We start from the raw sequence: 45498 nt of genomic DNA, 5'->3' as shown, positions 1-45498 counted from the left end.
CCGGGCATCGCTGGCAACGGCCTGAGGTCCTGGTTCATGTCCCCACGGCTGCGATCGGATATTCCGCAATCACAGGAGCTCAATCACCGCTTCCTGGCCTCACCGCAACTTGCGACACGCTCCTAGCGCTGCGGGGCGGACAGGGGGCATTAAGCGGGGTGCTAGGGGGTCGCGCAATAATTATTAGTGAGGAACCTCGCCGCTGTCTGCCGCCGAGTCACACGAAGTCGTGTGGCGGCTGAACTATGAGCCAGTCACGATTGGGTGAGGATTTTTCATCGACCTTGTCTATGACAACCCATCCAGCTCCGCCCGCTTCCGGTGTTCGCAAGATTCCGGTTCGGACTGCTCAAGGCACGTTTGATGTTTGGACACGTCGCAGCGGTGCGAGTCCGAACATCAAGTTGTTGCTGCTCCATGGCGGGCCTGGCTGCACCCACGAGTATTTCGAGGTGTTTGACAGCTTTCTGCCCCAGGCGGGAGTCGAGCTCTATTTCTACGATCAGTTGGGTTCGCATCACAGCAGCCAGCCTGATCACGCTGATCTCTGGGAGGTCGAGCGATTTGTCGATGAGGTGGAGCAGGTGCGCCAAGCACTGGCTCTCGATGGCAGCAATTTTTTCTTGCTCGGTCACTCCTGGGGCGGGATTCTGGCGATTGAGTATGCGCTGCGCCACCAGCAATATCTGAAGGGATTGATAATCTCCAACATGGTTTGGAGTGTGCCCGAGTATAATCGTTATGCTGAAGAGAATTTTCTACGTCAACTGCCGGCGGGCGTTCTGGCTGAGCTCCAGGCCATCGAAGCTGCCGAAGATTACGACAACCCACGCTACATGGAGTTGTTGATTTCGCACCACTACGAGCACCATGTGTTGCGACGGCCCTATGCGCAATGGCCCGATTCGGTTCTGCGTGCATTTGAGCACCTCAATCCGAAGGTTTACATCCCCATGCAGGGCCCCAGTGAGCTGGGCGCGCGTGGCAAGTTGGCCCAGTGGGATCGCAGGGCTGACTTATCACGGATTCAGGTTCCCACTCTCACCATTGGTGCCGCCCACGACACCATGGATCCCCAGCAGATGGCGGCTATGGCCAAGGCTCTACCGCTGGGTTCCCATCTCCACTGCCCAAATGGAAGCCATATGGCAATGGTTGATGACCAAGTGGTTTACATCCAGGGTCTGATCGATTTTCTGCGGCGGGTTGATGCCCAAACGATTCGACAGGAGCCCTAATGGTTTGACTAGTGCCTAGCGCAGCTGCTCTCAGCCCATCACCGCCGCCAGCAGCCCCTCGTCGGCCTCCAGGTTGCTGGTAACGCTGCGCCCATCTTCCAGGTCCTCGAGGGCATCAAGCATGCGCAGGCAGGCGCGCAGAGTTTCGGCGTCGCTTAGGGGGCAGGCGGTCTGGGGAATCCAGCGGTGTTCCCAGCCCACAACTGTCCATCCTTGGTGCCGCAGGCCGTCCTGCAGGGCCTCTAGGTCGGCGAAGGTGCCGAACACCTCCAGGCCCCCTTCCTCGAGGGGGGTGTAGCCGAGGGCTGCGGGTCCGCCCTGCTCCTCCAGGGCCAGCAACCCCTCCAGCAGAGTTTCTTCATCGATGGCTTGGCCATCCCCGGCGGCGAGCTGCACCACCGAGCGCTGCTCAAACAGGTAGCCCACACAGCCGGTCTCGCCCAGGTTGCCGCCATGCTTGCCGAAGGCCAGGCGCACCTCGGCGGCAGTGCGGTTGCGGTTGTCGGTGAAGGCCTCCACCAGCACCGCCACGCCGCCGGGGCCGTAGCCCTCGTAGCGCACCGCCTCGAAGGTTTCGCCAGCGCCACCGCCTTGCCCTGAACCCTTGGCGATGGCTCGCTCGATGTTGGCGTTGGGAACGCCTGCGGCTTTGGCCTTCTCGATGGCGGTGCGCAGCTGGAAGTTGCCGGCGGGGTCGGCCCCGCTTCGGGCCGCCACCAGGATCTCCCTGCCAAGCCGGGTGAACACGGCGCCGCGTTTGGAATCCACAACGGCCTTGCTGCGTTTTATCTGGGCCCACTTGCTGTGGCCGGCCATCGGGGTGCGGGGGGAGAGGAGCGAGGGGCTAGCCGGTTGCGTTGAAAACCAGCTTGGGCTGCAAGAGGCCGCCTTCACTGGTGCGAGCCATGCCGGCCAGGTTGCCATCCGGCCCCAGCACCGCCACCGGCGCTCCTTCCTCCAGCGACAACCCATGGTCAAGGGCGCGGCCGCAGCGCCAGCCTTCAAGCTCAGCATCGAGCAGCTGCCGTTGCGGTAGGTGCCCCAGGGCTGCCAGTGGATTCAGCAGGGCGGGCAATGGCGCCTGATCGAGGGCTTCCAATGGCACGGCCTGTTCGAGGCCAAAGCCAAGAGCCTCGGTGCGGCGCAGCCGCGCCAGGGCACCACCGCATCCCAGCGCCTCGCCAAGGTCGCGGGCTAGAGCGCGGATGTAGGTGCCGGCCGAGCAGCGCACCAGCAGCTCCAGTCTGGCGGTTGCGGCATCCCAGCCCAGCAGCTCCAGCCGCTGGATCGTCACCGGTCGGGCGGCCAGGTTTAGCTGCTCTCCCAGACGCACCCGGGCGTAGGCCCGCTGCCCCTCCACGTGCACGGCAGACACCTGGGGCGGCACCTGGTCGATCCTGCCACGAAAGGCTGCCAGGGCCGCCTCCAGATCCGACGCCACCAAAGCGGGCACGGCAAAGCGGGCCAGTACCTCTCCCTCCAGGTCGTCGCTGACGGTGCTCACTCCCAGTTGGACGACGCCTTGATAGGTCTTGTCGCCCTCGAGGTAGGGCAGTAGCCGGGTGGCGGGCCCTAGGGCGATTGGCAGCACCCCGGTGACTGCTGGATCCAGGGTGCCGCCATGGCCCACCCGCTTGAGCTTGTAGGCGCGCCGCACCCGGGCGACACAGGCGTGGGAGGTGAGTCCCGCCGCCTTGTCGAGCACCAGAAAGCCGCAGGGCTGGTCAGCCATGGATCGGAGCGTCACCCTTGCAGCGTCCCATGTTCAGCGCCAATGACCCTGCAGCAGCGCCGCGACCTGGCGTTTCTGGTGCTGGCTGGGATCTTCCTGGGCACCATGGGCATGCTCAACATCCTTGGCCTCACCCGCTTTCTGCAGTTGGGCACGATTGGCTCCTGGCCGATCGTGGTGGCGGTGGGGGCCCTGCCCTATCCGATCACCTTTCTCTGCACCGACCTGATCAGTGAGCTGTGGGGCGAGCAGAAGGCCTCCCAGCTGGTGTGGGTGGGTCTGCTGTTAAACGGCTGGATTGTGCTGATCCTTTGGCTTGGCGGCATCCTGCCGGGGCTGGCAGGCGCGCCCGATGCCACCTTTTTTGAGGTGCGCCGGCTCGCCTTCGGCGCGGTTGGCGCCTCGATGGTGGCTTACCTGGCGGCCCAGTTCACCGACGTGCGCCTATTCCATTTCTGGAAGCGCCTCAGTGGGGGCAAGGCCCTATGGCTGCGCAACAACGGCTCCACCCTGGTTAGCCAGCTGGTGGATACCAGCGCCGTGGTGTTGATCAGTCACTACGCCAGCCATGTGCTGCCGGTGCGCCCCGGCGAGCCAGTGGTACCCCAGCTGGCCTCCTTCATCGCCAGTGGCTACCTGTTCAAACTTGTGGCAGCCCTGTCCGACACCCTGCCCTTCTATGGCCTGGTGGCCTGGCTGCGGCGCTGGTTAGAGGTGCCGGGAGAAGGGGCTGAACTAGTGGAAGAGGCCCGTATCGGGGCTGGCTCCTAGGTTGACGCTCATCTAAAGGGCATGGCAAGGCATGGGCGCGGCAGGGGAGCTGGAGTTGGGGGTGGAGCGGTTCTTGGCTGATGGCTTCGCCCTGCGCCCCCAGTTGGCCAGCTTCCTCGACATTTCTCCCGAGGAGCTGGAGCGCCGCCTGCCCAGCAGCACCGACGACCTGGCCGCCCTGCACCCCGGGGCCTTTGATCCAGACCAGGCGGGTCGCTTTTATGAAGACACTGTTGGCACCGGCCATCTGCTGGAGTTGGCGGCCTGGCACTTAGGCAGCGCCGACTACATCGCTGACACCCTGCGGCTGCAGCAGCGCTTTGCCCGCGGTCAGGTGCTCGACTTCGGCGGCGGCATCGGCAGCCATGCCCTGGCCGCGGCGGCTCTTCCCGAGGTGGAGCGGGTGTGGTTTGTGGATCTCAATCCCCACAATCGCGCCTTTGTGCAGGCTCGCGCTGCCGAGCTGGGCTTGGGCGCCAAGTTGAGCTGCTATCGGGATATGGCTGATCCGGCCCTGCCCGGGCGCTTCGACACGATCGTTTGCATGGATGTGCTGGAGCATCTGAGCGATCCTGCCGCCCAGCTGGCCCTGTTTGCCGAGCGCCTCGCCCCAGCTGGCATCGCCCTACTCAACTGGTATTTCTTCAAGGGATTTCAGGGCGAATACCCCTTTCACTTCGATGCCCCAGAGCTGGTTGAGGCTTTTTTTCGCACGCTGCAGAGCCGCTTTCTCGAGGTGTTTCACCCCTACCTGATCACGACCCGGGCCTACCGATTGGCCTGAAGGGCAGGTAGCCCGGGGCATAAAAAAGCCGGCGGAGATCCGCCGGCAGTAAGGAATCGCTTTAAGAGCTTGGGGCCAATTCAGCCGATGGCAACGTTGATGCGCTTGCGGTTGCGCAGGCCGCGCTTGATGCTCTCGAAGTTGACTACGCCATCCACCAAGGCGAACAGGGTGTCGTCGGAGCCGCGGCCAACATTGAGCCCGGGCAGCACAGAGGTGCCGCGCTGGCGAATCAGGATGGAGCCGGCGCACACGGTTTCACCGCCGTAGCGCTTGACGCCGAGGCGCTTGGAGTTGGAATCGCGGCCGTTGCGCGTGGAGCCTGTGCCTTTCTTGTGGGCCATGGATCGGGGGTATCAGCGAGTGGAAGTGGAAATTGGAGAGGGAGCGGTAAAAAAAGCTCAGGACAGAACCTTGCCACCTACGGAAATCGATTCGACCATCACGCGGGTCAACTCCTGACGGTGACCGTTCTTGCGCCTGGTCTTTTTCTTAGGACGCATCTTGTAAATGATGATCTTGGGCCCGCGGCGATGGGCCATCACCTTGAGCTCAACGCTGGCTCCTTTGACGTAAGGCTGGCCCAGGGTCGTGGTTTTGCCGTCGTTGACCAGCAACACGTTGTCGATGGTCAAGGTGCCGTCGACATCGATGCCAAGGCGGTCGAGGTCGTAGTAGCGGTTCGGCTGCAGCCAGAATTGTTGGCCTGATGCCTCAACAATGGCGTAGGCGCCACTGGTTGGGGGGTCTTGGGGAGCGGCCGGTTCGGCGCTGCTCTTGGCTGCGGATTCGGTGGTAGGGCTCATGGCGGCAGGAGCGTGGCCAGGCTGACGCAGCACTTTTGAAGCCAGGGTTTTCAATAAACCCTGAGCTAAAAATGGCTTAACGTCATTCGGCCTGGCGCACAATCGAAAAACAAACGATAATCCTCTCGTCTGGCCCTTCCTTTCGTCAACATTCAGGGGCCTTTCCCGCGGGTTGCCCCGCTGCCAAAGCGGTCCATGCCCGAATCGGCTCTCACCATTGCTGCTCTGATCCGAGATCCCAGCCTGCAGCAGGCCTGCTCCCGCTGGCTGGTCGGGGGGCGTTGCCGCATGGTCTGGGTGGATCCCTCCACCAACCCCCTAGTGGAGCTGGACCAGCGACGGGAGGAATTCGACGCCGTGCTGCTGGAGCAGGGGGGCCTCAGTCCAGAGGACTGCCGCGCCTTTGGGGATCTGGGACTGCTGATGCCGGCGGTGGTGATCGGGGGCGTGGGAGGGAAGATTGAGCTCCATGAAGCGGAGGTGCACCTGCCCCCTGATCAGCTTGAGCAGCTCAGCTACAGCCTGGATGCGGCTGTCTCCCGCTATTTGCGTGAAGGCCTGGCCGGCTCCGAGAGCTCCCCTGCTGGCCAGAGCACCGAAACCCCCGATCGCTGGAAGCTGGCCAACCGGTTGAAGGGCCGCGTCGGCTTTGTGGGGGTTTTTTACAAGCGTGATCCAGCCCGCTTTCTACGTAACCTGAGCGAGCGGGAGCGCGAAGATCTGATCCATTCCCTAGAGCGCACCTATCGAGACCTGCTACTCAGTTATTTCCGGGATCCGGCGGCGGCAAACCAGGCCTTGGAAAGTTTCGTCAATACGGCTTTTTTCAGTGATTTACCCATTACTAAAACTGTTGAGATTCACATGAATCTCATTGATGGCTTCTCCAAGCAGCTCAAGCTGGAAGGGCACAAGAACGATTTCCTCCAGGATTATCGGCTGGCCCTGCTCGATGTGATGGCCCATCTCTGCGAGATGTACCGCCGCTCCATTCCACCCGATGCGCCTTTGACTGGTTTGCCCGTCAAGGCGTCCGGCCAGCCCAGGACGGCTTGAACCAGGAGGTTTCTTAACCATGACTCCACGCAAGACCTACATCCTCAAGCTCTACGTGGCGGGCAATACGCCCAACTCGATGCGTGCCTTGAAAACACTGCGGAATATTCTGGAAACGGAATTCCGTGGCGTATATGCCCTCAAGGTGATTGATGTCTTGAAAAATCCTCAGCTGGCTGAGGAGGACAAGATTCTCGCAACCCCCACCTTGGCCAAGATCTTGCCGCCACCTGTTCGCCGCATCATCGGCGATCTCTCCGATCGGGAGCGGGTGCTGATCGGGCTTGATTTGCTCTACGAAGAGCTCAGTGAGGAGGTTTTGGAAGAGGAACTATGCGAAACCGACGGCATGGCAAATCCGTCGGTTTCGGTTCCTACAGATCCTCTCCCTTCTCTTGAGCCGCTGCCCTGAGTAGTTTTACTTAAGAACCTTTCCCTCGATGCAGGAACCAAGCCCCACTAGCAACCCCCTGATGCAGGTGCAGAAGCTCCCGACTGGGATCGAGGGCTTCGATGACGTGTGCCATGGCGGTTTGCCCATCGGCCGCTCCACCCTGATCAGTGGTACCTCAGGCACCGGCAAGACGGTGTTTTCTCTTAATTTCCTATACAACGGCATTCGTCAGTACAACGAGCCAGGAATCTTCGTAACCTTTGAAGAGTCGCCCCTGGATATTCTGCGTAATGCGGCAAGTTTTGGTTGGGATCTGCAAGAGATGGTGGAGCAAGACAAGCTGTTTATTCTTGACGCCTCGCCGGATCCGGAAGGCCAGGATGTGGCGGGGAGTTTTGATCTTTCCGGTTTGATTGAGCGGATTAATTATGCAATTCGCAAGTACAAAGCTCGTCGGGTGGCGATTGATTCGATTACGGCTGTATTTCAGCAATACGACGCGGTTTCTGTGGTGCGTCGGGAGATATTCCGCCTTATTGCCAGGTTGAAGGAAATTGGTGTCACCACGCTGATGACCACCGAAAGGATCGATGAATACGGTCCGATTGCTCGCTACGGGGTTGAAGAATTTGTTTCCGACAACGTAGTGATTCTCCGCAACGTGCTGGAGGGGGAGCGGCGGCGCCGCACCGCGGAGATTCTCAAGCTGCGCGGCACCACCCACATGAAGGGCGAGTTCCCTTTCACGATGGGTAGCCACGGCATCAGCGTTTTCCCGCTGGGAGCCATGCGCCTCACCCAGCGATCCTCAAATGTGCGGCTCAGCTCCGGCGTTCCCAGGCTCGACGAGATGTGCGGCGGAGGCTTCTTCAAGGATTCGATCATCTTGGCCACCGGTGCCACGGGTACGGGTAAAACCCTTCTGGTATCCAAATTTGTCGAGGATGCTTGTCGCTCTAAGGAGAGAGCAATTCTGTTCGCTTACGAGGAGTCCCGTGCCCAGCTGCTTCGCAATGCCACCAGTTGGGGTATCGATTTTGAGCAGATGGAGCAGGACGGCCTCCTTAAGATCATTTGCGCCTATCCCGAGTCCACGGGTTTGGAAGATCACCTCCAAATCATCAAAACCGAAATAGGCGAGTTCAAGCCATCGCGGATGGCGATCGATTCCCTAAGTGCCCTAGCCAGGGGCGTGAGCCACAACGCCTTTCGGCAGTTTGTGATTGGCGTTACTGGTTATGCCAAGCAGGAGGAGATTGCCGGCTTCTTTACGAACACCTCCGAGGAGTTCATGGGTAGCCATTCGATCACCGACTCCCATATCTCCACAATCACCGACACGATCCTGCTGCTCCAATACGTGGAGATCCGCGGTGAGATGGCCCGTGCCTTGAATGTGTTCAAAATGCGCGGCTCCTGGCACGACAAGGGCATCCGTGAATTCGTGATCACCAGCAATGGCCCTGAGATCAAGGATTCCTTTTCCAACTTCGAGCGCATCATCTCCGGGGTGCCCCACCGGATCACTACCGACGAGCGCAGCGAGCTCTCCCGTATCGCCCGCAGCGTTGCCGACGACGAGATTTAAATCTCGGCCTGGTCGTAGCGGCGTCGCTCGGCCAGTAACCGCAGTTCGTCCGTGTCGGAATTCTCTAGGGGTAGGTCAAACCAGAAGGTGCTGCCCACCCCTAGGGCGCTGGCCATGCGCACCTGGGTGCCGTGTTTTTCGAGGTTGCCACGCACAATCGATAGGCCCAGGCCCGTGCCAGCTTCGGTGTGCACCGCGTTTTCAACTCGATAGAAGCGATCAAAAATGCACTCCTGGTCTGCATCCGAGATGCCGCAGCCGCTGTCGGCGATTTCGATTCGAATCCGGGGTAGGGGCGAGGTGAGATCGCAGCTGGGGCTGTCGCTGCTGGGTTCGTTGCCCGGAGTTAGCACGCAGAGATCGGGCCAGGGGTAGGCCCGTAATTGCAGCCGCCCACCCTTGGGGGTGAACTTGAGGGCATTGCCCACCAGGTTGTCGAACACCTGCAGCAGCAGGTCCCAGTTGCCCAGGATGCGGGGCAACTGGGGATCGGCTTCAAAGGCCAGGGAGACGCCCTTTTCATCGGCATTGAGGCGGTAGGTGCGCAGGATCTGCTCGATGGCTGGGGCCAGCTCCAGCGGTTCTAGGTTCCACTCCCGCTCCGACTCCAGCCGGGATAGGTCGAGTACGTCGTTGACAAGTCTGGTGAGCCGGTCGGCTTCGGCGTTGGCGATCCCCAGAAATTCGCGCTTTTCCTCTTCGCTGAGCTGGTCGCCTAGGTCGTGGAGGGTTTCCACGTAGCTCTTGATGTTGCACAGCGGCGTGCGCAGCTCGTGGGAGACATTGCTGATGAAGCGGCTCTGGGCGGCATTGAGCTCCACCTCGCGGGTTAGGTCTTGGATGGTCATGGCGATGCCCTTGAGGCTTTCGCCGCTGGCGTCACTTACCGACTGCAAAACGATGCGCAGGGTGCGGATCGGTTCGCCAAAACTGCAACGCACATCGGCGCTGTCTCGGTCGCGGCAGGTCACGCTGTCGAGGGCTGGCTGCACCTCCATCGCCAGCCTTTCCGGCAGCTCGGCAATCAGGTCGTTGCCCTCGAGGTTGCGGCCCTCCCAGCGGAACAGCCGACGGGAGGTGGGGTTGGCCAGCACAATTGCGCCCTCGGCATCCAGCAGCACCGCCCCATCGGCCATCTTGGCGATCAGGGACTGCTGCTTCACCTGGGCGGCGGTGAGCTCCTCGATGTTTGCAGCCTTGTAGTCCTCCAGCTGGGAGGCCATGGTGTTGAAGCCGTCGAGCAGCTCCCCTAATTCCCCGCCTACCGGTAGGGCCAGCCGGGTTTCGAAGTTGCCGCCAGCGATCGAGCGCACCCCCTGCAGCAGCTCTTTCACAGGGCGCGTGATGGTGAGGGCATTGAAAACTGCCCCCAAAATCACCAGCACCCAGATTGAGATGAATACGGCCACTGTCACCTCCCGGGTGAGGGCGGCACTGGTGAGCAGGGTTTCGTTTGGATTGATACCCAGGGCCAGCACGCCGAGATAGCGGCCGTCACTCACCATCGGCACAAACACATCGGTCACCTGGCCGCCTGGGCTTAGGTGCTGGCGGATCAGGGGCGTGTCAGGCCGTTTCTGTAGGTCTGCGGGCAATTCGAGGCGGCGGCTGAGCAGCAGCTCGCTGCTGCCAGAGCTGGCACCGATCGGAATGCCTAGGTAGATCACCCCTTCTGGATCGGCGAAAAAGATGTAGCGAAGACTGCGGCTGGAGCGCCAGAAACGATCTGCTACTGCCGCCAGCTCCCGGTCGTTGCCCTCAGCCACCAGGGGCGTGATGTTGGCCGAGAGCAGCAGGCCTAGGTCTCGGGCGTAGCGGGTATCGCTCAGCTGGGCATCTCGCTGGATGCCGTTGAGGGCCAAAAAGGTGATGCCCGTCATCAGCAGGCTCACCACCAGGGTGGCCACAGCCAGCAGCTTGGTCTGCAGGCTGAATTCCGCCCACCAGCGGCCCATGGCCTGGCGCCAGCTCATCGGCTGCGCACCTGATGGCCGATGTCGCGGCGGAAGCTCATGCCCTCAAAGTGCACTTGGGCTAGCCCGGCGTAGGCCCGCTCGAAGGCGGTATCAAAGTCTTCGGCCTGGGCCACCACCGCCAGCACCCGGCCGCCGCTGGTTAGGCAGCGGCCGTGGTCATCACGGCGGGTGCCGGCATGGAACAGCTGCAACTGGTCGGTGGGCTGCAGGGCGCTTGCGATGGGGTCGCCGCGGCGCAGCTCACCTGGGTAGCCCTGCGCAGCGGCGATAACGCAGGCACTGCAGCCGGGATGGATGGTGAGGGCTGGTGCTTGGTCGAGGTTGCCGTTGGCGCAGGCCAACAGAATTTGGGCTAGCTCCGGCCCCAGCAAGGGCATCAGGGTTTCGCACTCCGGATCGCCGAAGCGGCAATTGAATTCGATCACGCTCGGTCCGGCTGCGGTGAGCATCAAGCCGGCGTAGATCACGCCGCGGTAGTCGATGCCTCGAGCTCTCAGGGCGGCCACGGTGGGCTCAAGCACCCGCTGGCGCACCTCTTCTAGGCCGGCCGCATCCAATAGGGGAGCCGGGGCGTAGGCGCCCATGCCGCCGGTGTTGGCGCCGGTGTCGCCCTCGCCGATGCGCTTGTGATCTTGGGCAGTGGGCAGGAGCACCATGCGCTGGCCATCGCAGAGGGCGAATACGGACACTTCGGGACCAACGGTGCGCTCCTCCAGCACCAGGGAGACGCTTGTCAATTCGGCGCCAGCATCCTTGGGCTCTGCGCTGAAGCGGCCAGCAAAAATTTCCTCGATGGCGGCGCGTGCTTCCTCAACGCTTTCGGCCACCGTGACGCCTTTGCCGGCGGCCAGGCCATCTGCCTTCACCACCAGGGGGCGCCCCTGGGCCGTCAAGATTTGCAGAGCTTGTTCGCGGCTGTTTGCAGCCCAGTAGCCGGCGGTGGGAATGCCGGCCTCCTGCATCAGCGCCTTAGCCCACTGCTTACTTGCCTCCAGCTGCGCCCCATCGGCCCCCGGGCCGAAGCAGGGGAATCCCGCGGCGCGCAAGCTGTCCGCCAGGCCGGCAGCCAGGGGGGCTTCTGGACCCACCACCACCAGTTCAATTGCTAGGTCGCGGCAGGCGGCCTCTAGCGCGTCGTGGTCGGATTCGGCGATGGCCAGTTGCTGGCAGCCCGGTAGGTCGCAGCTGCCCCCATTGCCAGGGGTAATCCAGACCGCCTCAACCCCTGGCGAGCGGGCCAGGGCCCAGCCCAGCGCGTTCTCGCGGCCACCCGCGCCGATCACCAGGATCCGCGCGGGTGTTGGACAGGAGGCAGGGGGCATGGGCCGGATGCGAGGTGGGGAGTGAGCGAAAACTCTTCTAAGTTGAAACGTGCTGCGGGGGGCTGCCAGGCCCTGTTTCTAGACATGCCGGCAATACCAGCGCCATTCTCGCCCCGGGCCCGGCTGTTCCCAATTTTTGGGGCTGCGCTGGTGGGCCTTATGGCCGCCGCGCCTGCCGCAGAAGCGCAAGCCAAGACCAGGGCCGCCAGCTCGGATCCAGCCCTGATTGCCCTGCTGCGCGATGGAGATCTCAATGCCCTCGACGCCGCCTGCGTCAGTGCCGTGCGGCGCAGCGATGGGCCGCTGTTGCGCCAGCTGCAACAGCGGCTGCTCACGATCCACCCAGCGCCCCAGCCTCTTGTGGTGGTGCTGGCTAATGCCCACAGCCTGTTGAGCTGCCAGGCACCTGACGGGGCCCTGCAGGTGCTGGCACGGGTGGGGCCGGCACCGGGCGCTGAGCGGACCCAGTGGCTGGTGCTGCAGTGGCGCGCTGCCCAGGCGGGACTGCACCACCAGCTGGCGGCCGATGCCCTCGAGCGGCTTGCGGCTGGAAACCTTGGGCAGCTGGCGTTGCTGGAGTTGCCGGCGGGTCAGCGTCAGGACGGCACCCCGATCAATCGCCCAGCCCTCGATCTGTTGGCGGGCCATCTGGAAAGCCTGGGTCAACGGCAACGGGCCGCTGAGGTGTTGGTCAGCAGCGCCCAGCCCGGTGCGGCGACGGCGGCCCGGCTGGCTAAGGCGGTGGCGCTTTCCGGAGCACTCCCAGCTCTTGAGCAGGATCGGCTCCTGGAGCTTGCCCTCGAGCAGGCGGCGTCCTCAGGCAGCTGGGGGCTGGTAGCTGAGATCCTCGATCAGCAGCTGGCCCTGGCCGGTAGTACGCCGGAGCAGGTCGCCCGGGCAACGGAGCGGCGCCTGCGCCTTAGTTCCCGTATCGATGATGCCTACGGTGAGTGGATGTTGCAGCGGCGAGATCCTGCTGCCCTGTCCCGGCAGGGTCATCTGGAGCGTCAACTTCGCACTCCCCGCGCCCCTGGTGGCCATGCCGCCGCATCGCAGTCCCCCGATTCCCAGCCATGACGGCCTACAACCTCGGTTCCCTGCTTTACGAAGGCAAGGCCAAACGGGTATTCGCCACAGATCAGCCCGACTTGGTAGCGGTCGAATACAAAGACGATGCCACCGCGTTCAATGCCCTCAAAAAGGCCCAACTGGCAGGGAAGGGAGAGTTGAACTGCCGAATTTCGGCTTTGCTTTTTGAGCATCTCGCCGCACGGGGCATCCCCACCCACTACCTCGGGGTGGAAGGCAGCCGCTGGATGCTGGCCCGTCCAGTGCGGGTGATCCCGATTGAAGTGGTGATCCGCAACGTGGCTGCGGGCTCGCTTTGCAAGCAGATGCCCATCGCGCCAGGCACGCCGCTGGAGCCACCCTTGCTTGATCTCTATTACAAAGACGATGGCTTCGGAGATCCCCTGCTAACAGAGGCCCGCCTTGAGCATTTGGGCTTGGTTACCCCCGAGCAGCGCCGCCAGTTGGAAGAGCTGGCCCGTCAGGTGAACCGGGAATTGCTGGCCCTGTTTGATTCAGTCGGCCTGCAGCTGGTCGATTTCAAGATCGAATTGGGGCATACGGCCAGTGGTGAATTGGTGGTTGCTGACGAGATCAGCCCTGATACATGCCGTCTTTGGGATAGGGAGGTAATGGATTCTCAGGACCGGATTTTGGACAAGGATCGATTCCGACAGGATTTAGGCGGCGTTGTCGAGGCCTACGGGGAGGTCCTCAAACGGGTCCAAGGGGCCTGTCCTCCACCCAGGGTCTACCGGTAAGGTCAGCCCAATTTGCGGCCTGTCCGCTCCGCTACCCCTTCCCCATGGCTGGTTTGCTGAGTTTGAAGGATGTTTGGCCCCTGATGGGCGCCGCCCTCCTCTCGGCGACCCCGGCCCTGGCCCAACCCGCATCACAGCAGGTGGACAATCCTTTAGCGGAGCCTGCCACCCAGGCGCCTGCCAGCCAGGCGCCTGAGCCCGCCCAGCCGATCCCCCAGACACCATTCCCGACTCAGGCCGCTCCGGTAGCCGAGCCTGCTGCCAAAGCTGAACCCAAGGTTTTGATCGCGGAGGTGGCGATCGAAGGCCTTCAAGACCACCCCGAACGGGAACGGCTGGAGCTGGCTGCCTATGCCGCGATGGCGGCCACCCCAGGCTCGCGGGTAACCCGCAACGAGCTCCAGACCGACCTTTCAGCGATCTACGCCAGCGGCTGGTTTACCGATGTGCGTATCCAGCCCGTAGATGGTCCGCTGGGCGTGCGGCTGGTGGTGGTGGTGGTGGCCAACCCGGTGTTGCAGCAGGTCAAGCTCGATCCAGCCGACCTGAAGTTGCCGGAGCAGGTGGTTAAGGACACCTTCGCCGCTGACTACGGCAAAACCCTCAACCTCAACACCCTGCAGACCCGCATGCAGGAGTTGCAGCGCTGGTACGCAGATCAGGGCTACTCCCTGGCGCGGATCACCGGCCCTAGTCGGGTGAGTCCTGAGGGGGTCGTGGAGCTGCTGGTGCGCCAGGGCACCGTTGAGGGGGTTGAGGTGCAGTTCCTCAACAAGGAAGGCTCCGCTACCGACGACAAAGGCGAGCCAATTCGGGGCAAGACCAAGCCCTGGGTCGTGACCCGCGAGGTGTCCCTGCGCCCTGGACAGGTGTTCAACCGGCGCGAGCTGGAGGAGGACATCAAGCGCATCTATGGCACGGGCCTTTTCAGTGATGTGAAAGTGACTCTCAAGCCGGTGCCGGCCGAGCCTGGCAAGGTGGTGATTGTGCTTGGCATTGTTGAGCAGTCCAGCGGTTCTTTGTCAGGCGGCCTGGGCTACAGCCAGAGCCAGGGTGTGTTTGGCCAGATCCAGTTGCAGGACAGCAACCTGCTAGGCCGCGCTTGGGACCTCGGCACCAACATCTCCTACGGCCAGTACGGCGGCCTCGGCGATATCACCTTTACAGATCCTTGGATCAAGGACAACAAATACCGAACTTCCTTCCGGGCTCGCCTCTTCTTCAGTCGGGAAGTGCCCCAGTTGTTCCAGAACGAGAACAATTCCTTCACTTATGAGTTGCAGAATTTTGATGGAGCCGACTTTGACGTAGTCACAAGTCGAACTGTCAATAACAATGGCACCGAAACTGTAACCACAAATTTTGATACTGTTGCGATTCAGCGTATCGGCGCCAATGTTCAGTTTGTGCGACCCCTAAATGGTGGCAACCCTTATAAGAAAGCTCCCTGGAACCTGATTCTCTCGTTTGGCGGGCAAGAAGTTACGCCGATGGATTTTTCCGGTAGCAAATATTCCTATGGGGTAGTTGGTGCAACGACATCTCCCGATACTGTTCCGAGTAATCAGGTCATTTGCCTAGCCTATAATTGTGCTTCTGAAAACCAGTTGGTGAGTTTTCGGGTCGGGGCTACTTACAGCACTCTTAATGACCCACGTAATCCCACTAAGGGGAACTTTCTGAGTATCGGCACGGAGCAATTTATTTCGGTAGGCGAGAATTCACCTACCTTCAACCGCGTTCGCGGCAGTTTCACCCACTACATACCTGTGGAGTGGTTGAAGATCTTCAAGGGCTGCCGGCCTAAGCCCGGTGAGACCAAAGACTGCAAGCAGGCACTGGCTTTCCAGGTTTCGGCTGGATCCTTGGTGGGCAGTGATATTCCGCCCTATGAGGCTTTCTGTCTGGGTGGCGGCAATTCCGTACGCGGTTATTACGATTGCGATTTGGGAGTTGGCAAAAGTTTTGCTGAAGCCACGATTGAATATCGCTTTCCTATTTTTAGCATCATTAGTGGTGAAATCTTTTTTGATGCTGGCACCACTTTCGGGAGCCAGGCAGACATCCCTGGTAACCCTGGTGGTCTGCTTGGTAAGAAAGGTGAGGGTTATTCGCCTGGAGTTGGTTTAATCGTGACAACGCCAGTGGGGCCCCTGCGCCTTGAAGTTGCCACCCAGGATTTCTCCAGTGATTGGCGCTTCAACTTGGGTGTGGGCTGGAAGTTCTAGTGGCGCAATGGCCAAGTGACTATTCCGGTGCCTGGACTCTGAGCCAGTCGGCGCAACGGGAGGGTGTGGGCTTGCACAGCGGCCAGCAGGCCCAAGTGCGCTTACAGCCATCACGGCGCCCGGGCTACTGGGTGGGATGGCTGGATGCACCGGAGCTCCCCTTGATTCGTTTGGCGCCGGATTACGTAAGCGAAACTCAGCTTTGTACGGCTTTGCGGCTAGACCAACGCCGTTTAGCCACGGTTGAGCATCTGCTGGCTGCCCTGGCTGGCACCGGTGTTACCCAAGCTGAAATCCTCGTGAGCGGCGAGGAGATTCCCTTACTGGATGGATCGGCCCTGCCCTGGGTGGAGGCGCTAGATGAGGCGGGGCTGGAAGCTCTGCCCTATGCATCGGCGCCTCTGGAGCTTGAGTTGCCGCTCACTGTTAGAAGTGGCGTCAGTTTTGCCACGGCCCTGCCCCACTCCGGCTTGCGGGTAGGTGCGGCAATTGAATTCGCCGATGCGGCCATTGGCCGCCAGCTGTTTTCACTTGATTTGTCACCGAGCACTTTTGTTGAGCAGATCGCACCGGCACGCACCTTTGGATTGCGCTCTCAGGTGGACCAGCTGCTGGCAGCCGGTCTGATCCGGGGCGGCTGCCTTGAAAACGCCCTGGTTTGTGACGGCGACAGCTGGTTAAATCCGCCGCTGCGGTTTGTGGAGGAACCGGTGCGCCATAAAATCCTGGACTTGTTGGGAGACTTGGCGCTGATCGGATTGCCTCGAGCCCAGGTTTTCGCCTACCGCGGCTCCCACGGGCTCCACACCTCTTTGGCTGCGGCCTTGGCCGGCCTGGCCAAATCTTCTACCTCCAGTTCTTTCGCCAGTTGATGCCCTTGTCTGACGCCAGCCCACCGCTTTCTGATCCCGCCGCGCCGGCGTCTTTGGATCCCACAGCTGCGGTGATCCTCACCAGCGAGCAGATTCAGGGACTGCTGCCCCACCGCTATCCCTTTGCCCTGGTGGATCGGGTGATTGAGCATGAGCCGGGTAAACGCGCTGTGGCGATCAAGAACGTCACCCTCAATGAACCTCAGTTTCAGGGCCATTTCCCCGGTCGCCCCCTGATGCCGGGAGTGTTGATCGTTGAGGCCATGGCCCAGGTGGGCGGGTTGATCGTTACCCAGATGCCCGATCTGCCCAAGGGCTTATTTGTGTTTGCTGGCATCGATGGGGTGCGGTTTCGTCGTCCGGTGGTCCCTGGCGACCAGCTGGTAATCACCTGTGAGTTGCTGAGCCTCAAGCGCCGCCGTTTCGGCAAGGTCAAGGCAGAAGCCAGCGTGGATGGTCTGCTGGTTTGCTCCGGGGAACTGATGTTCTCGCTGGTGGACTGATGGCAACGACCATCCATCCCACGGCTGTTGTCGATCCCCAAGCTCAGCTGGCTGACGGTGTTGAAGTTGGGCCCTACGCCGTGATCGGCCCCCAGGTAGAGCTTGGTGCCGGCTGCCGCATCGGACCCCATGTGGTTCTCGATGGTCGGGTGCGCATGGGCCGCGATAACCGCATATTTCCCGGGGCCTGCATCGGCCTCGAACCCCAGGATCTGAAATACACGGGGGATCCCACCGAGGTGGTGCTTGGCGACGAGAACACCATCAGGGAGTGTGTCACTATCAACCGGGCCACCACTGGCCACCAGCAAACACGGCTTGGTAGCGGCAATTTGCTGATGGCCTATTGCCACCTGGGCCACAACTGCGACTTAGGCGACCGGATCGTGATCGCCAATGGGGTGGCCGTGGCCGGCCATGTGGTTATCGGCGATCGGGCTGTGATCGGCGGTGTACTTGGTATTCATCAGTTTGTGCATATAGGAACCCTGGCCATGGTGGGGGGTATGAGCCGTATCGAGCGAGATGTACCGCCGTTCACCTTGGTGGAGGGCCATCCCTCCCGTGTCAGGGCCCTCAACAAGATCGGCCTGCGGCGCAGCGGCCTATTCGATCAGGACGGCGGCCAACAATTCGAGCAGCTCAAACAGGCCTGGACCCTGCTTTATCGCAGTGGCATCACCCTGGCTGAAGCCCTAACCCAGTTGCGCTCCCAGCCCCTAGGAGGTGCTGCAGACCAGCTGTGCAGTTTCCTAGAGGCCTCCATTGGCCCCTCCCGCCGCGGGCCGATCCCGGGGACGCGCTGATGCTGCGGTTGCTGGTTAGTACCGGTGAGGTGTCTGGGGATTTGCAGGGATCGCTGTTGGTAAAGGCTTTGCACGAGGAGGCCCGGCGACGCCAGCTCGATCTCGAGATCGTGGCCCTTGGAGGCGAGCGCATGGAGCGCGCCGGTGCGGCACTGCTGGCTAACACCACCCGGATGGGTGCCATCGGCTTGCTGGAGGCGATTCCCTTTGTGTTGCCGACCCTGAGGTTGCAGCGGCGCTTGAAGCATTGGTTTCGCCGCGACCCTCCCGATGGCGTGGTGCTGATCGACTACATGGGCCCCAACGTGAGCTTGGGGCTGCGGCTTAAACGCAGATTTCCCAAGGTGCCTGTCACTTACTACATAGCCCCGCAAGAGTGGGCATTCAAATTCGGCAATGGCGGCCGCTCCAATCTGATCAGCTTCACAAATCAGATCCTGGCGATTTTTCAGGAGGAGGCCCGCTTCTATCGCTGTCGTGGCGCCAATGTCACCTATGTGGGCCATCCCCTGCTGGACACCATCGGTGAAGTGCCAAGCCAGCAGGAGGCCCGCCGTCAGCTTGGGCTGCGCGGTGATGCGCCAGTGCTGCTGCTGATGCCGGCATCGCGGCGCCAAGAGATCCTTTACATGTTGCCCTACATCGTGGCGGCGGCTGCCGAGCTGCAGCGCCAGCTGCCCGAGTTGCAGGTGGTGGTGCCGGCGGGATTGCCAGGTTTCGAGGCCCATCTGGCGCGGCAACTTGGCCAGGCAGGGGTGCGGGCGGAGATCATTGCTGCCGCTGATTCAGACCAGCTCAAGGCCTGCCTCTGCGCTGCTGCCGATTTGGCCCTGGCCAAATCGGGCACGGTGAATCTGGAGCTGGCCCTGCGGGGTGTGCCCCAGGTGGTGGTGTATCGGGTCAGCCGGGCGACAGCCTTTGTGGCCCGTCACATCCTGCGGTTCAGCGTGCCCCACATTTCACCGGTAAACCTGGTGCTAGGAGAGCGGCTGGTGCCGGAGCTGCTGCAGGAGGACCTCACGGCTGCGGCAATCGTGCGCGAGGCCCTACCCCTGCTTGAGCTTGATGCCAGCTCTGGGGCACGCCAAACCATGCTGGATGGATACCGGCGGCTGCGATTGGAACTTGGGGAGCCGGGCGTCACCCAGCGGGCAGCATCCGCCATCTTTGACCAGGTACTGGAAGTTCGATGAATACCCGCCCCCCCTCGCTTGGTGCCCGCCCCCTGGCCTGGCTGCTGAGCCTGCTGTTCCTGCTTTGCGTAGCCGTAGCCCCAGCCCCTGCCATGGCTGCCAATGCGCCTCAGGAAGCGGTGCTTGCGGGCGGTTGCTTCTGGTGTTTGGAACACGACCTTGAAAAGCTCCCAGGGGTGTTGGACGCTCAGAGTGGTTACAGCGGTGGCGCCGGAGCTAACCCCACCTACCGCCAGGTATCGGCTGGGGGCAGCGGCCACCAGGAGGTGGTGCGGGTGCGGTTCGATCCCGCTCGGATCAGCTATGGAGCCCTGCTGCGCTCCTACTGGCGCAACATTGATCCTTTAGATGGTGGCGGCCAGTTTTGCGATCGCGGCAGCTCCTATCGCCCGGTGATTTTCACCAGTGGCTCCGATCAACAAAACCAGGCCCAGGCAAGCCTGCGCTCGGCCGCCGCCGAGCTGGGCCGTCCGGTCGCAGCCCTGAAGGTGCAGATCAAGCCGCTGAATCGCTTCTGGCCTGCGGAGGCCTATCACCAGAACTACGCGGAGCTCAACAGCGTCAAATACAACTACTACCGCTGGGCTTGCGGCCGGGATCGGCGGCTTGATTCGGTGTGGGGCAAGCGCGCTCGCAGTGGAGCGGCCTGGGCTTCTGGCAGCAAGTCCTGACTAGCGCTCCCTGCCGTGGGAGCGTGCCCAGCTGGGTATCGCGGCAATTCCTAGGAAAATCTAAAGAAGCAGGGCTCCTGGTGGTCTCGTAATTGCTGTTATGGAGCGGCTTTCCGCCCTTTCTGGTCAAGCTAGGAGTGCCTAACATTCTGTCAATTACGTGAGCAGTCCTGTATGTATCTGCTGACCATCCGAGACGGTTTGAATACCCGCCATGTTGGGCCCTACCTAAGTCCGAAGCAGGCTGCTGACGACCTTGATCGCCTCTTGCCCCTCTGCGGTGAGAGGGCCCGCTGGCTGATTCATGCCCTGGAGTCGCCCGCGGAGTTGATGGCCAGCCTGGGTGCTGGAGCCGCACGCACGGCAGTTGTGGCTGTCTGAGTCTTAATTGCGTCCGGGATAGCCGCGCAGTAGGCCGCTCTCGATCATCAGCCCCACGCCGGCATTGATCAAGATCAGGCCAAACGTGCCATACCAAAACCAGGGCCCGGGGCTGGCCAGGGTTTCTAATTTGCCTGCGGCGGCAAGCACCTGGATCCCTTTGCGGATCACCGCCTCGCCAAATAGGCAGAGCCCGGCGGGCAGGAGCAGCACGCCGAGTTGGGCCTTCACATACCAGCGGATCTTCTGAACGGCCACGGAGAGCTCAAAGGCGTCAGGGCTCCAAACTTAGGCCGATGCTTCAAGAGGTGCCCCCGAACACACCCAATTCACCAGGGTGCGCACGCCGAAGCCGGTGGCGCCGGCGGGATCCTGGCCGCGGCCCTTGTCACTCCAGACGGTGCCGGCAATATCCAGGTGGGCCCAGGCCAGCTTGGGGGTGACGAAGTCCTGCAGAAACAGGGCGGCGGTGATCGAGCCCCCGGGCCGGGGGCCGGTGTTCTTGAGGTCGGCAAACTGGCTTTTGAGCCCGGCCTTGTAGGAGGCCCTCAGTGGCATGCGCCAGAGGGGTTCATCGCTGGCTTCGCTGGCACCCAGCAGGGCATCGGCCAGGCCGTCGTTGTTGGACCAGAGGCCCGCCATCTCCTCCCCTAGGGCGATCACGCAAGCTCCGGTGAGGGTGGCCAGGTCGACCACCGCATCCGGTTCGAGCTTGCACGCGTACACCAGGGCATCGGCCAGGGTGAGGCGCCCCTCGGCATCGGTGTTGTTGATTTCGATCGTTTTGCCGTTGGAGGCGGTGACGATCGCACCGGGGTGGATGGCCCCGCCACTAATCATGTTTTCGCAGGCCGCCACGATCATGTGCACCTCCACGCCGGCGGGCTTGAGCTCGGCGATGGCACGCATGGCTCCCAGCACCGCCGCGCTGCCGCCCATGTCGTACTTCATCATCTCGATCTGGGAGCCGGCGGTCTTGAGGTTGTAGCCGCCGGAATCGAAGGTGAGGCCCTTGCCCACCAGCACCAGACGCCGCCTAGCCACACCCTCGGGGCGGTAGGTGAGGTGGATGAACTTGGGCGCCAGGTCTGAGCCTTGGGCCACCGCCAGGTAGGAGCCCATACCCAGGGCCTCGCAGTCGCTGCGCTCCAGCACCGTCAGCTCCAGGCCGAAGTCGCGGGAGAGGGCAGCGGCGGTGTCGGCCAGGAGCTGGGGCGTGGCCACGTTGGGCGGAGCGGCCACTAGCTCCCGGGCCAGCTCGACGCCGGCGCAGCTAGCTGCCACTGCCGCCAGGGCGGGAGCGGCGCTTGCTGCCACCCCGATCAGGCTGATCGTCTCAGGCAGGCTCCGGGGCTCGGGCTCCCCCTTGAAGCGCTGGTCGCTGAACAGGGCCAGGCGGCTGGCCTCCGCCATGGCCTGGGCTGCAGCACCTGCTGCCAAGGCCTCGATCGGCATGGCCAGGGCGAGATGGCTTGCTCCAGCGGCGGCAGCGGCTTGGCTGGCGGCGGCACAGGCCCGGCGCAGGCCGGCGAGGTTGAAGTCGGCCGGAGCCCCCAGACCCACCAGGATCAGGGTCTGGGGGCTGGCATCTAGGCGATCGAGGCTGAGACATTCCCCGGGCTTGGCTTTGAAGCGTCGCTGCTCCAGGCGACTCGTCAGCGACTGACCCAGGGCGGCGCTGAGCTGCTCAAGCTGGGGGTGGTCGGGGCGATCTTCGGCAGCGGCGAACAGGCCGACGGCCAGGCAGTCACCATCGAAATCGCCCAGGGCCGCAGGTAGGACGTCGGGGATGCAGCGAAAGTCCATGGATCGGCCGAGGTTGGGCGCGATCGTAGCCAGCGCGGCCAGCCCAACTCACCTAGGCAGGATCGGCTTGAAACGGCGTGGCCCAGCGGCTGCGGGTTTCCTTGTTGAAGGGCGGCAGCCAGCGCTGAATCAGGGCCTGCTCTAAGGCGCGGCGCGGGCGGATGGCGGCGGGCACATCTAACCAAAAGCGGATGCTGGTTTGGCAGCCCAGGCCCACTTTCAGCAGGGCTTCGCTGTAGGAGGCGAGGTAGGCCTTGCAGTCGTGTTCGCCTTTCCAGCGCCGATCTGCCTGGCCGGTTTCACCCACATAGAGCAGCAGGGGCTGGCCAAGACCGGCGGGCCGATCTGTCACCAGATAGAGGGCTGCACCCTGTTGGGGTGCGGCGGGCCAGCGCCAGAAGGAAAGGGCCTGGGGAGTGAGCTGCAGGGGGTTGAAGGCCTTGGCTATCTCTTCAGGTGTTCCGGGGCTACCGGCAAACAGCGAGACCTGTATGGCACCACCAGCTTGGTTGCTCCACAGGGGCTGCTGGTGGGCGGCGAGGCGGGTCTGCCAGTCCAGCAGCTGCGAGGCTTGCAGGGGCAGATCAGGGGTATCGGCGCGGCCAGTGCTCCCAAGCTGGCTGGCCGTAAACAACTCGCCTTGACGCGCCATCGCTTCAGGCCCCGTTGCTGGTTTGGCCTAGGCGGGTATTGCCCTTGCCGCCTGGGGGCAGTGCTGGCCCGGCAGGGCCTTGCTTGAAGCTCACCTTGCCAATCCAGCTTTCCACCAGGTCGGCGGGAAATTGCAGCCGCTGTTGCAGATCTGCCAGATCGCGAAAGGGGCTGCGACTTCGTTCCCGCAGCAGTCGGCTGAGCCTGGGCGGATCGAGCCCCAGCCCTGCTATCACCTGGCTGGAAGCCTGGTTGAGATCCACCCGGGTGGCCGGTTGCAAAGGCGCTGCTGGCTCGCCGTACCAGCGAAATTCCAGCAAAGGCAGCCAGCGGCGCACCAGCGCATCGGAGAGATCCAGCACCCGTTGCAGGTCGTCGGCGCCGCTGAGCTGGATGCCGCCCGCCTGCAGCCGCAGCAGCAGGTCCACCTGATCGGCAGCGATGCCCGGCAGCCGCAGCCAGTCGGCCGCGGTGGCGCGATTCACATCAAGCCGCCAGCCCAGGGCAGCGGCCCGGCCTACGGCCTCAGCATCTTCAAGCCTGAGGGAAGGGTTGTGTTGCAGCTTCAGGGCCAGCAGCTCCTGCTCCACCAGCTCTTGCTCAACCAGCTCCCTCTGGACCCGCTCCCGTTGCCGCTCCGCCGCTGCATCGGCAGGTACAGCAGGGATCTGTGCTGGTGGGATCTGGCCAGTGGCCCTCAGCAGCTGACGCGCCAGGGGATCCAACCAGTGCCGCTTGGCCATGGCGGAATGCCACCGAATCAAAAACGCCTCAAACCTAGCGGGGGCCTCACTCTTGAGGCCAATCGATTAAGCCCCAGCGCAGGCCGAGCACGGCCGCGTGGGTGCGGTCGCGGGCCTGGAGTTTGCGGCAGAGGGATCGCAGGTGAGTTTTGGCCGTGTCGGCGCTGATAAACAGCCGCTCGCCGATCTCGATGTTGGTGTCGCCTTCGGCCACCAGGCTGAGCACCTGGAGTTCGCGCCCAGTCAGCGGTTCTAGGGGGCCCCCCTCGCCTGGTCCGCGGCGAAACAGCTCCGTCAGACTGCGGTCTACGTAGACCCCGCCGCCGCTGATCGCATGCAGGGCGGCCATGGCACTGCCCAGCCCAATGCGGGACTCCACCAGCAAGCCGTCGCAGCCGGCCTCGATCGCTGCTTGGATCTCGCTCTGGCGGTGCTCCTGGGTGATCAGCAACAAGGTGTGCAGGCCGGGCCAGCGTTGCTTGATTTCCAGCAGTAAGGAGATTCCCGACCCCTGCTCCAGGGTGTCGCTGAGAAACACCATCGAGGGCCGGTGCCGCTCCACCAGTTCCAGGCCGGCGGCCTCACAGGTGGCGGCACCCACCAGGTGCTCCTGGCCGATCAGGCCGCCCACAAAGCAGCTGAGCAGGGCCCGGTTGCCGAGGCAGGCCACCAGGCGGGCATCCCGCAGCAGGTTGTTGATCTGGCTGGTGTTGCGGCGGATCTGCTCAAGCTTGGGCGTGAAGTCCATCGGCGCTGAAGGCTGGGCTGGGGGCCTGCATTGGCGCCATCCTGGCCAGCTCCGCTCGATCCGCCAGGGGCAATACGCCTATCCGCACTCCCCAGGGGTGCCAGGCATCACCAGAATCTGCAAACGCTGCGCTGCCAGGGTTATGGCGTTTTTTGAATCCGAAATCGTTCAGGACGAAGCCAAGCGGCTGTTTGGCGATTACCAGCAGCTAATGCAGCTGGGTAGTGAGTACGGCAAGTTTGATCGTGAGGGCAAGAAGCTCTACATCGAAAAGATGGAGGACATGATGGAGCGCTACCGGGTGTTCATGAAGCGCTTCGAGCTCTCCGAAGACTTCCAGGCAAAGCTCACCGTGGAGCAGCTACGCACCCAGCTGGGCCAGTTCGGCATGACACCCGAAACGATGTTCCAGCAGATGCACCAGACCCTGGAGCGCATGAAGTCTGAGCTGGAGGCCACGGCATAGCGGCTGCCTACGATCTCGCCACAGAGCAAGGCGGGTCGCAGTTCGAATGACAACAGCGCAGCCTCCAGAAGAGCAGCCTCCAGAAGATCAGCCGCCAGCAGACCAGCCACCTACCGGGCTGCCTCCTCTGCCGGCCTGGCTTGAGCGGGGAATGGCGGATCTGTTCCCCGCCGGCAGCGGTGCCGGTGCCTGCAGCGACCCAGACCAGCAGCTAGCCGCTCGCCTGGAAGAGGCCGAGCGGGCCGGGCGGCCCTTGCGCATCAAGCTCGGCATCGACCCCACCGGCTCCGATATCCACCTGGGGCACTCGCTGCTATTCCGCAAGTTGCGGGCCTTCCAGGATGCCGGCCACATCGCCGTGCTGATCATCGGCGACTTCACCGCCCGCATCGGCGATCCCACCGGTAAGAGCGCCACCCGGGTGCAACTCAGCGCTGCTGCGGTGGAGGCCAATGCCGCCACCTATCTGCAGCAGCTCGGTCAGGGCCAGGACCCCGAGCGCGCCCTGCTTGATTTCGAGACTCCTGGCCGGCTGGAGGTGCGCCGCAACAGCGAGTGGCTCACCGGGCTTGACCTGCCCCAGGTGATTGAGCTGCTGGGCATCAGCACCGTGGGCCAGATGCTGGCCAAGGAGGACTTTTCCAATCGCTACGGCTCGGGCGCCCCCATCTCCCTGCACGAGTTTCTTTATCCGCTGCTGCAGGGCTACGACTCGGTGCAGGTGCAGGCGGATCTGGAGCTGGGCGGCACTGATCAAAAGTTCAACGTGGCCATGGGCCGCGACCTGCAGCGTCACTTCGGTCAGCGCCCCCAATTCGGCATGCTGCTGCCAATCCTGCCGGGCCTCGATGGCGTGCAGAAGATGAGCAAAAGCCTGGGCAACACCGTGGGCCTCGCCGAAGACCCACTTTCGATGTACTCGAAGCTTGAAAAGGTTCCAGATGCGGTGGTCGACGACTACCTAACCCTGCTGACTGATCTGGATTTGGCGGGTCTGCCGCAGAACCCTAGGGAGCGTCAGAAACTGATGGCTCTGGAGATCACCCAGGCGCGCCATGGCGGGCCGGCGGCGGCGGCGGCCCAGGTGGATGCAGCCAAGCTTGTAGCCGGTGCCGCGGGTAGCGGTGCCGCCGCCGCCGAGGTGCCGGAGGCCTCGCTGGCGGCGGTGAATTTCCCCGCCAAGGCCTTCTACCTACTCAGTGCTGTGGGCCTCTGCGCTAGCAGCAGCGAAGCCCGCCGCCAGATCCAGGGCGGCGGCGTCAAGCTCGATGGCGAAAAGCTCGCCGATCCAAACCAGGAGTTTGCCGGCCCGGAGGTCCTCGCCGGCAAGGTGCTGCAGCTGGGCAAGAAGACCTTTAGGAGGCTGGTGGCGGGCTGAGCGCTACCACCGGCAGCGCCTACCTGCTGCCCTCCTACCTGGTGCCCAGTAGATCGTCCCAGCTCGGGCCCTGGGCTGCAGCTGCATCACCGGAGCTGACGCAGGGAATGGTGATGCCCGCATCGCCCCAGAGGTGCCAGGCAGGTAGGGGGCAGCAGGCGCCCGGCTCAAGGCTGAGGGTCACCGGCATGGGAGTGGAATCGGAGAAGGCCATGGCCACGGCTCGCACTGCCTAAGCCTGGGCGCTGGCATAGGGCCCTCAATGCAGCGCTGATGCCATCGCCATGTCGTCTGGAAGACGCCCTCCCTAACCTGCAAGCAAGCTGCCAGCGGCCCTTGCTTGAGCCCAGTGATCAAATCATCGTGGCCCTCGATGGCATGGCGCCAGAGCAGGCCATGGCCTTTGCGTCTGCCGTGCCTGAGCTGCGCTGGGTGAAGGTGGGCCTGGAGCTGTTCGTGGCTGGCGGGCCGGATGTGGTCCAGCAGCTGCGCGACCAGGGCAAGCGGGTGTTCCTCGATCTCAAGTTCCACGACATCCCGGCCACCATGGCCGGCGCCTGCCGCAGCGCCGCCCGCCTCGGTGCCGAGCTGATCACGGTGCATGCCAGCGCTGGCAGTGTGGCCCTGGGCGCGGCCCAGGCGGCGGCGCTGGAGTCGGCTGCGGCGGTAGGCCTGCCTGCCCCCACCCTGCTGGCTGTGACGGTGCTTACCAGCTGGGAGCAGGCCCGTTTTGCATCCGAGCTGGCCATTGAGGAACCGTTGTCCGCTTACGTGCCACGGCTGGCCCAGCTGGCGGCGGCGGCTGGCATCGCCGGCTGCGTCTGCTCCCCGCTGGAGGTGGCCGCCCTGCGGGCTGCCCACCCGGAGCCCTTTGCCCTGGTAACCCCCGGCATCCGCCCGGCTGGAGCGGCCCTGGGGGATCAGCAGCGGGTGCTGACGCCCGCCCAGGCCGTCGCCGCCGGTGCCAGCCAGCTGGTGATCGGCCGGCCGATCACGGCGGCGCCAGATCCAGGTGCGGAGTTTGCTGCCTGCTGTAGAGAGCTCTTAGGCCACCACGCTTAGGCAACCAGTGAGCGCTGGGGTATGAGCTGGGCGTAGAGCTTCTCGAGGGCGTCGATGTTGCCCTCAAGGGTGTAGCGCTCCAGGGCCCGCTCCCGGGCCCGGCGGCCCAGCTCGGCGGTAAGCACCGGCTGATCGCGCAGCACCGGGATCAAGGTGCGCAGCTGGGTGGTGACGCCCTGGGTACTGATCACGATGCCGGCGCCCCCCTCCAGTACCTCGCCGTCGGCGCCGGCGTCGGTGGCGATGCAGGCGGTGCCGCTGGCCATGGCCTCCAGCAGGGCCAGGCTCAGGCCCTCCACCAGGGAGGGAAGCAGGAAAACCTCGGCTAACTGCTGGAAGGCCACGCGTCGCTCCAGGCTGGGCTCATAGCCCCACCACACCAGATCTGGTTCATCTCCAGGGGCCTGCAGCGCACTGCGCAGGGGGCCATCGCCCACGATCACCAGCACGCAGCCGGCGGGTCGCACTAGCCGCCAAGCCTTGATCAGGGCCTCGACGTTTTTCTCAGTGGCCACCCGGCCCATGTACAGGAAGACGCGCCGGCCCGCAAAGCGCTGGCGCAGCTCCTGCAGGTCTGGGCTGGCAGCGGCGGCCAGCGATGCCGGCTGCCACATGGTGGTGTCGACGCCGTTGGGGATCACGGCCAGCCGCTCGGCCCGCACCCCCAGGCGCAGCAGCATCTCCGCCTGCAGCTCCGAAAACACGATCACCCGATCAAATTTGGCCAGGGTGGGCCCATAGAGCTGGTAAGTGAGCTGCTGGGTGCCGGCGGTGAGGTTGCGCAAGCTGGCATCGAAGGCCGGATGAAAGGTGGCCACCACCGGCAGCCCCAGCTGCTGGCAGAGATCGGGTAGGCGGAAATCGAGGGGGGACAGGGTGAGGCTGGCGTGTACCAGGTCGGGCTTGAGTCGCTCCAGGGATTCGCGCAATTCCCGCTGGGCCCCCAGCGATGGAATCGTGTACACCTGAGACTTCACCAGGTAGGGCAGGGCCACTTCCGGGCCGCCGCCATTGCTGTCGCCTTGGTTATCAGCGTCCGGCAGGGCATCGCTGGAGCGAGCCAGGCTGCCGGGGGGTGTGTCGAAGTGGATAAAGCTGATGCCATGGCCGCGGCTGCGCAGCGCGTGGGTCGTGCTCAGTCCGTAGGTGACGTTGCCGCAGAACGGTGTTTTCTTGCCCAGCCAGGCAATGTGGGCCACCAGGGCTCGCGCGTCCGGAGACCCACGCTACCAGCGCTTCCAGGGACGCTCCAATAAGGCCGCCAGCAAGGCAATGGCTGCCAGGCCCCAGAGCACGGGCAGCAGCCCGTATCTGCTCACCACCGCCCCGGCCAGCACCAAAGGCAGGCTCAGGGCCACGTTGATCAGGTTGTTTTGCAGGCCAAACACCTTGCCGCGCAACTCTTCGGGTGTTTCTTCCTGGATTGTGGTTTGGGCGGGAATCGCCAGCAGGGCTGAGCCCACCCCCAGCACGCCGCAGAGCAGCAAGGTGAACACCAAATTGCCGCGCAACTGACCCAGCAGCACCAGGCTCCAGCCGATCGTGCCCAGGCCCGTGGCAGCCAGGTGGCGGCGGTTGAGCCCCTGGCCCAGCTGGGCCACGGCCAGGGCCCCAATGGCCAGGCCCAGGCCGCTCATCGCCAGCAGGGTTCCAAACTGGGTGGGGCCAAGCCCGGGGATAGCTGCCGCCAGGCTGATCGCCAGCACGTAAAGGGCGGCAAGCAGGCTGTAGAGCAACACCAGCTGCACCATGGCGCTGAACACCCGCGGCCGCTCCCGCAGCACCTGAAGCCCCTCGCCGATCTCTTGCCAAACGGTTGTGCGGCTCGGTGCCCGAGGCGGCTCCTGCCAGCGGATTCGGCTGATGGCTACGGCCGCCAGGCCATAGCAAAGCGGCAGCAGCAAAAATTCACCGCCGCTGATGCCGATTCGTTGCAGGCCCAGGTTTAGGAGCCGCAGGATCGGATCACCCAGGGCAAAGCCGACGATCGTGGCGGCCATGCTGGTGGCCTGATAAAGCGAGTTTGCTGCCAGCAACTGGTCGCTTGGCACCAGCTGGGGTAGGGCTGCTTGTTCGGCCGGCGCAAAAAACTGGGTGAGCACCGACTCGAAAAAGGTCATCACCACCAGACCCCAGTAACCCCAGCTCAGCCCCAGCCACTCGGGGCCCTCCACCAGGCATAGGGGAGCTAGCAAGACCAGCAACGCCCGCAGGCCGTTGGAGGCCACCATCACGCCCCGCTTGGGCCAGCGGTCGGCCCAGACCCCGGCGACAGTGCCCAGCAGCATGGCTGGAATCGTGTTGGCCACGTAGATCCCCGTGGCCAGCAGGGTGATCATCTGGGCCCGGGTCTCGGGCAGGTCCAGCCGGATTGCCGAGGCGGCTTCCGCCAGGGCTGGGTTGGCCTCAGGCGTTCCCTTCACCCAGGTCTGGGCGATCAGGAACACCATCAGCACGATGTAAAACTTGTCTGCCAGCTGGGAAAAGATCTGGCCAAGCCAGAGCCAGCGGAAATCGGGCAGCGCCAGAACGCCCTGCAATCCGGTGGCGTTGGAACTGCCGCTCAAACTGGCTCGTATTGCTGCTGACTCGTCATGATGGCGCAGTCCCGGCTGCAAGGCCGGTGCGCAGCAGCCGAAAGGCCCGGGGTTTGCGGCTGAGATGCTCCTGGCACCAGTGCTCCACCAGCTCCAGCAGGTGCAGCCACACCGGCAGGGGGCCCATTAGTTCGCCATCGCGCCGGCGGGGCAGGCTGGGCCGCAGCAGCCGTTGCAGCAGGGCCAGTTCGGATGCATTGAGCACCACCCGTGCCCCCGGCACGCCACCGATCACCAACCCTTCGCTCGGCACCAGGCTGCAGCGCCAATCCCAATCGCCCACGGGTGGATCCAGGGGCTCGCCACTGCGGCTGCAGCAGCCCAGTGGTAAGGCGTAGCCGCCGAGGGCCAGCAGGTGGACGCTGCCCTGCACCGCGATTGCCAAGGCTTCTAGGTCGCAGCCCCGCTCCCGCACCAGGGCGTCGAGGCGGCCCAGCTGCATCAGTAGGTCTCCCAAGATGCCGGCTGAGGGTGCGTCGCTTGGCACCAGGGCCAAACAGAGCTCCATCAGGGCCTGGGCGGCGGCGAGGGCCTCAAGCTGCTGGGCCAGGCCGCTGTAGCTGCGCAGCACCTTCAGTTGCCGCACCCGTCTCAGGCCGCTGCGACCGCCCACCTGCAGGCGTAGATGGCTCAGGGGCACGGCGGCGGCCAGGCTGCTGCGGGGTCTGCGCGCCCCCGGTACGGCCAGCCGCACCACCCCCTCCTCGTCGCTGAGCAGGGTGAGCAGCCTGTCGTTTTCGCCCAGGGGCCGGCAGCTCAGCGCCAACCCTTCGAGGCTTTGCTCCGGCACTTTTGCTTCAGCCCCGCATCGCCTGGGCCAGGGCCACGCCGCGGCTGGTGCCGAGCCGGGTGGCGCCAGCCTCCACCAGGGCGAGGGCCTGCTCCAGGTTGGCGATGCCACCGGAGGCCTTGATTGCTGCCCGACCGCGGGCCAGCTGGCGCAGCTGTTCGATGTGGTCCACCGTTACCGCTGGTCCGAAGCCGCTGCCGCTTTTAAGGAAGCGGGCGCCGGCATCGATGCTGATCTCCACCAGCAGGGCCAGGGAGTCGGGATCGAGCCTGCCCACCTCCAGGATCACCTTCACCGGCAGGCCCAACTCGCAGATGGCGGCGAGTTCGTCGTGAATCGGCGTGCTCTGCCGGTCCGCCAGGGCGCCGAAATCGGGCACCACATCCAGTTCGTCGGCGCCGGCCTCAGCCGCTGCCACCGCTTCGGCCAGCTTCACCGCCGCCGGCACGGCGCCGAAGGGGAAGCCCACCACGGCGATCAATTGGGGGCTGGCGCCCTTGCCCTCAAGGGGCAGCTGCTCCCTGGCGCTGGCCACCCAGCGGGAGGCCACGCACACCCCGGCAAAGCCGAAATGGCGGGCTTCCTCGCAGCACTGGCGCACGGCGCTGCTGCCGTGGTGGGGATCCAGCAGGGCGTGGTCGATCAGGGGGGCTAGGTCTGGCCGGTCGGCGCTCATGCGTCTTTGGCCTGGATTACCCCGAAGCCGCCATGGTTGCGGTGATACACCACTTGGATCTGGCCACTTTCGGCGTCGCGGAAGACGTAGAAGTCGTGGTCGATCAGCTCCAGCTGGTGCAGGGCATCGTCGATGCTCATCGAGGGCATGTCGTAGTACTTGCGCCGTACGCCCGGGCTGGGCAGTTCGGGCTCCTTGCCGTCCACCAAGCTGCTACCAGGTGCCGGCAGATTGGCGGCGGCGCCGGCCTCCTCATCGCGGGCGGAGCGATGCACCGGCCCCTGGGCCTGCTCCTGGATGCGGTCCTTGTAGCGGAGCAGCTGGCGGCTGAGCTTGCTGGCCACCAGGTCGATGCTGGCGTAGAGGTTGTCGCTGCGCTCCTGGGCGCGGATCACGGTGCCATTGGCAAACATCGTGACTTCAACCGTTTGCTGCGGCACCCGGGGATTGCGGGCCACCGACAGGTGCACATCGGCCTCTTTGACGAGGCCCTCAAAGTGTTGAATGGCGCGGGTCAGCTTGGTTTCGGTGTACTCCCTAATGGCGGGAGTGACGTCAAGATTGCGGCCATGGATCAGCAGTTTCATCAGATGGCAACCGCCTCCGGTCTTCTGGTGCACCAACGCTAAGAACGGCTTGTGATATCACCCAACCTCGATGCAATCCTTTTTGAAGCGACGGGTCCGGTGCCGTTTGAACGGGCCTGGGCGGTCCAGCGCCAGCTGCAGCAGCGGCTGCTGGACTATCCCGAGGGCCCTGACACCGTGGTCCTGCTTGAGCATGAGCCCTGCTACACCCTGGGCCGCGGCGCATCGGAGGCCTTTCTGCGCTTCGATCCCGCCGCACCGCCCCTGCCCCTGCACCGCATTGACCGTGGCGGCGAGGTGACCCACCACGCCCCGGGCCAGCTGGTGCTCTACCCAGTGCTGAATTTGCAGCGCCACGGCGCTGACCTGCACCTGTATCTGCGCCAACTCGAGCAGGTTGTGATCGATGTGATGGCGGGTCTGGATTTGCGGGGCGAGCGGATCGATGGGCTCACCGGGGTGTGGCTGGAGGGCCGCAAGCTGGCGGCGATCGGTGTGGGGGCCAGGCGCTGGATCAGCCAGCACGGCCTGGCCCTGAATGTGGATTGCGACCTGGCTGGCTTTGCGGCAGTGGTGCCCTGTGGACTCCGTGATCGGCCCGTGGGGCGTCTGGTGGATTGGCGGCCGCAGCTCAACGCCCAGCAGCTGCGCCAGCCCCTGTTGGATGCTTTTGCCAGCCGTTTCGGCCTGGTGCTGCGGCCATCCAATCCCCAGGATGGGGTGTTCAAGCTGTGACTGCTGAGCCGCGCCGCTGGCGGCAGGAGTAATAAACAGGACCCTTCCTGGCGCCGTTAGGTCGCGGACGCCGGTCCAAAGGGTGTTAACACTGCTGGCAAGCACTACCGCTTCCACCGCCGTGGCCCGCGCCGCCTCCCCCGCTGAAATCCATTGGAGCGGCAGTCGCCGCGATCGCCAGGCCCTGGCCCAGCGAGCCGACTGGAGCGGCCTCACCGGCCTGGAGCAGCTCTGGCCAGTGCTTGCGGCGCGCCACGGCGAGGCCCTGGCCCTGGAGGCTCCCCATGCGGCCATGCCCGAGCAGCTCAGCTACCGCGAGCTGCAGCAGCGCATCGAGCAGGCCGCGGCGGCCTTTGCCGGCCTGGGTGTGGGCGCTGGCGAGGTGGTGGCCCTGTTTGCTGAAAACGGTCCCCGCTGGCTGCAGGCCGACCAGGGACTGATGCGGGCCGGAGCTGCAAATGCGGTGAGAGGCAGCGCCGCTCCTGTGGAGGAGCTGGCGTACATCCTTGAAGATTCCGGCGCTTGCGGCCTGGTGGTGGAATCGGCCGCCCTGCTTGCAAAGCTGAAACTCTCCACTGAGACAAGGGCGCGCTTGCGCTTTGTGGTGCTGTTGGAGGGGGAACGGGATGCGGGGGCGGCGCCAGGATCCTGTTTCAGTTGGGGCGAACTGCTCGAGCGCGGGGCGGCGGCGTTGGCCTGCGGCACGCCGGCCCCGCCACCACCGGCTGATGGGGCCCGCCTCGCCACGATTTTGTACACCTCTGGCACCACGGGGCAGCCCAAGGGTGTGCCCCTGAGCCACTCAAACTTGCTGCACCAGCTGCGCCACCTGGGGGTGGCCGTGGCACCCAAGCCCGGCGACCGGGTGGTGAGCGTGCTGCCGATCTGGCACTCCTACGAGCGCAGTGCCGAATATTTCCTGCTCGCCTGCGGCTGCCGCCAGACCTATACAACCCTCAAGCAGCTGCGCGCCGACCTGCAGCGGGTAAAACCCCACTACTTAATAAGTGTGCCGAGGCTGTGGGAGGCACTGCTCTCTGGCTTTGACGATGCCCTGGCGGCCGTGCCGGCCTCGCGCCAGCGGCTACTAGGCGTGGCCCTCGCCAACAGCCGCGCTTTTGGCCGCTGCCGCCGCCAGGCCCTCGACCTCACCCTTGCGCCGGAGGCCTGGCCGGCTCGGCTCGGCGCCGCGGGGCTGGCCTTGCTGCGCTGGCCCCTGCACCGGCTGGCGGCGTCGTTGCTCTGGCCGAAGCTGCGCCAGCAGCTGGTGGGCGGCCGGCTGCGCACGGCGATCAGTGGTGGCGGTGCTCTGGCCATGCACGTGGATGGCTTCTTCGAGGCCATCGGCATCGAGCTGCTGGTGGGCTACGGCCTCACCGAAACCAGTCCCGTGCTCACCTGCCGGCGCCGTTGGGCCAACCGCCGCGGCAGCGCCGGCCAGCCCCTGGCGGGCACCAGCCTGCGGATCGTTGATCCCGAATCCGGCGAGCTGCTGGCCCTGGGGCAGCGGGGCCGGGTCCTGGCCCGGGGCCCTCAGGTGATGGCGGGCTACTGGGGCAAGCCGGAGGCCAGCGCGGCTGTGCTTGATAGCGAAGGCTGGTTTGACACCGGCGATCTGGGCCATTTGCTGCCCGACGGCTCCCTGGTGCTCACCGGCCGGGCTAAGGACACGATCGTGCTCAGCAGCGGCGAAAACATCGAGCCCGGACCCCTCGAGGAGGCCCTGGTGGCCAGCCCCTTGATCGAGCAGGTGCTGGTGGTGGGCCAGGACCGCAAGCAGCTCGGCGCCCTGGTGGTGCCCAAGGAGGCGGCGGAGTCAAGCGATCTGGCCCTGTTGCGGGCTCTGACGCGGGAGTGCAACCGGCTGCTGGCCGCCCGCCCCGGCTCCCGCCCCGACGAACGCCTTAGCGGTGTGGCCTTGGTGGAGCCATTCACGCTCGATAACGGTCTGCTCACCCAGACCCTCAAGCAGCGCCGCGACCGGATTACGGCCCGCGACGCTGCGGCGATTGAGTCGATCTACGCACCCCGCTGAGGCTTGTGGGTGCGGTGCGGCGAACCGGCGGTTGACCCTGGTGCGCCTTGCTGACAGCCTGAGCGCTGATTTACTTCCCCCATGGCTGACGGCTCCCTCACGATCAAACGCACCATCACCGTGCGTGCCGTGGTTACCCCCCGTTGGAAGGAGGACGCCGAGCGAGAGCTAAGCAATGCCATCGCCAATGTCGACGCCCAGTTGTCCCAGCTAGAGCAGGAGGGTCAGCAACTGGTAGACGAGATCCGCCGCCAGAGCGCCAACCCCCTCGACCCCCGGGTGCAGGAGCAGGTGGCTTCAGTGCAGCAGCAGGTGGCGGCAAAGCGCGCCGAGCTGGAGGAGCAGAAGCGCCAGATGCTGGAGCAGCAGCGCCAGGTGCGCGACCTGGAAATGGAGCAGATCGTGGAGCAAGGCCAGATCGAGAGCGTCTGCGATGTGCAGGTGGGCGACAACCTGGTTGAGAAGTTGCAGGCGGCTGTGCTGGTGCGCGATGGCGTGATCGAGGCCATCGAGGCCGGCTGATCCCCCTGGCGGGAGCCGCGTAAAATCAGCTCATTACACCTTTCGAGTCAGGCAATAAGGCAATCACAATCAACTCGCTTACGGTTGCGGCAGGAGTGGCTGCAACCGCCATTACCCGACTGGCACGGAACGATCAGAAAGCAGCATCAGCACTTTCCTTGGATTTGGCGGGGAAGATTGTGACTGTGCTGGATTGTGGGATTGAGGATTTATTGGAGGTTGTTAAGGAGTAGTTCTCAATCAGAACTGCTTTTCCAAAGCATCGGCAACAACCGCCTGAATCTTGTTCCCCAAATCCTCTCTCGACCATTCCTCAGAAATCATCTCGGTCTGCTGGAGCACCAGGTCAATCGCTGCTGCCTCTTGATCGGGCGGATACTTGTAGCGTTTCAGCAGCGCCTTGATCATCGTTCGCAGTCGTGCCCGAACATTTTCTTTGTATTGCCAATCGATGCTGAGGTTGCCCCTGAGTTTTTCTGCCAGTTCCCGTGCCATCTTCATCAGCACCTCATCCCCCATCAGATCGTGTGCTGACTGGTTGTTCGACAGGGCGTCATAGAAGGCAACCTCGGCAACCGACAACCCCATCGCCGCCACTTTCTCTGCTTCATCACGGAACTGCTTTGCCATCGCAATCAGTTCCTCAATCACCTGTGCCGCCTCGATGGAGCGGTTGGCGTATTTGTTCAGCGATGCCTGGAGCAGTTCACTGAATCGCTTCTGTTTGACCACGTTGGTCTTGAAGCGGGTCTGAACCTCCTCTCTCAGCAACCGCTGGAGCAGTTCAACCGCCAGGTTCTTCTGGGGGATCTTGCTGACCTCTGCCAGGAACTGATCCGACAGGATGCTCAGATCAGGTTTTTGTAGACCTGCGACCTTGAAGACATCAGTGATTCCATCTGCGACCAGGGCGTCAGACATAAGTTGACGCAACTCAAAATCAACATTTTTAGGGGCACGACCATCTCCTTCGTCGCCATCACCTTTGATCAGTGGTGCTCGGATTGCCTGAAGGAAAGTCACCTCATCATTGAGTGCCATCGCTTGATCAAGCGTTCCGCACAGAGCAAATGCTTTGGTCATCGCCAGCACGGTGTCGCAATACCGCTTCTTTCCTTCTGGTAGTTCAAGGATGTGATCCAGGCAGTTAGGCAGCAGTGCCATTGCTGTCTTGGGATCCTTGAACCCACTCCAGTCAATGGGATGGAGCAGGTCACGGGCAACTTGGAGTTTCTCCTTGAGAATCCGCAGCGCCTCACTGGTGTCAATCGTTGGAGCGCCCTTTCCTTTCGATGCCGTGTAGGTCGATAGTGCTTCTTTGAGTTGGGGGGCGATGCCGATGTAATCGACCACCAGACCGCCAGGTTTGTCTTTGAAGACCCTGTTCACTCGGGCAATCGCCTGCGCCAGGTTTGCCCCCTTCATCGGTTTATCCACATACATCGTCGCCAGACAGGGCGCATCAAACCCCGTCAACCACATATCCCGCACCAGCACGACCTTCAACGGGTCAGCAGGATCTTTGAACCGCTTCTCCAGATCCTTCTTCTGTTGCTTGGTGGTGTGGTGCGGTTGGAGGTATTGCTCATCCGATGCCGATGCCGTCATCACCACCTTGATGGCACCTTTTTTGGGGTCGTCGTCGTGCCAGTCAGGGCGCAGAGCAATGATGGCGGCATAGAGGCGAGCACAGATATCCCTACTCATCGCCACGACCATCGCCTTGCCTGGTTGGGTGCGTGAGCGTTGCTCAAAGTGGGCAATCAAATCTGCTGCCACTTGCTTGAGGCGTGGTTCAGCGCCCACCAGTGCTTCCAGTGCTGCCCACCTGCTCTTTGCCCGTTCAGCAGCAGGAATGTCGTCTTCATCTGAGAAGAGGTCATCCACCTGCTCATCCACCTGGGGCAGCAGTGGTTCCTTCAGCGCAAGTTTTGCCAGGCGTGATTCGTAGTAGATCGGCACCGTGGCACCGTCTTCCACTGCCTGCTGAATGTCGTAGACGGAGACGTAGTGCCCGAAGACCGCCTGAGTGTCACGGTCGTCTTGGGAGATGGGCGTTCCCGTGAAGGCAAGGAAGGTTGCTTCAGGCAGGGCATCCCGCAGTGCCTTTGCCAACCCGTATTTGATCTCCCCTGTCTTGGTGTCGAAGCGACCCTTGAACCCGTATTGAGTGCGGTGTGCCTCATCGCAGATCACCACGACGTTGTGGCGTTCGGTCAGGGCAGGGAACTTGTCTTCCCCATCTTCAGTTGCGAACTTCTGGATGGTGGTGAAGATGATGCCGCCGCTGGGTCTGTTGCCAAGCAGTTCCCTGAGTTCCTGGCGACTGTCTGCCTGCTTTGGGGATTCACCCAGCAGATCGCCCGCCCCAGCAAAGACCCCGAACAGTTGCCCATCGAGGTCTTGGCGGTCGGTGACCATTACCAGGGTGGGGTTCTCAAGGCGTGGATCGGTGAGCAACTTGCCCGCCAGACACGCCATCTCAATGCTCTTGCCTGCGCCCTGGGTGTGCCAGACCACCCCACCCTTCTTATCGCCATCAGGTCTACTTGCTTTGACCACGCTTTCCACTGCTGCTCTGACAGCGTGGAACTGGTGGTAGGCAGCGATCTTTTTGATGATCTGCCCGTCTTCCTCGAACAGACAAAAACGACGAACGAACTCCAGCAGTCGCCCCTTATCGAAGATCCCTCGCACCAGGGTCTCCAGGTCACGATGGTTGCCCAGCGGATCGAGGTGGTTCTCCCCTTCGATGGTTCTCCATCGCTGGAACCGTTCCCGATCAGCACTCAATGAACCCAACCGTGCCTGGATGCCATCGCTGATCACCAGGAGCACATTGGGCGTGAACAGGTCTGGGATGTCTTGCTTGTAGGTCTGGAGTTGGTTGAACCCTGCCCAGATGTCTGCCTTCTCATCAGCAGGGTTCTTCAGTTCGATCACCGCCAACGGCAGACCGTTGACGTAGACCACCACATCAGGGCGGCGGTTGTGCTTGGTGCCCTGGATCGCCAACTGATTCACGACCAACCAGTCGTTGGAAGCAGGGTCATCGAATCCGATGACCTTGAGACGGATGCCGACCTGCTGGTTCCCATCCATATAGGTGATGGGCAAACCCTGGGTCATCCAACGATGGAAGTTGCGATTGGATGCCAGCAAACCTGGCACATTGGGATTCGCCAGTTGGAGCACCGCTGACTCGATGGTGCTCGCTGGAACTTCTGGGTTTAGGCGCTGGAGTGCTGAACGAAGGCGACCCGTGAGGATGACCTGCCTGAAGTCAGTGCGTTCAGGTGTGGTGCCGTCGGGTGCGAGATCTGGAGCAAAGGCATAGGCGTATCCCAGTTCCTGGAACCACTCAAGGCACTGCTGCTCCAGATGGTCTTCTGTGATGAGTGCCATCAGACACCAACCTCCTCAAGTATCTTCTCGGCATCAGGTATTCGGATTTCACCTGATATGAGTCTGGGAAGGAGGGCATCACGAAAATCAGATAAGCAATGAGTTTCCTGTTGACCACACTTTATTGACGAGAATATTGGCGCAGCAGTATCGCAAAACGCCCGAGCAATGGTCTCAGGTGGCACTACAAGCGGCATATCTCTAAGTATTTGCGAGTTTACCGCAGTGGCAATAGACGATGTGCTGCCGAGCGAATGGTAATCGTATTGAGACAAGAGGCAGTATGTGTATTCAGACCCTGCGCCCTTTGTCAGCGATGAAAAATGAGCAATCGCTTCATTGGTAAGCATTTCGCTCCCAGTGATTGCGACTCTTCCTATTGTAAGTTTGAAACTCAAGACAGCAGTATCTGGCGGCACGATTTTTACGTTGAACTTTTCAACCGCCTCTCTTGTAAGACTTTCAGAAGTTCTATCCGCGTATACTCCTACTTCACCCAGGTCTCGGATTGACAACCAAGGCATATCAACTTTGCTTGTGGAGAACCACTGAGATTCCTTTCTTGGGGGTGTCTTGCCTATCGAAATGTCATATTGCTTGCCTGCTGACTGAACATTCCACCCACTTGGAATCTCACCCAGTTCCGAATCCTCAAATGAATCTGGGAATAGGTCGCTGATCTCATCAGGTAATCCAGTTGAGCGACCTTCTGCCTTCGCTCTGACTGGATCGAAATCCACAAACCACGACTTGAAGAGCGCCTTTGCCATCGCCTCCAAGGTTTCGTTCGCCTTGCGGTTCAGTTCGATCTTGTCGTCAAGGGTTCCGAGGATATGAGCGATTGCCTTTTGTTCTGCCTTTGGAGGGAGATCAATCTGTAGTTGCTTCAGTTCTCCAAGGGAAAAGTTTGCCTGAACCGACTGAACAACCTTTGATTGGGCAACCTGTATTCGTGTTGTATCCCTAAGGGAGTAATACAGAAATCTGGGTTCTATCAGCGAGGTATCTGGTCGAACCAGCGCCACTGCCTGGTTTGTATTCATTTGCCCGTTCTCTCTGCTCACAAGAGCAACTCTTCCTATCGTTCCTGCGATGCTGAAAAGCACATCATCCTGCTGAATCCTTGATCTCCCAAGGAGTTCGTCAGTGCTCGAATCGATGAATGCGAACTTATCAGGGATCAAACGCCCTGATTCAGATATTGATTCGACTTTCACAAAGGGGATTCCACTCTTAGAAAATCCACCTCCTATCGAAGTGGGGGTAGTTCCTTTAGTCACCAAAGTGGTTACACAGTCAATAGTCGTTTTCTCCCACTCAGAACTCATATCCCAACCTCCTCAGATTCTCGGCAATCTGCTGATCCAACTTCGCTCCCTCTTCTTGCTGTTGCTTGAGCAAACCAGTGAGGCGCTTCATCTTCTCCTCAAACCCTTCGCCATCATCTTCAATATCTGCTGCTCCCACATAACGACCAGGCGTGAGCACAAAACCATTCTTCTCGATCTCTTCTAACTTGGCGTTGTAGCAGAATCCAGCGACATTCTCATAAGCATCAGACACCTCTCCATCTCCACGCCAGGCGTGAACGGTATCTCCAATCTTGGCAATATCCTCATCCGTCAACACCCGCTCAACCCGTGTCTTCATCGTGCCCATCTGGCGAGCATCAATAAACAGCGTCTCTCCACGACGATCACGACCACGCTGGGTCTTGTCATTGGTCAGGAACCACAAGCAAACAGGAATCTGAGTGTTGAGGAACAACTGTGCTGGCAGTGCCACCATCACCTCAACGACATCACCCCGCACCATCGCTTCACGAATCTGCCCCTCACCGCTTTGGTTGGAACTCATTGATCCATTTGCCAGCACTACGCCTGCTTCCCCGCCAGGGCGTAGTTTCCAGAGCATATGTTGTAACCACGCATAGTTGGCATTGCCTACAGGTGGTCGCCCATAAACCCAGCGTGGATCACTCTCATATTTCTCACCGCCCCAGTCGGAAATGTTGAACGGTGGGTTAGCGAGGATGTAGTCGAACTTTTGATCAGGGAACTGATCTCTGGCAAAGGTGTCGGCAGGTTCCTGACCCAGATCCGCAGCAAACCCCCGAATCGCCAGGTTCATCGCCGCCAACCGCCAGGTGGTGGGGTTGCTCTCCTGCCCGTAAATCGAGGCATCATCCCGCTTGCCACCGTGCGCTTGGATGAACTTTTCGCTCTGAACGAACATTCCACCTGAACCACAGCAGGGGTCATAGATCCGCCCCTTGTGGGGTGCCAGAACAGCGACCAGCGTTTTGACGACGTGAGCAGGCGTATAAAACTGACCTCCTTTCTTGCCTTCTGCGCTGGCGAACTGACCCAGGAAATACTCGTAGACCTCCCCCAGCACATCACCTGATCGCTGGTCGTCGGCAAATCCAATGGTGGAGATCAGATCCACCAGTTCACCCATTCGCCCAGGTTCCAGTTGGGCAGCACCAAACCGCTTATCCAACTTGCCCCGCAGCGTTGGGTTCTCGTTCTCGATGGCAACCAGTGCCTTGTCGATCAGTTGACCAATATCAGGTTGCTTTGCCCGTGCCCGTAGCGATTCCCATCGAGCATCAGTAGGCACCCAGAACACGTTCTCTTGGGTGTAGTAGTCACGGTCTTCCAGTGCTGCCTGGTGATCGGCAGGGTCATCCCCCAGGTAGAAGTCGGATTCAGGGTTGGAAACCGTCTGAAGCACCTTGCCTTGCTGAGCAGCAAAGGTATCTGAGATGTATTTGAGGAAGATCAGACCCAGAACCAGATGTTTGTATTCCGCCGCATCCATCTGGGCACGAAGTTTGTCGGCACTTGCCCAGAGCACTGCCTTGAAATCCTTGGCGGGTGCTTCCTTCTTCGCCCTGCCACGACCGTTGCCTGCTGCTGGTGCTGAGGGTGCCTCATAGCGACTCCCACCCTCGATGCCCTCTGCCAGTCCAATCGCACCACCACGCCCTCTGCCCTTGCGAACCAGACCCAGAGCAACCAGGCGTTCCTTGATCTCTTCGTAGTCCTCTTCGCTGATCTCCCGCTCTGCTGCCTTGCTGAGTGCCTCTCGTGCCGACTGGTTCCCGATGTTGCTGCCATCACCAGGGAGCACCTCCAACAGCAGGTCACTCAGATCCACCTCCTGGTCTTCGTCTGTATCAGGTTCCTGGATCAGGGAGTCGGTCACTCGGTCTTGTCACTTCCGACCATTTTCGCCTACAGCACTGGTTTTTGCCCGTTATGCAGAGGTCGCATGGTTCTTGGCGACTGCCTTTGCGATAAGGGACTCAATGGACTCCTTGACCTCACCGCCTCAGCGTGAGTAGTACAGGTGTATCTGCTCTTGTGCGATGCCTGCTGCCGTTCCTGTTCCGCCTGCCACCCCCGCTGAAGAGTGGGAGTTCCTTGAGTGGAATGTCCTGAAACCATCCCGCTCCTCAAGCGTCTGTATCACCTGCCAGCACTTCCGCTACGAGGTCGGCAGGCACTGCGTCACTCTTCTTGCCTGTCCGATTCACCAGGGACTGATTCCTCAGGGGGAGCACCTGACCAAGCGGTGCTCTCAGTGGGTTGCTCGGCAGGAGGTGGCGGTTGGGTGGTGTCCTGAGGGTGGGTAAGGACCGCAGACCCTGTGCTGACCACCTTCTCGGGGATTTCCCTGCGTCTTAGAGTCACCTCACCACCCATCCCTGCTCCTCCTCCGCTGTTGGAGAAAAGTTGGAACAGGGGTTGGAACACCTCCTCAAAAGGCAGACGGGCACTGGTTTATGGCAACCCACGAAATCTTCATGCCGGCCCTCTCCTCCACCATGACGGAGGGCAAGATCGTGGAGTGGCTGAAGCAGCCAGGCGACAAGGTTGAGCGTGGTGAGTCCGTGCTGGTCGTCGAGTCGGATAAGGCCGACATGGACGTGGAGTCTTTCAATGAGGGCTACCTGGCGGCTGTGTTGATGCCTGCCGGCGGCACGGCGCCGGTGGGCGAAACAATTGGCCTGATCGTCGAAACCGAGGCTGAGATTGCCGAGGTGGCAGCCAAGGCCCCAGCGGCACCTGCTGTCGCCCCTGCCCCAGCTGCTGCACCTGCACCCTCCGCACCCGTAACCCCACCTCCTGCGCCTGCAACAGCCCCTGCCCCTGCAACAGCTGTGGCGGCTCCGGTGGTGGCTCCCGCGTCGACGGCCAGCGGCCGAGTGGTGGCCTCGCCGCGGGCCAAGAAGCTTGCCTCCCAATTGGGTGTCGATTTGGGTGCCCTGCGCGGCAGCGGTCCCCACGGCCGCATCCAGGCGGAAGACGTGATGGCTGCCACTGGTCAGCCGATCACGGTGCCGCGGGTTGCTGAGGGATCAGGCCCCGCCTACGCACCTGCCGCTTCCAATGGTGCAGCCGCGCCTGCCCCAGCTCCCGCCGGCGATGCCTTCGGCCGGCCCGGTGAGAGCGTGAACTTCAACACGCTGCAAAACGCGGTCAACCGCAACATGTTCGCCAGCTTGGCGGTGCCCTGTTTCCGGGTGGGATACACAATCACCACCACCAAGCTCGATGCTTTCTACAAGCAGGTGAAGCCCAAGGGCCTCACGATGACTGCCCTGCTGGCCAAGGCCGTGGGCGTGGTGCTGGCGCGCCATCCCCAGGTAAATGCAGCCACCAGCGCCGATGGCACTGCCATGGCTTTTCCCGCCTCAGTGAATGTGGCCGTGGCCGTAGCCATGGAAGACGGCGGCCTGATCACACCGGTGCTGGCCAACGCCGATAAGACCGATATCTATGCCATGGCCCGCAACTGGGCCGACCTGGTGGCGCGGGCCCGCAGCAAGCAGCTCCAGCCTGAGGAATACAGCACTGGCACCTTCACCCTCTCCAACCTGGGCATGTTTGGTGTGGATCGCTTCGACGCAATCCTGCCCCCAGGCACCGGCGCCATCCTGGCGGTGGCCGCCTCCCGGCCCGCAGTGGTCGCTGGCAAGGACGGTTCGATTCGGGTGGCCAATCAAATGCAGGTGAATCTCACCTGCGACCACCGCACTATTTATGGCGCCCAGGCGGCTGCCTTCCTCAAGGATCTGGCTCAGCTGATCGAGACCAACCCAGAAAGCTTGGCGTTCTGAAGCTTATCGGGATGAAGCAGCCTGTGGCCCAACCATTGCTCCGCAGGCTGTTAGGCAAGCCTCTGCCTCGCGCGGATGCCTCCGCTCAGCGTCTGCCCAGTGTGCAGGCTCTGCCGATTCTTTCCTCAGATGCTCTCTCCTCGGTGGCCTACGCAACCGAGGCTGCGCTTGGGGTTCTGGTGTTGGCCGGCAGCCAGGCCCTGGGCCTGTCGCTGCCGATCACCGCAGCGATCGTTGTTTTGATCGCCATTGTGGTGTTCTCCTATCGCCAGACGATCGAGGCCTATCCCCAGGGAGGTGGCTCCTATGTGGTGGCCCGCGAAAACCTGGGCACCGGTCCTTCGCTGGTGGCGGCAGCAGCTCTTTTGGTGGATTACACCCTCACCGCGGCAGTGAGTCTGATGGCAGGTACTCAAGCCCTCTCCTCGCTTTTGCCAGCCCTGCTCCCCTACGAGGTGCCCTTGGCGCTGCTGCTGCTCCTGGCTGTCGGATGGGCCAATCTGCGGGGCCTGCGCGAAGCCGGCCAGGCGTTCACCGTTCCCACCTACGCCTTTGTGGTGATGGTGGCGCTGCTGGCGCTGTTCGGCCTCCACAACCTGGTGTTTGCCCATGGCTTTACGCCCGATGCGCCACCGGTGATCCGGGCGGTGGAGCCCCTAGGACTGTTTTTGCTGCTTCGTGCCTTCAGCTCTGGCTGCTCTGCGATGACTGGAATTGAAGCCATCGCCAATGGAGTTTCGGTGTTTCGTGAACCGGCGGCTCGCCGGGCCCAGGCCACCTTGTTGGTAATGGGGGTAATGCTGGCCGCCATGTTCCTGGTCGTCAGCGGACTTGCATTCCTCTACGGAGTGGCTCCTGATCCGGAGCGCACGGTGCTGGCCCAAATCGGCATGAGGGTGTTTGGCGCCGGCAGTCCAATGTTCTGGGCATTGCAGATCACCACTCTGCTGATCCTTACCCTGGCGGCCAACACCGCCTTTGCGGGGTTCCCCCGATTGGCGGCGATGCTGGCCCATGACCGCTTCCTGCCCCGTCAGATGGGCTGGATTGGCGACAGGCTTGTATTTCAGAACGGTATCGCCGTGTTGCTGGTGACCACCGCTCTGATCATCCTCGTGTGCCGGGGTGACACCAGCGTGGCTGTGAACCTCTATGCCTTGGGCGTGTTCCTGGCCTTCACCCTTTCCCAGGCGGGCATGGTGGTGCGCTGGTGGCGGCTACGGGGCGCTGGCTGGCTGGGTCGAATGACGATGAATGCCTTGGGAGCACTCACGACCTTGGTGGTGCTGCTGGTGATCGTGGTGGGAAAATTTGCCGAGGGGGCCTGGATAGTGGTGATTGCTATCCCGCTTCTGGTGTGGCTGCTGGCTCGCATTCGGGGCCGCTATTACCGGGTTTATGCGGCTATTTCCCTGCCAGCCGAGGCACAGGGCACAGTGCGCTTGCCTGATCGACGCGACCCCGTGGGCAACTGCAGCATCGTCTGGATTCCTTCACTGTCACGTCCATCACTTGACGCCCTGCGCTACGCCGCCAAGGTGTCGGATCAGGTGATTGGGGTGTGGGTTCGCTCCGAGGAGGACGACCCTGCAATGATCCGCCGCGACTGGCAGCGGCTAGTAGGCGAGTCGCCCGGAATCCAATTGCATATCTTGGCAAGCCCCTTCTCCTCGCTGGTTGATCCTTTTGTGGCATTCGTGGCGTCTGAGGAGCAGCTTCACCCAGACGTCACCCACACGATTGTGATGCCGATGGCGATACCTCGTTACAGCTTTGATTCGCTACTTCTCAATCAACGCGGCATCAATATGCGGGTACCTCGAAATTTACGAGATTTGCCAGCCTCTGATCACCATAAAAAAATGCCTTTCGGCATCGTCGCAGCAGATCAAAAGTGCTCAAGCAATGCAATATTGTCGGCAAATTGATTCGTACTGGATACTGCTTAGGCAATAGTCAGGGTGTTAGTTGATCGTTGGAGATAGCGCAGGAAATTGAATGTTAGATTTTTTAGGGCCC

44 protein-coding genes are annotated in these 45498 nt (G+C 62.4%); 24 read left to right on the top strand and 20 right to left on the bottom strand.

The genetic code is table 11. The features are described 5' to 3' along the window. Window positions 1-260: 260 nt before the first annotated feature. Window positions 261-1238 (top strand): proline iminopeptidase-family hydrolase, encoded by a 978-nt coding sequence (locus tag KBY83_RS10980; protein WP_255019571.1) that lies wholly within the window; start codon window positions 261-263, stop codon window positions 1236-1238. Window positions 1239-1268: 30 nt separating this feature from the next. On the opposite strand, the gene KBY83_RS10975 is transcribed toward KBY83_RS10980, so the two are convergent. Beyond that, entirely contained in the window at window positions 1269-2054 is a 786-nt protein-coding gene (locus tag KBY83_RS10975; protein WP_255019570.1) for a YebC/PmpR family DNA-binding transcriptional regulator, read from the bottom strand. A 28-nt stretch (window positions 2055-2082) separates the two neighbouring features. Next, window positions 2083-2970, bottom strand: coding sequence for a tRNA pseudouridine(55) synthase TruB (truB, locus tag KBY83_RS10970; RefSeq protein ID WP_255019569.1), 888 nt, complete (start codon window positions 2968-2970; stop codon window positions 2083-2085). Window positions 2971-3012: 42 nt separating this feature from the next. Here truB and KBY83_RS10965 point away from each other — a divergent pair, with 42 nt between their 5' ends. Beyond that, on the top strand, window positions 3013-3741 hold the full coding sequence (locus tag KBY83_RS10965; RefSeq protein ID WP_255019568.1) for a queuosine precursor transporter: 729 nt from the start codon (window positions 3013-3015) through the stop codon (window positions 3739-3741). Window positions 3742-3772: 31 nt separating this feature from the next. After that, entirely contained in the window at window positions 3773-4525 is a 753-nt protein-coding gene (locus tag KBY83_RS10960; protein ID WP_255019567.1) for a bifunctional 2-polyprenyl-6-hydroxyphenol methylase/3-demethylubiquinol 3-O-methyltransferase UbiG, read from the top strand. An 80-nt stretch (window positions 4526-4605) separates the two neighbouring features. Here the strand turns inward: KBY83_RS10960 and rpmA are convergent, their stop codons facing one another. Beyond that, on the bottom strand, window positions 4606-4869 hold the full coding sequence (gene rpmA, locus KBY83_RS10955; protein ID WP_255019566.1) for a 50S ribosomal protein L27: 264 nt from the start codon (window positions 4867-4869) through the stop codon (window positions 4606-4608). Between the two features lie 57 nt (window positions 4870-4926). After that, entirely contained in the window at window positions 4927-5331 is a 405-nt protein-coding gene (gene rplU / locus KBY83_RS10950) for a 50S ribosomal protein L21 (protein WP_255019565.1), read from the bottom strand. Window positions 5332-5526: 195 nt separating this feature from the next. Between rplU and KBY83_RS10945 the strand changes: the two genes are divergently transcribed. Genes KBY83_RS10945 through kaiC form a run of 3 tightly spaced genes read left to right on the top strand, consistent with a single transcriptional unit; the run spans window position 5527 to window position 8369 of the window. Next, window positions 5527-6387, top strand: a complete 861-nt coding sequence (locus tag KBY83_RS10945) for a circadian clock protein KaiA (protein WP_255019564.1) — start codon at window positions 5527-5529, stop codon at window positions 6385-6387. A gap of 19 nt (window positions 6388-6406) precedes the next feature. After that, a complete protein-coding gene (gene kaiB / locus KBY83_RS10940) occupies window positions 6407-6799 on the top strand; it encodes a circadian clock protein KaiB (protein WP_254937462.1) in 393 nt (130 codons plus the stop codon). A gap of 28 nt (window positions 6800-6827) precedes the next feature. Beyond that, the gene (gene kaiC / locus KBY83_RS10935; protein WP_255019563.1) at window positions 6828-8369 is read left to right on the top strand and encodes a circadian clock protein KaiC; all 1542 of its coding nucleotides are present in this window, start codon (window positions 6828-6830) and stop codon (window positions 8367-8369) included. Here the strand turns inward: kaiC and nblS are convergent. Continuing rightward, window positions 8366-10342, bottom strand: a complete 1977-nt coding sequence (gene nblS / locus KBY83_RS10930; protein WP_255019562.1) for a two-component system sensor histidine kinase NblS — start codon at window positions 10340-10342, stop codon at window positions 8366-8368. The two genes, kaiC and nblS, sit on opposite strands and share 4 nt — an antisense overlap. Continuing rightward, window positions 10339-11667 carry a phosphoribosylamine--glycine ligase gene (gene purD, locus KBY83_RS10925; protein WP_255019561.1) on the bottom strand — a complete coding sequence of 443 codons (1329 nt, stop codon included), beginning with the start codon at window positions 11665-11667 and terminating at the stop codon, window positions 10339-10341. Before purD ends, nblS begins: the two co-directional genes overlap by 4 nt. 84 nt (window positions 11668-11751) lie before the next feature. On the opposite strand from purD, the gene KBY83_RS10920 reads away from it, so the two are divergent. From KBY83_RS10920 to KBY83_RS10880, 9 genes are all read left to right on the top strand, one after another. Then, complete coding sequence (locus tag KBY83_RS10920) at window positions 11752-12744, top strand: hypothetical protein (protein ID WP_255019560.1); 993 nt, start codon at window positions 11752-11754, stop codon at window positions 12742-12744. Further along, window positions 12741-13496, top strand: a complete 756-nt coding sequence (gene purC / locus KBY83_RS10915; RefSeq protein WP_255019559.1) for a phosphoribosylaminoimidazolesuccinocarboxamide synthase — start codon at window positions 12741-12743, stop codon at window positions 13494-13496. Before KBY83_RS10920 ends, purC begins: the two co-directional genes overlap by 4 nt. A gap of 83 nt (window positions 13497-13579) precedes the next feature. Next, window positions 13580-15724 carry a BamA/TamA family outer membrane protein gene (locus KBY83_RS10910; RefSeq protein WP_255019558.1) on the top strand — a complete coding sequence of 715 codons (2145 nt, stop codon included), beginning with the start codon at window positions 13580-13582 and terminating at the stop codon, window positions 15722-15724. Beyond that, a complete protein-coding gene (gene lpxC, locus KBY83_RS10905; protein WP_255019557.1) occupies window positions 15724-16596 on the top strand; it encodes a UDP-3-O-acyl-N-acetylglucosamine deacetylase in 873 nt (290 codons plus the stop codon). Before KBY83_RS10910 ends, lpxC begins: the two co-directional genes overlap by 1 nt. Then, window positions 16596-17099 carry a 3-hydroxyacyl-ACP dehydratase FabZ gene (gene fabZ / locus KBY83_RS10900; protein ID WP_396093869.1) on the top strand — a complete coding sequence of 168 codons (504 nt, stop codon included), beginning with the start codon at window positions 16596-16598 and terminating at the stop codon, window positions 17097-17099. The genes lpxC and fabZ overlap by 1 nt, the downstream gene beginning before the upstream one ends. Beyond that, window positions 17099-17905, top strand: a complete 807-nt coding sequence (gene lpxA, locus KBY83_RS10895) for an acyl-ACP--UDP-N-acetylglucosamine O-acyltransferase (protein WP_255019556.1) — start codon at window positions 17099-17101, stop codon at window positions 17903-17905. Before fabZ ends, lpxA begins: the two co-directional genes overlap by 1 nt. Further along, window positions 17905-19098 (top strand): lipid-A-disaccharide synthase, encoded by a 1194-nt coding sequence (gene lpxB, locus KBY83_RS10890; RefSeq protein WP_255019555.1) that lies wholly within the window; start codon window positions 17905-17907, stop codon window positions 19096-19098. The genes lpxA and lpxB overlap by 1 nt, the downstream gene beginning before the upstream one ends. Beyond that, window positions 19095-19769, top strand: coding sequence for a peptide-methionine (S)-S-oxide reductase MsrA (gene msrA / locus KBY83_RS10885; protein WP_255019554.1), 675 nt, complete (start codon window positions 19095-19097; stop codon window positions 19767-19769). The genes lpxB and msrA overlap by 4 nt, the downstream gene beginning before the upstream one ends. A 174-nt stretch (window positions 19770-19943) precedes the next feature. Beyond that, a complete protein-coding gene (locus KBY83_RS10880; RefSeq protein ID WP_106502278.1) occupies window positions 19944-20150 on the top strand; it encodes a hypothetical protein in 207 nt (68 codons plus the stop codon). Between the two features lie 3 nt (window positions 20151-20153). On the opposite strand, the gene KBY83_RS10875 is transcribed toward KBY83_RS10880, so the two are convergent. From KBY83_RS10875 to KBY83_RS10855, 5 genes are read right to left on the bottom strand one after another with little or no spacing between them, the layout of a single operon-like run. Then, window positions 20154-20408: a hypothetical protein gene (locus KBY83_RS10875; RefSeq protein WP_106502277.1), complete on the bottom strand. Its 255-nt coding sequence runs from the start codon at window positions 20406-20408 to the stop codon at window positions 20154-20156. A gap of 30 nt (window positions 20409-20438) precedes the next feature. Then, the gene (locus KBY83_RS10870; RefSeq protein ID WP_255019553.1) at window positions 20439-21956 is read right to left on the bottom strand and encodes a leucyl aminopeptidase; all 1518 of its coding nucleotides are present in this window, start codon (window positions 21954-21956) and stop codon (window positions 20439-20441) included. A gap of 52 nt (window positions 21957-22008) precedes the next feature. Continuing rightward, window positions 22009-22608, bottom strand: a complete 600-nt coding sequence (locus KBY83_RS10865; protein WP_255019552.1) for a GIY-YIG nuclease family protein — start codon at window positions 22606-22608, stop codon at window positions 22009-22011. A 4-nt stretch (window positions 22609-22612) separates the two neighbouring features. After that, window positions 22613-23350, bottom strand: coding sequence for a type II secretion system protein GspK (locus tag KBY83_RS10860; protein WP_255019551.1), 738 nt, complete (start codon window positions 23348-23350; stop codon window positions 22613-22615). Between the two features lie 46 nt (window positions 23351-23396). Beyond that, a complete protein-coding gene (locus tag KBY83_RS10855; protein WP_255019550.1) occupies window positions 23397-24098 on the bottom strand; it encodes a response regulator transcription factor in 702 nt (233 codons plus the stop codon). Between the two features lie 142 nt (window positions 24099-24240). Between KBY83_RS10855 and KBY83_RS10850 the strand changes: the two genes are divergently transcribed. Both KBY83_RS10850 and tyrS read left to right on the top strand, forming a co-directional pair. After that, window positions 24241-24564: a DUF1825 family protein gene (locus KBY83_RS10850; protein ID WP_106502272.1), complete on the top strand. Its 324-nt coding sequence runs from the start codon at window positions 24241-24243 to the stop codon at window positions 24562-24564. A gap of 151 nt (window positions 24565-24715) precedes the next feature. Next, window positions 24716-25942 (top strand): tyrosine--tRNA ligase, encoded by a 1227-nt coding sequence (gene tyrS / locus KBY83_RS10845; protein WP_255019573.1) that lies wholly within the window; start codon window positions 24716-24718, stop codon window positions 25940-25942. A gap of 34 nt (window positions 25943-25976) precedes the next feature. Here tyrS and KBY83_RS10840 read toward each other — a convergent pair whose 3' ends face one another. After that, complete coding sequence (locus tag KBY83_RS10840) at window positions 25977-26156, bottom strand: hypothetical protein (RefSeq protein WP_255019549.1); 180 nt, start codon at window positions 26154-26156, stop codon at window positions 25977-25979. Window positions 26157-26278: 122 nt separating this feature from the next. Here KBY83_RS10840 and pyrF point away from each other — a divergent pair, with 122 nt between their 5' ends. Beyond that, window positions 26279-27004: an orotidine-5'-phosphate decarboxylase gene (gene pyrF, locus KBY83_RS10835; protein ID WP_255019548.1), complete on the top strand. Its 726-nt coding sequence runs from the start codon at window positions 26279-26281 to the stop codon at window positions 27002-27004. Here pyrF and KBY83_RS10830 read toward each other — a convergent pair. Genes KBY83_RS10830 through hpf form a run of 5 tightly spaced genes read right to left on the bottom strand, consistent with a single transcriptional unit; the run spans window position 27001 to window position 31654 of the window. Further along, a complete protein-coding gene (locus KBY83_RS10830) occupies window positions 27001-28203 on the bottom strand; it encodes a glycosyltransferase family 4 protein (RefSeq protein WP_254942324.1) in 1203 nt (400 codons plus the stop codon). The genes pyrF and KBY83_RS10830 overlap by 4 nt on opposite strands. A 27-nt stretch (window positions 28204-28230) precedes the next feature. Beyond that, window positions 28231-29571: an MFS transporter gene (locus tag KBY83_RS10825; RefSeq protein ID WP_255019547.1), complete on the bottom strand. Its 1341-nt coding sequence runs from the start codon at window positions 29569-29571 to the stop codon at window positions 28231-28233. 25 nt (window positions 29572-29596) lie between these two features. Further along, window positions 29597-30391: a DNA repair protein RecO gene (gene recO, locus KBY83_RS10820; RefSeq protein WP_255019546.1), complete on the bottom strand. Its 795-nt coding sequence runs from the start codon at window positions 30389-30391 to the stop codon at window positions 29597-29599. A gap of 7 nt (window positions 30392-30398) precedes the next feature. Further along, window positions 30399-31067, bottom strand: coding sequence for a deoxyribose-phosphate aldolase (gene deoC / locus KBY83_RS10815; protein ID WP_255019545.1), 669 nt, complete (start codon window positions 31065-31067; stop codon window positions 30399-30401). After that, complete coding sequence (gene hpf / locus KBY83_RS10810; protein WP_255019544.1) at window positions 31064-31654, bottom strand: ribosome hibernation-promoting factor, HPF/YfiA family; 591 nt, start codon at window positions 31652-31654, stop codon at window positions 31064-31066. The genes deoC and hpf overlap by 4 nt, the downstream gene beginning before the upstream one ends. Window positions 31655-31708: 54 nt before the next feature. Between hpf and lipB the strand changes: the two genes are divergently transcribed. The 4 genes from lipB (at window position 31709) to KBY83_RS15525 (ending at window position 35179) form a co-directional block, all read left to right on the top strand. Then, window positions 31709-32389, top strand: a complete 681-nt coding sequence (gene lipB / locus KBY83_RS10805; RefSeq protein ID WP_255019572.1) for a lipoyl(octanoyl) transferase LipB — start codon at window positions 31709-31711, stop codon at window positions 32387-32389. Between the two features lie 121 nt (window positions 32390-32510). Next, window positions 32511-34424: an AMP-binding protein gene (locus tag KBY83_RS10800; protein WP_255019543.1), complete on the top strand. Its 1914-nt coding sequence runs from the start codon at window positions 32511-32513 to the stop codon at window positions 34422-34424. Between the two features lie 81 nt (window positions 34425-34505). Next, window positions 34506-34946, top strand: coding sequence for a YlqD family protein (locus KBY83_RS10795; protein ID WP_255019542.1), 441 nt, complete (start codon window positions 34506-34508; stop codon window positions 34944-34946). Between the two features lie 32 nt (window positions 34947-34978). Then, entirely contained in the window at window positions 34979-35179 is a 201-nt protein-coding gene (locus tag KBY83_RS15525; RefSeq protein WP_396093876.1) for a helix-turn-helix domain-containing protein, read from the top strand. A 7-nt stretch (window positions 35180-35186) separates the two neighbouring features. On the opposite strand, the gene KBY83_RS10790 is transcribed toward KBY83_RS15525, so the two are convergent. From KBY83_RS10790 to KBY83_RS10780, 3 genes are read right to left on the bottom strand one after another with little or no spacing between them, the layout of a single operon-like run. Continuing rightward, entirely contained in the window at window positions 35187-38351 is a 3165-nt protein-coding gene (locus KBY83_RS10790; protein ID WP_255019541.1) for a type I restriction endonuclease subunit R, read from the bottom strand. Further along, complete coding sequence (locus KBY83_RS10785) at window positions 38351-39679, bottom strand: restriction endonuclease subunit S (protein ID WP_255019540.1); 1329 nt, start codon at window positions 39677-39679, stop codon at window positions 38351-38353. Before KBY83_RS10785 ends, KBY83_RS10790 begins: the two co-directional genes overlap by 1 nt. Next, entirely contained in the window at window positions 39669-41561 is a 1893-nt protein-coding gene (locus KBY83_RS10780) for a class I SAM-dependent DNA methyltransferase (RefSeq protein WP_255019539.1), read from the bottom strand. Before KBY83_RS10780 ends, KBY83_RS10785 begins: the two co-directional genes overlap by 11 nt. Before the next feature lie 580 nt (window positions 41562-42141). On the opposite strand from KBY83_RS10780, the gene KBY83_RS10770 reads away from it, so the two are divergent. Together KBY83_RS10770 and KBY83_RS10765 are read left to right on the top strand one after the other, a co-directional pair. After that, entirely contained in the window at window positions 42142-43479 is a 1338-nt protein-coding gene (locus tag KBY83_RS10770; protein ID WP_255019537.1) for a dihydrolipoamide acetyltransferase family protein, read from the top strand. An 11-nt stretch (window positions 43480-43490) separates the two neighbouring features. Beyond that, window positions 43491-45407 (top strand): APC family permease, encoded by a 1917-nt coding sequence (locus tag KBY83_RS10765; protein WP_255019536.1) that lies wholly within the window; start codon window positions 43491-43493, stop codon window positions 45405-45407. Window positions 45408-45498 lie beyond the last annotated feature (91 nt).

Source organism: Cyanobium sp. WKJ7-Wakatipu (assembly GCF_024345355.1).
GTDB lineage: Bacteria > Cyanobacteriota > Cyanobacteriia > PCC-6307 > Cyanobiaceae > Cyanobium_A > Cyanobium_A usitatum.
The sequence above is the reverse complement of the archived record's forward strand: the minus strand, read 5'-3'. Positions and strand labels throughout refer to the sequence as shown.

What these genes read in the sequence shown, in the direction of transcription:
- KBY83_RS10790 (WP_255019541.1), bottom strand. Translation starts at nt 38,351, where the DNA reads ATGGCACTCATCACAGAAGACCATCTGGAGCAGCAGTGCCTTGAGTGG.
- lpxB (WP_255019555.1), top strand. Translation starts at nt 17,905, where the DNA reads ATGCTGCGGTTGCTGGTTAGTACCGGTGAGGTGTCTGGGGATTTGCAG.
- deoC (WP_255019545.1), bottom strand. Translation starts at nt 31,067, where the DNA reads ATGAGCGCCGACCGGCCAGACCTAGCCCCCCTGATCGACCACGCCCTG.
- purD (WP_255019561.1), bottom strand. Translation starts at nt 11,667, where the DNA reads ATGCCCCCTGCCTCCTGTCCAACACCCGCGCGGATCCTGGTGATCGGC.
- KBY83_RS10870 (WP_255019553.1), bottom strand. Translation starts at nt 21,956, where the DNA reads ATGGACTTTCGCTGCATCCCCGACGTCCTACCTGCGGCCCTGGGCGAT.
- fabZ (WP_396093869.1), top strand. Translation starts at nt 16,596, where the DNA reads ATGCCCTTGTCTGACGCCAGCCCACCGCTTTCTGATCCCGCCGCGCCG.
- rpmA (WP_255019566.1), bottom strand. Translation starts at nt 4,869, where the DNA reads ATGGCCCACAAGAAAGGCACAGGCTCCACGCGCAACGGCCGCGATTCC.
- KBY83_RS10795 (WP_255019542.1), top strand. Translation starts at nt 34,506, where the DNA reads ATGGCTGACGGCTCCCTCACGATCAAACGCACCATCACCGTGCGTGCC.
- tyrS (WP_255019573.1), top strand. Translation starts at nt 24,716, where the DNA reads ATGGCGGATCTGTTCCCCGCCGGCAGCGGTGCCGGTGCCTGCAGCGAC.
- msrA (WP_255019554.1), top strand. Translation starts at nt 19,095, where the DNA reads ATGAATACCCGCCCCCCCTCGCTTGGTGCCCGCCCCCTGGCCTGGCTG.
- KBY83_RS10865 (WP_255019552.1), bottom strand. Translation starts at nt 22,608, where the DNA reads ATGGCGCGTCAAGGCGAGTTGTTTACGGCCAGCCAGCTTGGGAGCACT.
- KBY83_RS10960 (WP_255019567.1), top strand. Translation starts at nt 3,773, where the DNA reads ATGGGCGCGGCAGGGGAGCTGGAGTTGGGGGTGGAGCGGTTCTTGGCT.
- KBY83_RS10945 (WP_255019564.1), top strand. Translation starts at nt 5,527, where the DNA reads ATGCCCGAATCGGCTCTCACCATTGCTGCTCTGATCCGAGATCCCAGC.
- KBY83_RS10850 (WP_106502272.1), top strand. Translation starts at nt 24,241, where the DNA reads ATGGCGTTTTTTGAATCCGAAATCGTTCAGGACGAAGCCAAGCGGCTG.
- kaiB (WP_254937462.1), top strand. Translation starts at nt 6,407, where the DNA reads ATGACTCCACGCAAGACCTACATCCTCAAGCTCTACGTGGCGGGCAAT.
- kaiC (WP_255019563.1), top strand. Translation starts at nt 6,828, where the DNA reads ATGCAGGAACCAAGCCCCACTAGCAACCCCCTGATGCAGGTGCAGAAG.
- KBY83_RS10880 (WP_106502278.1), top strand. Translation starts at nt 19,944, where the DNA reads ATGTATCTGCTGACCATCCGAGACGGTTTGAATACCCGCCATGTTGGG.
- KBY83_RS10910 (WP_255019558.1), top strand. Translation starts at nt 13,580, where the DNA reads ATGGGCGCCGCCCTCCTCTCGGCGACCCCGGCCCTGGCCCAACCCGCA.
- KBY83_RS10920 (WP_255019560.1), top strand. Translation starts at nt 11,752, where the DNA reads ATGCCGGCAATACCAGCGCCATTCTCGCCCCGGGCCCGGCTGTTCCCA.
- KBY83_RS10765 (WP_255019536.1), top strand. Translation starts at nt 43,491, where the DNA reads ATGAAGCAGCCTGTGGCCCAACCATTGCTCCGCAGGCTGTTAGGCAAG.
- KBY83_RS10860 (WP_255019551.1), bottom strand. Translation starts at nt 23,350, where the DNA reads ATGGCCAAGCGGCACTGGTTGGATCCCCTGGCGCGTCAGCTGCTGAGG.
- purC (WP_255019559.1), top strand. Translation starts at nt 12,741, where the DNA reads ATGACGGCCTACAACCTCGGTTCCCTGCTTTACGAAGGCAAGGCCAAA.
- KBY83_RS10855 (WP_255019550.1), bottom strand. Translation starts at nt 24,098, where the DNA reads ATGGACTTCACGCCCAAGCTTGAGCAGATCCGCCGCAACACCAGCCAG.
- lpxA (WP_255019556.1), top strand. Translation starts at nt 17,099, where the DNA reads ATGGCAACGACCATCCATCCCACGGCTGTTGTCGATCCCCAAGCTCAG.
- KBY83_RS10965 (WP_255019568.1), top strand. Translation starts at nt 3,013, where the DNA reads ATGACCCTGCAGCAGCGCCGCGACCTGGCGTTTCTGGTGCTGGCTGGG.
- hpf (WP_255019544.1), bottom strand. Translation starts at nt 31,654, where the DNA reads ATGAAACTGCTGATCCATGGCCGCAATCTTGACGTCACTCCCGCCATT.
- KBY83_RS10975 (WP_255019570.1), bottom strand. Translation starts at nt 2,054, where the DNA reads ATGGCCGGCCACAGCAAGTGGGCCCAGATAAAACGCAGCAAGGCCGTT.
- KBY83_RS10840 (WP_255019549.1), bottom strand. Translation starts at nt 26,156, where the DNA reads ATGGCCTTCTCCGATTCCACTCCCATGCCGGTGACCCTCAGCCTTGAG.
- rplU (WP_255019565.1), bottom strand. Translation starts at nt 5,331, where the DNA reads ATGAGCCCTACCACCGAATCCGCAGCCAAGAGCAGCGCCGAACCGGCC.
- KBY83_RS10770 (WP_255019537.1), top strand. Translation starts at nt 42,142, where the DNA reads ATGGCAACCCACGAAATCTTCATGCCGGCCCTCTCCTCCACCATGACG.
- truB (WP_255019569.1), bottom strand. Translation starts at nt 2,970, where the DNA reads ATGGCTGACCAGCCCTGCGGCTTTCTGGTGCTCGACAAGGCGGCGGGA.
- KBY83_RS10785 (WP_255019540.1), bottom strand. Translation starts at nt 39,679, where the DNA reads ATGAGTTCTGAGTGGGAGAAAACGACTATTGACTGTGTAACCACTTTG.
- nblS (WP_255019562.1), bottom strand. Translation starts at nt 10,342, where the DNA reads ATGAGCTGGCGCCAGGCCATGGGCCGCTGGTGGGCGGAATTCAGCCTG.